The organism is Brucella sp. GW823-FHT04E01 (assembly GCF_058796175.1).
In genome coordinates this window covers 457,130-514,800 of record NZ_JBXAIK010000004.1, presented here as the reverse complement: position 1 = coordinate 514,800, position 57,671 = coordinate 457,130, and the positions used below count along the sequence as shown (strand labels likewise).

The following is a 57,671-nucleotide window of genomic DNA, read 5'->3' as shown; positions in this document are numbered from 1 at the left end:
AGCCGGGCAAATGCTCGCCGGTAAGCCATGAACCTGTCCCATAGAAGGGGGCGTGGAGTATCACTTCGTTTCATCCTGCAATAATTGTCGCTGACATCTATTATGTAAGAAGTCCTGCAATCAATAGGAATTCACGTTGCGGTGAGATTCGCAGGCGTTACGATTCCCATATCTCACCCTTAAGGGCGAATATCACCAAATTAGCCCACAACAGATTGTGCGAGAACGAGACTGGCTGAACATGAGATCGAGCTTGAGAGAAAAAGCCATCGCCATTTGCGATGAGAAGATAGCGAAAAAAGGCGAGCTGGTCGGTATTTCGTTCTATGCTTTCTTTGCCAACAAGAACACGGAGCCGGAATTGCTCATGGAAGCTGCCGAGTGGTGGATCAAGACCCATACCCTTGATCACTTTGAGAAAGCAGTAAAAATCAGAGAAATGATCCGTTCAGGCCGATAGTTTCCGTGTCTAATCTAAAATAAAAAAGCCGCCGGATTTCTCCGGCGGCTTCTGAATTTAAAGCGCGTGCTGATTAAGCAGCGAGATCGCGCAGAACGGTCTGCAAAATGCCGCCGTTCTTCATGTAGTCGAGTTCGTCCAGCGTATCGATGCGGCAGATGAGCGGAACCTTCTTCACCGAGCCGTCGGCATAGGTGATCGAAGCTTCGACTTTCTGGCGCGGACGCACATCGGCGAGACCTTCGATGGAGACCATCTCGTCGCCCTTGAGACCGAGCGTCTGCCAGCTGGTGCCTTCCTCGAAGACGAAAGGCACAATGCCCATGCCGACGAGGTTGGAGCGGTGGATACGCTCGAACGACTGCGCGATCACGGCCTTGACGCCGAGCAGGTTGGTGCCCTTGGCAGCCCAGTCACGCGAAGAACCGTTGCCGTATTCGACGCCTGCGAAGACGACGAGCGGAACGCCCTCGGCCTTGTACTGCATGGCAGCATCATAGATCGAGGTTTCTTCCTTCGACGGATAGTGGATGGTGTAGCCACCTTCACGTCCGTTTTCGCCCAGCATGTGGTTGCGGATACGGATGTTTGCGAAGGTGCCGCGCATCATCACTTCATGGTTGCCGCGACGCGTGCCGTACTGGTTGAAGTCTGCAACGCCGACGCCATGGTCGATGAGGTATTTGCCAGCTGGCGACTGTGCCTTGATGGAACCGGCAGGCGAAATGTGGTCGGTCGTGATCTTGTCGCCGAAGAGACCCAGAATGCGGGCACCCTTGACGTCGCCGATCGTGCCGGCCGACTTGCCCATGCCGACGAAGTAAGGCGGATTCTGCACATAGGTCGAGTTGTCGTCCCACGCATAGGTCTGGCCCGCAGGAACCTGAACGGCCTGCCAGTTTTCGTCGCCCTTGAACACGTCCGCATACTTCTCCGAGAAGATCTTGCGGGTGACGTTCTTGGCGATGAATTCCTGGATTTCCTGAGAGGAAGGCCAGATGTCGCGGAGATATACCGGGTTTCCGTCCTTGTCTTCGCCGAGCGGCTCCTTGGTCAGGTCCTTGGTGACCGTACCGGCAAGAGCGTGGGCGACGACGAGCGGCGGCGAAGCCAGGTAGTTGGCCTGAACGTCCGGCGAAACACGGCCTTCGAAGTTACGGTTGCCGGAAAGAACGGCAGCCGCGATCAGGCCCTTTTCGTTGATCGTCTTGGAGATCGGAGCAGGCAGCGGACCGGAATTGCCGATGCAGGTCGTGCAGCCGAAGCCGACGAGGTTGAAGCCGAGCGCATCGAGATCCTTCTGGAGGCCAGCGGATTCGAGATAGGCGGCAACGACCTGAGAACCGGGAGCCAGCGACGTCTTGACCCAAGGCTTGGTCTTGAGGCCCTTGGCAACTGCATTGCGGGCCAGAAGGCCGGCCGCAATCAGCACGCTCGGGTTTGAGGTGTTGGTGCACGACGTGATGGCGGCAATCGCCACATCGCCATGGCCGAGATCATAGTCTTCGCCTTCAACGGCATAACGCGCGGTCTGGCCGGTGGTCTTCTTGTACTCGTTTTCGAGCGAGGTGGCAAAGCCCGAACCGATGTTTTCCAGTGCGATGCGGCCTTCCGGACGCTTCGGGCCGGCCATCGACGGAACGACGTCGCTCATGTCGAGTTCGAGAATGTCGGTGAAGACTGGATCGGCTGCGCCCTTGTCGCGCCACATGCCCTGTGCACGGCAATAAGCTTCGACGAGTTCGATGCGATGCTCGTCGCGGCCGGTCGTGTTCATGTAGTTGAGCGTTTCGCGGTCAACCGGGAAGAAACCACAGGTCGCGCCATATTCCGGGCCCATGTTGGCGATGGTTGCGCGGTCGGCCAGCGTCATGTTTTCGAGGCCTTCGCCGAAGAACTCGACGAACTTGCCGACAACGCCCTTCTTGCGCAGCATCTGCGTGACGGTGAGAACGAGGTCGGTCGCGGTCACGCCTTCCTTGATCTTGCCGGTCAGACGGAAGCCAACGACTTCCGGCAGAAGCATGGAAACCGGCTGGCCGAGCATGGCAGCTTCAGCTTCGATGCCGCCAACACCCCAACCCAGAACGCCAAGGCCGTTGACCATGGTGGTGTGGCTGTCGGTGCCGACGCAGGTGTCGGGATAGGCAACGGTTTCGCCGTCTTCTTCCTTGGTCCAGACAGCCTGGGCCAGATATTCGAGGTTCACCTGATGGCAGATGCCGGTGCCCGGAGGAACGACGCGGAAGTTCTTGAATGCCTGCTGGCCCCACTTCAGGAAGCGGTAGCGTTCGCCGTTGCGCTGATATTCGAGGTCCACATTGGCCTTGAATGCGCTTGGATTGCCGAATTCGTCGACGATGACCGAGTGGTCGATGACGAGATCGACGGGAACGAGCGGGTTGATCTTTTCCGGATCGCCGCCAAGAGCCTTGAGGCCGTCGCGCATGGCTGCAAGGTCAACGACGGCAGGAACGCCGGTGAAGTCCTGCATCAGCACGCGGGCCGGGCGGTAGGCGATTTCTGCGCCTGCGGAACCGCGGTCGTTCAGCCACTTGGCAACAGCTTCGATGTCCGACTTCTTGACGGAGCGGTCGTCCTCGAAGCGGAGCAGGTTCTCGAGCAGAACCTTCATGGAGAATGGAAGCTTGGAAACGCCTTCGAGACCGTTCTTTTCGGCTTCGGTCAGGCTGTAATAAACATAATCCTTACCACCTACGGTAAGGGTTTTGCGGCATTTAAAGCTGTCGATGTGCGACACTGCGTTCGTCCTTCATGCTACTGGCCGGAAAACCAGGACGAACGCCTCTGCTGCGTTTCAAGGACGCGCCAAGGTGCGGGTGCAGTCATTTCCGCTGTCCGTCCCGATGCCTGTGTCCTTGAGGGCAACAGGTTGAGATCGGCCAAAAATGGTTTCCACGCCGACCGCTGGCGTGGTAGCCCTCATATAGAGAGTTTTCTAAAACGATTCCAGACAGAATATCGTGAATTCGGCCCCTTGCGGCGAAATGTTGCGATGCCTTTCCATAGATTTTCCGAGGGGCCGGTTCTATTGGTCTGGCAATTATCCATCGGGGCTTAGAGGGTATAAAATGCGGCTTGAAGCCGAAAATCTGGCGGGCGAGAGAGGCGGGGAAACGATTTTCGCTGGCCTGTCTTTTGCTCTCAGTGAAGGCGAGGCGCTGGTGGTGACCGGCCCGAATGGCTCGGGCAAGTCCACGCTGCTGCGAATCATCTGCGGCCTGCTTCTGCCAGAAGCAGGAAAGGTGGAACTTCGCGAGGATGGCACAGTTCTTCCGGTGCGCGCCGCCTGCCATTATCTCGGCCATCAGAACGCGATGAAACCGGCGCTCAGCGTGCGTGAAAACCTGTCCTTCTGGCAGAAGTTCAATGGTGCTGCGCAAACGGAGATCGATGAGGCGCTGGAAGCCGTCGATCTGCCCGGCGTGGAGCATCTGCCGTTCGGTTATCTGTCGACGGGGCAGAAGCGCCGTGTTTCCATTGCCAAGCTTCTGGTCAGCCATCGTCCGCTCTGGATCGTCGATGAACCGACCGCCGGTCTCGACAAGGCGTCCGAAGCCCGCTTCGCCGAGCTGATGCGCGGACATATGCGCGACGGCGGCATGATCGTCGCTGCAACGCATATTCCTCTTGGCCTTGAAGGTGTCAGCGCGCTCGACATGGCCGCCTGTTCAGTCGAGGCTGCCTGATGCTGGCGCTTTTTCTGAGAGATTTGCGCCTCAGTTTCCGCGCCGGTGGTGGCGCGCTGATCGGAATCCTATTCTTTCTGGCCGTGATTTCGGTGATGCCCTTCGGCGTCGGGCCTGATCTCAACCTTCTCGCACGCATCGGTCCTGCCATGCTGTGGATCGGCGCGTTGCTGGCAACGCTACTGGGGCTCGACCGGCTGTTTCAGGCTGACCGGGAGGATGGTTCGCTCGACCTGCTGCTGATCGGCGCGGACAGTCACATGCTGGCCTTCACGGTTTTTGTGAAATGCGTGGCCCATTGGGTGGCAAGTGTGCTGCCGCTGGTAATCGCATCGCCAATGCTCGGCCTGTTCATGAACATGGATGCATCGGCAATCGGCGCAACATCGCTGACGCTTCTGGTGGGAACGCCCGCCATCGCCTTCATTGGTGCTGTGGGTGCAGCCCTTGCCGTGGCGCTGCCGCGTGGCGGGTTGCTGGTGTCGGTGATCGTTCTGCCGCTCACCATTCCGGTGCTCATTTTCGGTGTATCAGCTTCGCATGGAGCGACAGTAGACAATGTGCCCTTTCTGGCGCCATTCCTTATTCTTGCAGCACTCACCCTGTTCTTTGCCGTCCTCGGGCCTCTGGCCGCGAGCGCGGCACTGAAAAGTTCGGCGGATTGAACATGATCCCGAAAAGTGGGAACCGGTTTTCGGAAACGATCAAGTTCGGCGGATTGACGCAGTTGATTACGGTCAATTGAACGGCACGGGGGTGGAAGGTAAGTATAGGCCATGGAAAAAGACATGACCAAAGACGCCGTTAAAACCACGAGCTGGCTCGATCTGGCCAATCCCACGCGCTTCCTAGCCTTTGCAGGCAAGGTGTTGCCATGGCTGGCCGTGCTTTCGGTGCTGTTTCTGGCGGCTGGTCTCTATATGGTCTTTTTCCTGTCGCCGGAAGACTACCAGCAGGGCATGACGGTTCGCATCATGTATATCCATGTGCCTTTCGCATGGCTTTCCATGATGTGCTATTCGATCATGGCTGTTTCGGCGCTGGGCACGCTGGTCTGGCGGCATCCGCTGGCCGATGTGTCGATCCGCGCCGCCGCTCCGCTCGGTGCCGTCTTCACCGCGCTTGCGCTTGCCACTGGTTCGCTCTGGGGCAAGCCGATGTGGGGCACGTGGTGGGTGTGGGATGCGCGACTGACTTCGGTTTTCGTGCTGTTCCTGATGTATCTCGGCATTATCGCGCTGTCGCGCGCCATGGACGATCCGGCGAAAAGCGCCAAACCTGTGGCCGTGCTCACGCTGGTCGGCTTCATCAATATTCCGATCATCAAATTCTCGGTCGACTGGTGGAACACGCTGCATCAGCCAGCATCTGTTTTCCGCATGGATGGCCCGACCATCGACGGCTCCATGTTGCGCCCGCTTTTCGTGATGGCCATCGGCTTCTCGCTTCTGTTCTTCACACTGCATATGATGGCCATGCGCAATGAAATCTGGCGCCGCCGCGTCGCGTCGATGAAGAAGCTTGCCGCACGGAATGCCGACCGCAATCGCAAAGCACAGGAGGGTGCAGTATGAACCATCTTGGCTATGTTCTCGCATCCTATGGCATCACGGTCGCGGCACTCGCCGTCACCATCGGCTGGATATTGATCGATCAGCGTATCCAGAAAAACGAACTGAAGCGGCTTGAGGCGCAGGGTGTGCGCCGCCGTTCTGCAAAAGCCCCCGGTAAAGCACAATGACCGAAACGACCGAGAAGCCAGCCGCGCCGAAAAAGCGCTCCACATGGGTTGCCCTGCTGCCGCTGGCGATTTTCGTCGGACTGGCGGCGGTGTTTGCGGTCCAGCTTCTGTCGGGCAAGGACAATACGACGATCCCTTCCGCTTTGATCGGCAAGCAGGCACCGCAGACGAACCTGCCGCCCGTCGAGGGGCTGGTGCGCGATGGCGCGCCTGTTCCCGGCCTCAACAGCGAAGAGTTTAAGGGCAAGCTGACACTGGTGAATGTCTGGGGATCGTGGTGCGTTCCCTGTCGTCAGGAGCACCCGCTGTTGATGGAAATCGCCAAGGATGAACGCATCCGCGTGGTTGGCCTCAATTACAAGGACCAGCCGGAAAATGCGCGCCGTTTTCTCGGCGATCTCGGTAATCCCTTTGCCGCAGTCGGTGCCGACCGCGCCGGGCGTTCAGCCATCGAATGGGGCGTCTACGGCGTGCCGGAAACCTTCCTCGTCGATCAGAACGGCAAGATCGTCTACAAGCATGTCGGGCCGTTTACGCCAGAGTCGGTGAAGAACGATCTGATGCCTGCTGTGGAGAGGGTTCTTCAGTAATAGTCGTTGAGCTTATTCATGGATCGATGATTTAAGGTCCTGCTGCAGCTTCTCTAGCATTGGAGCAGGCATGTTCAGTCCCTCGAAGTCGCAATATTCATCCAGAAGTTCCGGAGATTTCTGTCTGAACTTGGAGGTGTCGACTTCGCCCTCATCATTCACAGCTCCAACCTTATAAAGAAGGTCGGCTGTCGCTTTGACTGAAATACGTCCTAATTTGAAAGCGATTACTTCCTGTGGGTCTCGTGCCATGATTGCAACTGTGTCCAGTTTAAACTCTGAAGGCATGTCAAGCGTGAGATCCATGACACTAATCTTGTTGCTTTCTAGTGCCTCATAATATTGCTTTCCTAGATCATAAGCCTTTTGTGTGAAGCTGGTCGATAATAGGAAGGAAGAGGCAGATGGATTTATTGCAGTTCCTATGTTCTGGATGAGAATTGCACATTGAAAATTTTTCAAAGATTTTGCAGGGAGTGCGAGATAATCTTGCTTGGTGAGCTCTTCACCATATGTTGCAGTAATTGATAATAAAGAAACAGATATAGATGCAAATAGCATTGTTCTGAAATTCATGATCTCCAGTCTCCCGAAAAAATAAAAAGGGCTCCGAAGAGCCCTTAGTAAAATACTTTCTTACGAAATCAATCCGGCAACTTCCGTACCGCGCCCTTGGCGGCGCTGGTTGCCATGGAAGCATAAGCCTTAAGCGCGGTGGAAATCTTGCGCTTGCGTGTCTCCGCTGGCTTCCAGCCAGTCGCATCCTGCTCGGCGCGGCGTTCTGCCAGCGTTGCATCATCAACAGCCAGATGGATCTTGCGGTTTGGAATGTCGATATCGATGATATCGCCTTCGCGTACCAGCCCGATCGTGCCGCCTTCGGCTGCTTCCGGCGAGACGTGGCCGATCGAGAGGCCCGAAGAGCCGCCCGAGAAACGTCCATCGGTGATCAACGCGCAGGCTTTGCCGAGGCCTTTCGACTTCAGATAGCTGGTCGGGTAGAGCATTTCCTGCATGCCGGGGCCACCGCGCGGGCCTTCATAGCGGATCAGCACAATGTCGCCAGCCTTGATCTTGCCGTTCAGAATGCCGAGTACCGCGGTATCCTGACTTTCAAAGATGCGGGCGGGGCCGGAGAATTTCAGGATGGAGTCGTCCACGCCAGCCGTCTTCACGATGCAGCCGTCTTCGGCCAGATTGCCGTAAAGCACGGCCAGACCACCATCCTGACTGAAGGCGTGTTCCTTGGAGCGGATGACGCCCTTTTCACGGTCGGTATCGACGCTGTCGAAGCGGCGTTCCTGAGAGAAGGCAACCTGCGTCGGCACGCCACCGGGCGCAGCCGAATAGAACTTGTGCACCATGTCGCTGTTGGTGCGGGTCACGTCCCAATGATCGAGCGCCTTGGCAACCGTTTCGCTGTGCACGGTTGGCAGATCGGTATTGATCAGGCCTGCCTTGTCGAGCTGGCCGAGAATGCCCATGATGCCGCCTGCGCGGTGCACATCTTCCATGTGAACGGTATTGTTGGCAGGCGCGACCTTGCAGAGCACCGGCACGCGGCGGGACAGGCGGTCGATATCGGCCATGGTGAAATCGATCTCGGCTTCCTGTGCAGCTGCAAGCAGATGCAGAACCGTATTGGTCGAACCGCCCATGGCAATGTCGAGCGTCATGGCGTTTTCAAAAGCCGGGAAGCTTGCAATCGAGCGCGGCAGCACGCTTTCGTCGTCCTGCTCGTAATAACGGCGGGCGAGATCGACAACCAGATGACCGGCTTCCACGAAGAGGCGCTTGCGGTCGGCATGGGTTGCGAGCGTGGAGCCATTGCCCGGCAGCGACAGGCCGAGCGCTTCGGTGAGGCAGTTCATCGAATTCGCGGTGAACATGCCTGAGCACGAACCGCAGGTCGGGCAGGCTGAACGCTCAATCGCCTTGACCTGATCGTCGGTGTAGCTGTCGTCGGCAGCTGCAACCATCGCATCGACGAGGTCGAGCTTCTTGACCTGATCGTCCCAGACGACCTTGCCTGCTTCCATCGGACCGCCGGAAACGAACACGACCGGGATATTGAGGCGCAGAGCGGCCATCAGCATACCGGGAGTGATCTTGTCGCAGTTGGAAATGCAGACCATCGCATCGGCGCAATGGGCATTGACCATATATTCGACCGAGTCGGCGATGAGTTCACGCGACGGCAGCGAATAGAGCATGCCGTCGTGACCCATGGCGATGCCGTCATCGACCGCAATGGTGTTGAATTCTTTTGCCACGCCGCCAGCGCTTTCAATTTCGCGCGCAACGAGCTGGCCGAGGTCCTTCAGGTGCACGTGGCCGGGCACGAACTGGGTGAACGAGTTCACCACGGCAATAATCGGCTTGCCGAAATCCTCATCCTTCATGCCGGTGGCGCGCCATAGGCCGCGCGCGCCGGCCATGTTGCGACCGTGGGTGGTTGTACGCGAACGATAAGGAGGCATTTTCAAACCTTTTAGGAACTATTCCAATGTGTAACGTCGATATGACAGAACCGTTCCCGCTGAGCAAAGCGCAAATTGCCCCATACTATCGGGGCTGAACCATTCGCAGACTTGCGGACAACGGAAAGGGTTCCGGCGTGCGACAGCTTTCGCAGGCACAGACACGGCAATCTAGCACGTTATTGTTATAATGCAAAAGATATTGCGCTGAAAACGTAAGGAAGTTGCTCGGCCTCAAGATGGTGCGTCTGCCATGGCGGCATCCAGCAGGGCATTCGCCGTTTTCATCCGCTGTTCCGCGGCAAGGCGAAACTCTTCCGGCAGGCGGTCCGGATGATTGCTGGCGGCAAAGCTGCGCCGCCGCCGTTGCAGTTCGGAGCGTCTCAGGCCGGAATGCAGGTCCAGCTCCTGGCGGATTGCATCCGGCGACAGCTTCTGCATCCGCGCTTCTATCGCCTGTCTTTCCTGTTCAGGCTCGGGCGCAGCCTCCGGCACGCTCTCAATATCGAACAGGCTTTCAAGATCGTCCGGCTGGCGGGGTGTTGCTGGCGTATCGCCGAAACCCACGGAAAAGACGGCGGAAGCAAACCCGAATTGCGGCGGACGGGTGTTTTCCTCGGGGCCTGCGTCAGCCTCGACTTCCTTCAGAACCGTTGCGAAATCCGGGCGGTTCCGCAGCATCAGGCTTGCTGCACCCTATGCGACGAAAAGGCGGAAGCCAGAGCGCGCGTCAGCCGGGATGGCAGCACAGGCTTCTGAAAGACCGGTATTCCGGGATAACGTGCCGCAAGGCGCGCTGGAAGGCCACCGCCGGTATGGATGACCACGAAGACATCACGGCTCTTCAACCGGTCCAGCACGGCTTCCACATCGCCATCGGCGAGGTTCACATCGAGAATGGCGGCATCAACTTCATTGCGATTGATGATATCTATTGCTTGCCGGACGGTGCCGACCGGACCGAGAACGGTTCCGTTCGCATCCTCGACAGTCGCGGCGACATCGAGGGCGACGAAAATCTCGTCTTCCACCACCAATACCCGCCGCTGTCCAAGATCATTCATCACTTGTCTCGCTGCCTCCCTTTTTGAGGTGAGCCCTTCACGCAAGAAATGCGCGAGCGCAAGCAGAGGTTCCCTTCGCCGGCATGATAATTCGTTAATGGTGAATCAAACCTTTACCGGTTTTGGAGGCCGCGATGTCAGAAGGCGGTGAAGGTCAGCGTCGTCAGTGAACGGATGATGTTGGGAATGTTGAGAACATTCTCGTTGATGAACTTGCCGATATCCTGATCCTCGGCAATGTAGATCTTGGCCAGAAGGTCGAATTCGCCGCTGGTGGAATAAAGCTCGGAGACGATTTCGCGCTGAAAGAGCGTATCGGCAACTTCGTAGGTCTTGCCGGGGGCGCACTGCAGTTGCAGGAAAACGGGCTTCATGTCTCTTCCTTTCGCGACGGGACTGCGTGGCGGATATCACAGCAGTGTTTGCAGGTTACAAACACGGACAGCCCGCCGAAATCAAGAGCGAAAGCATAGCGGATGGCGATGTTTGGCGCAGCAGGTTTGTCCTCCACGCATGGCTGGTTCACGCGGAGGTTTTAATTTACTCAATTGTAATTTTCTTGAGAGGGCGCAATAAGACTTCTCCCAGAAATTGTAATTTGCGCGTCCGATTTATATGAAATTTGTACTTCCCGCCGTTTTGCTGCTGTTCGCGTTCGCCTTTTTCTCGGCGTGGCTTTCCGATCGCGGTCGCCGGTTTCTGGCGTCCTGCGGCGCTTGTTTCCTGCTGATCGGCCTCGCAATGCTGGTCCAGCTTGGTGATTTCCCTTCGGACGACAATCTGAACACGGTGCTTTCCGCCGCATTTTATGTCGGAGGCACGCTGGTTGGCGGCTATGGCATTTTGCAGCGAAGCGGGCTGCGGCTTACATCTGCCTTCTACATATTGAGCTTTGCCCTCATCGTCGGCGGTGTCTGGTATTATTGCTATATTGAGCCCGATCTTCTGTCGCGGGTCTATGTGCTCAATCTGGGCATGGCCACGTTGATCCTTTCTTTCGCATGGCAGGCGCGGCGGCTGTTCAAGGGGCCGCTGGTGGACAAGCTGCTGCTGGTCATGCTCGTTCTGGTGGCATTGCAATTCGTGCCGCGCACGCTTCTGACCGCCCGTTCCCTGCTCGGCGATGTCGATGGCGACGATTTCGCAACGACTGTTTTCTGGCAATGGACGGTGTTTTCTACCGCTATCGCAGCGGTTGTCACCGGCTTCGCCTTGCTGGCCGCTGCCGGTTACGATCGTATCGGCGAACTGTCGCATGAACGTGACAGCGATCCCTTGACCGGGCTCCTCAACCGGCGCGGACTGGAAATGCGCTACGATGCGCTTTCACAGACGAAAAAGGGCGTGCCCGGCTGGGTTGCCGTTTGCGATATCGATTACTTCAAGGCGCTGAATGATGCCTATGGCCATGCGGCGGGCGACGCGGTTTTGAAGGAATTCGCTGGAATCCTGCGCAAGCTCATCGGCGAACGGCCACTGATTGCGCGTACTGGCGGGGAGGAGTTCGTGATCTGTGTCGACGACATGCATGCCGATAATGTCTTCCAGCTTATGGAAGGTGTGCGACAGAACATCGAGAGGCACCGGTTCCAGCGCCTCGCAAAGGAAGCCAGCGTCACATGCAGCATCGGCTGTGTCCGTTTGCCGGAGCAGGGTGATTTCTGGCAGGCGGTCGATAAGGCCGACAAAATCCTCTACGCCGCCAAGAAAGAAGGACGCAACCGCACCTATGTGGAAGGGTTGAACCCGAACAGCGACGGATAGTTCACAGAGCGGACGAATTTTGGGGATGGCGGTTTTTACGGGTGGTCTTCGATAACTTTCCGGTGATGATCCGCACATTGCCGCAAATCATGCTTATTATCGCCGCCGATAATGTGAGTACCGAGGAGTTCCCGAAAGTCCGATGAAATTCAAATCCCTTGTGTTGCCTGCGTCCGCTGTTGTTGGTCTCCTCTCGTTCGGCCCGGCGGTTTCTCCGTCTTTTGCAATGAATGCTTCCGAAAAGGCCCAGCTCGAGAAGCTCGATCCGGCAACCCGCCTTGAGCAACGTTGCGACGTGGAAGCAATGGAACGCATCACGCGGGAACAGAAGTTTTCGGTCGACAAGGTTCTGGCCTATGCCTTCTCCGATCCCGTGACCACGAAGAATTCGATCGAGGCCGATGGCGCTGCCTTCCGCAGCCGCGAGCACTGGTACAAGCTGTCCTTTGTCTGCAAGACGGATGAGGAACATATCAATATCGTTTCGTTTCGCTACGATATCGGCGATGAAGTGCCCCAGAACCAGTGGGACAAGCACTACCTCGTCCCATAACAGGGTCGTCTATTCTTCCGAGTCGTCCGAACGGCAGGCTGACAGCAGCGTCACTTCCTTGGCGGTGTGATCGGCTTCGAGATGGCTCAGCACAGCCTGACCGTCCTTGTCGCTCCAGCGGTAGCTGTCCTGCTCATCGATGGCGACATATTTCTTGAGACTGTCATGCCATTGCAGCGCGATCATCTTGCCTTCCGCATCGAGAACCGCAAAGCCGGGCGCACTACCATTGCGGATATAGGTGACAGGCACGACGACCCCACGTTCGCAGATGTAATCGACCCGCTCGATGGGGTTTGCATCCTGAGCCTGCGCCGAAACAGAAGGCGCGAAGAGCATTGCCGGGCCTGCTATAACCGCGAAAAGGGTGCAAATGGAACGCTTGCCATATGCCATGGTGAAAAATCCTCTGGTCAGCCAATCGATACAGGGAAAATAACTCTTCGGCGGCCCGGTTCAAGAGCGATCATATCGCGCGGTAAAGTTGCAACCTGACAGCAAAAATAATCAGCCTGCGACCGATTTCCTGCAACCGAAACAGGTTTCGCCCGTTATCAGCCTGCCGGTCGCGAGATTGGCGGAGGCCCGGATGAATACTTGCCCCCCGCAACCCCAGTCCGGGCCTCACTTCCGAGGTTGGAAAGATTGTATCTGAAATTATTGGGATTGTTCGTACTCATAGCAGGCACTTATATCGGGTGAGCTTGATTTAGAAATTTATACTAAAGCCTGGTGATCCCATATGACGCTCAATCTGATCGTGGCTTTTGTTGTTGCCGGATTGCTCCTTCATTTTTTCAATTGGCGTAAGACCGGAATCGTTCTGATCGGCCTTGCGGCCATCTTTTACGGTGCAATTGCTTTGGCAATTCTTCCCGACACGCTGATGAGCCGCCTGCAATCGGCCTATTCATCGCAATTGCAGACGCAGCTTGAAGACAATACTGCCTTCATCGTCTTCGGCATGGGAACCCAGACAGTCGATGGCGACGGTCAGAAGGTGGTCGAACCACTTGCCTTCTCCTACGGGCCGATTTTGGCGGCGGTCGCCATGAACCGACAATGTGTCGAGAAGGGTTTTCGCTGCAAGTTCATCGCCAGCGGCGCCGATGTAGCCGGAACGGGTGTTTCCGAAGCCGCATCAATCGCCACGCAGCTGGAAAAGGCCGGTGTCGATCCCGCTTCCGTCCTGCTTGACGAGAAAAGCCGCAACAGCTGGCAGAACTCCAGGAACGTGGCAGCAATCCTGCGCGAGATCAGACCGGCGAAAGTTGTTCTGCTACAGGCTGCGCCGATGATGAAGCGCGATCTTCTTTATCTGGCACATTTTGGTGTGAAGCCTGAGCCGGTTGCGGCCGGTTATCTGACCGGATCGCATACCAACATGTCTTCGCCGGGCCTGTCTTTCCTCATGACCGATCTGGCGCTTCACGAGGAGATCGGAGTCTGGCGCTATACGCTCTACAACTTCATGGGCTGGAATGAGCCGAAGCAGCCTCCGCTCCAACTGGGGCAGGCCACGAGCAGCCTCCCCACCCAAACTTCACCGCTTGCCGGACCGGTGTCGGCTCAATGAGTTAATGATACTATCACCGGCGTGTTTCGACACGCCGGTGGAAAAATTATCTCCGAATTCTCCGACAAAATGAGTAGATTTTTCGAAGTCGTTTCAAATAACGACCGGCTTGTGGCATCCTGTCTTCAAAGAGCTCTGATACTGTCTTGGCCAGTGAAACATGGAGGCGGTCATGAAGATATCGAGATTCTCGCTCACTTTGGCAGCATTGGTGGCTGCGGCTTCGCTGACCGGAACGGTTCAGGCAAGCTTTGCCGATCAGACACTTCTGAACGTGTCCTACGATCCGACGCGTGAACTTTACAAGGATTACAACGCCGCTTTTGCCGCCCACTGGAAGGCAGAAACCGGCGAAACCGTCACCATTCGCGCTTCCCATGGCGGGTCGGGCAAGCAGGCGCGTTCGGTGATCGATGGCATCAAGGCCGATGTGGTGACGCTGGCGCTTGAAAGCGATATCGATGCTATTGCCGCACTTTCAGGCAAGATCGACAAGGATTGGCGCAAGCGCCTGCCCAACAATTCGGCTCCCTATACGTCAACCATCGTCTTCCTTGTGCGCAAGGGCAATCCGAAGGGCATCAAGGACTGGGGTGATCTGGTGAAGGACGGCGTCGAGGTCATCACACCGAACCCGAAAACTTCTGGCGGTGCCCGCTGGAACTATCTCGCCGCATGGGCCTGGGCCTACAAGCAATACGGTGGCGACGAGCAGAAGATCAAGGATTACATCGGCGAACTGTTCCGCCATGTCCCGGTGCTCGATACTGGTGCGCGCGGCTCGACAACCACTTTCGTGCAGCGTCAGCTCGGCGATGTGTTGCTTGCCTGGGAAAACGAAGCCTATCTCTCAGTGGCTGAATTTGGCGAGGATGCATTCGACATCGTCGTTCCGCCGCAATCCATTCTGGCTGAACCACCGGTCGCGGTGGTGGACAAGAATGCCGAGGAAAACGGCACCACCAAGCTGGCGCAGGCCTATCTTGAATATCTGTATTCGCCGGAAGGTCAGGCGCTTGCCGCCAAACATTTCTACCGTCCGTCGAAGCCTGACATCATCCCTGCCGACAAGCAGCGCAAGTTTCCGGACTTGACGCTGGTGACGATCGATGATCCGATTTTCGGTGGATGGGCCAAGGCACAGCCCTATCATTTTGGCGATGGAGGAACGTTCGACCAGCTCTACAAGCCGGGAAAATAATCCGGAGTTCGAGAGCAATCAGTAACAATAAGTACTGAAGAGGGAACAAACCAACGCATGTCTTCGCTCCCTGCACGGGCCAGAGCAGGGTCGCACTTCAGAAAGCCGAGCGTCATTCCCGGTTTCGGGCTGACGTTCGGCTTCAGTGTTGCCTATCTGACCCTTCTCATTCTCATTCCGCTTGCGGCATTGGTGCTGCGTTCCACCGAAGTCGGGTTTTCCGGCTTCTGGCGCCTCGTCACCGACGAGCGCACATTGAAAGCGCTTGAAACGAGCTTTGGCACCGCCTTCATCGCGGCGCTGGTCAATGTGGTCTTCGGCGTCATCCTCGCCTGGGTTCTGGTGCGTTATCGCTTTCCGGGGCGCCGCTTCGTTGATGCCATCGTCGATATTCCCTTTGCGCTGCCGACGGCAGTGGCCGGTATTGCGCTGGCCGCGATCTATGCGCCGAATGGCTGGATAGGCAGCCTGCTGGCTCCGTTCGGCATTCGCATCGCCTTTTCGCGGGCGGGCATTATCATAGCGCTGATCTTCATCGGTCTGCCGTTCGTGGTGCGCACGGTCCAGCCGATTATGGAGGAAATCAGCCGCGAGGTCGAAGAGGCGGCGGCAACGCTTGGCGCATCCCGGTTTCAGACCATCTGGCGGGTGCTGCTGCCGAGCCTGCAACCCGCCATCCTGACCGGCTTCGCGCTCGCCTTTGCACGCGGCGTCGGCGAATATGGCTCGGTGATCTTCATTGCGGGCAATACGCCTTATGTCTCGGAGATCGCGCCGCTTCTGATCGTGATCAAGCTGGAGGAATATGATTATGCCGGGGCGACGGCGCTCGCCACGGTGATGCTGGCGCTTTCCTTTGCGATGTTGCTTTTCATCAATCTCATCCAGTCGTGGACACGGAGGAAATATGGTCATGGCGAATGAACCTGTCTCTGCCGCTCCTCGCAACAGCCGAAGCGCTGTCACGGAAAGCCCGGCGACGCGCATCACGCTGATCGCTCTGGCGCTGGCATTTCTGGCCCTGTTCCTCATCCTGCCGGTGATAGCGGTTTTCGTGGAAGCCTTCCGCAAGGGGGCAGGCGAATATCTGGCGGCACTGGTCGAGCCGGATGCCTGGGCTGCGATAAGGCTCACCCTCATGGTGGCGGCCATTGCCGTGCCGCTCAATCTGGTCTTCGGCATTGCAGCTGCGTGGGCAATCGCGAAGTTCGAGTTCAAGGGCAAGGCGCTGCTGACGACGCTGATCGATCTGCCGTTTTCCGTGTCGCCGGTCATTTCCGGTCTTGTTTTCGTGCTGCTTTTCTCAAGTCACAGCCTGCTTGGGCCGTGGCTGTCACGGCACGGCATCGAGATATTGTTCGCCGTTCCGGGCATCGTGCTGGCGACGGTGTTCGTCACGTTTCCCTTCGTCGCGCGCGAACTGATCCCGCTGATGCAGGAACAGGGAACCGGGGATGAAGAGGCAGCGATTTCGCTGGGCGCCAATGGCTGGCAGACGTTCCGCTATGTGACGCTGCCCAATATCAAATGGGGGCTGCTTTACGGTGTGCTGCTCTGCAATGCCCGTGCAATGGGCGAGTTCGGCGCTGTTTCCGTTGTCTCTGGACATATTCGCGGTCTCACCAATACGATGCCGCTGCATGTGGAAATCCTCTACAACGAATATAACTTCGTCGGTGCATTTGCGGTGGCGTCGCTGCTGGCTTTCCTGGCGTTGTTGACACTTGCCATCAAGACAGCGCTGGAACTGCGTTATGGCGATGAACTGGCTGGCAGCGGAAACGGGCACTGACATCTAAACGAGCAATTGGCCGCACGGCGGCAGAAGTAAAGCATAGTCCTGCTATGGCAGACGGAAGGATTGGGAATGGAAGTTCGTGTTGCCGGTGTGCGTAAGGAGTTCGCTCGCTTCCCGGCGTTGCATAATGTCTCGCTGGATATTCGTTCCGGCGAGTTGATCGCTTTGCTGGGACCTTCCGGTTCAGGCAAGACCACGCTTTTGCGCCTGATTGCCGGGCTGGAAACGCCGACCGAAGGTACCATCTTCTTCGGCGACGAAGACGCCTCGCAGAAGAGCGTTCAGGAGCGCAATGTCGGCTTCGTCTTTCAGCATTATGCGTTGTTCCGTCACATGACGGTGGCGGACAATATCGGCTTCGGTCTGAAGGTGCGTCCAAGCGCGACACGTCCGTCGAGTGACGATATTCGCAACCGCGCGCTGGAATTGCTCGATCTCGTCCAGCTACAGGGACTGGAGAAGCGCTATCCGGCGCAGCTTTCCGGTGGTCAGCGCCAGCGCGTGGCGCTTGCCCGCGCCATGGCGATTGAACCGAAAGTCCTGCTTCTCGATGAACCGTTTGGCGCGCTTGATGCGCTGGTGCGCAAGGAACTGCGCCGTTGGCTGCGCGAGATTCACGACAAGACCGGCCATACGACCGTTTTCGTGACCCACGATCAGGACGAGGCGCTGGAGCTCGCCGACCGCGTGGTGGTGATGAGCCAGGGGCGTATCGAGCAGGTCGGTACGCCCGACGAAGTCTATGACAATCCGAATTCCCCGGGCGTCTATGGCTTCATCGGCGAGTCCAGCACGCTTCCGGTACGGGTCGAAAAGGGCGAGATCTGGCTGGTGGATCGCAATATCGGCCTGACAGCCCAGGATGTGGCGGATGGCGATGCGCAGCTCTTCTTCCGTCCGCACGATGTTGAATTGCTGGACGGTTGCGGCGGCTGCATCGCAGGCACGGTGGTGGCGAGCCGTCGCTCGGGCGGCAAGCGGCGTGTCGAACTGGAAGTAGGCGGCGCACGCGAGCGGGTGGAGATCGAAATTCCAGCCGAACATCCAGCCGCGGAAAAGAGTCGCATCGCCTTCCGACCGCGTTACTGGAAGCTTTTTCCTGCCAGTGAAACCGGTTCCGGAGCAGATTCCTGATCGTCACTTTCTGGTGAAGTGAAATATGAGGCCCGGCAGATGCGCGGTGATTCCCGCAGACCTGTCGGGCTTTTCTCTATTGACGGGTGTGGCGGGGCCGCACCGAAATTTTCCGGCACGTTACCTGCGGTAGTATTATTTTTATTTTCAATATGTTAGGGTTGCAGGAAACGGGGTGTTCCATAACGCAACATTAATGGGCGGAAAGAATTGTGCGTTGCGATTCAAACGGTTTGAATATCAGCACATTGCGCCGTCGCATTTTGGCCAAATGCGGTCGACATTCAGGGAACCGATCACGGATACTGCCGTTTCCCTGAAATGAAAATTCGGAATAATGTCAGTATCCACCCGCCGCAGATAACTCATTTCCTTCGGAAAGGCTGTTAAGGCAGATGCCGGAATTGTCTTCTTCGCTCTCCAATTCAACCTCTACCGAGAATAAATCGCCGATGCAGAAACCTTCGATGGAACCCAAATCCAGCGAGCCCGATGCATCGGGCCGGATTCCGCCCGAACAACCATCTCCCATCCGGGCCTTGTATAAAACCGAGGAAGAGCTTGGCGCGCTTGCCGCTGCCGTGGCGCGGGGCGAAGACATTCCGCTGCCGGGCTATATCGCCTTCCCGTTCGATCAGCGCCTTTCCGAAAACGGCAAGCTGATCCTGCATGCCTATCGCGCCTCAGATGCCGCATCGCGTGCGGGCGAGACCATCACGCCAGCCGCGCAATGGCTGCTCGACAATCACTACCAGATCGACAAGAACGTGCAGCAGGCCCGCCGCGACCTGCCACGCCGCTTCATCCGTCAGCTGCCGCTCTACAAGGCGCCGGTTGAGAAATATGAAGGCATGCCGCGCATTTTCGCGCTGGCCTGGCTTTATGTCGCCCATACGGACAGCAATTTCTCGCTGAAGACGCTGACGGCCATCGTCAAGGGTTTCCAGACCGTGGAGCCCCTGAAGATCGGTGAATTGTGGGCGCTGCCTTCTGCGGTGCGTTATTTCCTGATCGAGAATGCACGCCGTCTGGCGCTGCGCGTCGACCGCGCGCGCATCATGCGCAATCTCGCCAATACGGCCGCCGACCGCATCGTGGTTGCCACCGACGGTGCCGAACTGGATTCGGTTCTGGCGCAATATGCCGATGCTGCCCGCGACAGCACTTTCGCGACCCACCTTCTTTATCGCTTGCGTTCCTCATCGACCGACACCACGGCTGCTGCCAGCTGGCTGGAACGGATTCTGGAGCAGGAAGGCAGCAATCCGGAAGACGCCATCGTTGAGGAACATGCCCGCCAGTCCACCGGCGGCGTCACGATGGGCAATGTCATCCGCAGCCTGAAATCCATCGATGACGTGGACTGGGAAACCTGGTTCGAAACCGTCAACGAGGTCGATGCGATCCTGCGTGACCACAGCGATTTCGAGCTTCTGGATTTCCGTTCCCGCAATGCCTATCGCGTGACCATTGAAAAGCTCGCCCGGTATTCGGACATGAGCGAAATCGACATCACATGGGCTGCGCTGAAACTGGCCGAAGACGGACATCGTGCGGAAAAGGCCGGTCATCCGGAAGCCGAGGGCAAAGGCGCAATCGCCTATTACCTGTCCGGCGAAGGGCGCAAGGAGCTGGAAAAGGTTTGTGGCTACAAGGCGCCGTTCGGCGTCAAGGCGCTGCGCTTCTATCGTGGTCTCGGTCTGTGGGGGCTGTTCATCCCGACGGCGATCTTCACGATCCTGATCCTTCTGCTCGTCAATTACTGCATGATCCGCGCCGGTCTTTCGACTGATCTGCGCACGCTGTTCACGCTTCTGGCGATCTTCCCGGCAATGGACGCGTCCTATTCGCTGTTCAATGCGCTGGTGCCATGGTTTGTCCAGCCGACGCGGCTCATCGGTTTCGAATATAAGGAAGGCTTGCCGGAGGAGGCGCGCACGCTGGTCGCGGTGCCGACCTTCATCACCTCGCGTGATTCCATCGACGAGCAGATTCGCAATCTGGAAGTTCATTATCTGACCAATCCGCGTGGTGAAATCTACTTTGCGCTGGTCAGTGACTGGACCGATGCGAAGCAGGAAATCACCCCTGCGGATATGGAAATCTATGAATATGCGCGCGAGGAAATCGCCAAGCTCAACGAGCATTATACCGGCGACGACCAGCCACGCTTTTTCCTCATGCATCGTCGTCGCCTCTTCAACGAGAAGCAGAATTGCTGGATGGGCTGGGAGCGCAAGCGCGGCAAGCTGCACGAGCTGAACCTGCTGCTGCGCGGTGATCAGGATACGAGCTTTTTCCCGCCGGACGGACGCCTGCCGAAGGAAATCAAATATGTGATGACGCTGGACGCCGACACGCGTCTGACGCCGGAATCCGTCACGCATCTGGCCGGCAAGCTCAGCCATCCTCTGAACCGTCCGATCATCGACGAAAAGACCGGCAAGGTCGTGCGCGGTTACGGCATCCTCCAGCCGCGCGTAACGCCCTCGCTCACCACCGGTGACGAGGCGTCGTTCCTGCAGCGCGTCTTCTCCGTCAATCGCGGTATCGACCCTTATGTCTTCGCCGTGTCCGACACCTATCAGGACCTGCTCGGTGAAGGCACCTTCACCGGCAAGGGACTTTACGACATCGATGCCTTCGAGGCAGCGCTGAAGGGCCGCGTGCCTGAGAACACGCTGCTCAGCCACGATCTTCTCGAAGGCGGCTATTCCCGCGCGGCTCTGGTCAGCGATGTCGAAGTGGTCGAGGATTATCCGACCGGCTACAATGTCGACGTATCGCGTCATCATCGCTGGGCGCGTGGCGACTGGCAGCTTCTGCCCTGGCTGTTTTCGACAAGTCGTGGCGTCAGCCACATCACGCGCTGGAAGATGGTCGACAACCTGCGCCGCTCGCTCAATCCGATCCTGTGGCTGATCGCAGCCGTCGTCGGCTGGAGCGTGCTGCCAATCGGGCCTGCTGCCGTCTGGCAGGGCTTCCTCATTCTCTCCATGTTCGTTGCGCCGACATTCGGCATTGTGACCAATCTCATTCCATCGAACATGGACTATTCGCTGAAAGGTCATGCGCAGTCGGTGCTGACTGACATCGCGCTCGGCACGGCCGATGTGGCGCTGCGCACCACCTTCATCGCCCATTCGGCGTTCCTGATGGCGGATGCGATTGTGCGTACCGTCTATCGCCTGTTCGTCTCGCATCGCAATCTTCTGGAATGGCGCACGGCTGCGCAGGCGAGAACCTCGCCCGATACGCTGCTGTTTTATTTCCAGCTGATGTGGCCGGCCATAGCCATTGCGGGTCTGGCGATCTTCATCCCGCTTGCTGCCCAAAGTCATGCGGCAATGATCGCAGCGCCATTTGCCGTCATCTGGTTTGCCTCACCGCTGATTGCATGGCTGGTCAGCCGTTCGGCGAAGCCGCAGGACACGCTGGAAGTGCTTTCTTCCGACAAGTCGGACCTGCGCCGCTATGCACGCCGGACCTGGCGTTATTTCGCCGAGTTCGCAAACGAGGAAAACCACCATCTGCCGCCGGACAACTTCCAGGAAGATCCGGCGCCGATTGTCGCGCAGCGCACGTCGCCGACCAATATCGGCGTCTATCTCCTGTCCGTCGTCGCCGCGCGCGATTTCGGCTGGATCGGCTTCGGTGAAACGCTGGACCGCGTTCAAGCCACTGTCGATACGCTTGAGAAGATGGAGAAGTATCAGGGCCATCTCTACAACTGGTACGAGACCAACACGCTGACGCCGATGCGCCCGCTTTATGTCTCTGCGGTGGATAGCGGCAATCTTGCCGGGCATCTGGTCACGCTGTCGTCGGCGCTGGAAGAATGGGCGGAAGCACCATCCGTCTACATGCAGGGCGACCTCGACGGTATCCTTGATGTCAACGACATCCTTGAAGAGACAATCGCGAGAATCCCGGATGATCGCCGGATTCTGCGTCCGCTGCGCCGCCGTCTGGAAGAGCGGATTGCCAATTTCCGCCGCGCCGTGATTTCCATCAAGGATGAGCCGGAAACGGCCTCCTTCCGCACCATCAACCTGTCGCTGTTTGCAACCGACATCGTTCGCCTGATGGACGAACTCGATGGCGAAATCGAAACCCCGGCAAGCGCTGAAGCCGTGGAATGGGCGCGCATTCTCGTCGATACCTGCAAGGCGCATACTGAGGATTCCATCGGCGAGCACGATACGGACGCGCTGCGTGAGCGTTTGCGCTATCTTGCTACCCGTTCGCGCCAGCTCGCATTCGATATGCAGTTCGGTTTCCTCGAACGGAAGGAACGCCGCCTTCTCTCCATCGGTTTCCGTGTGCAGGAAAACGAACTGGACGAAAGCTGCTACGATCTTCTGGCGTCCGAAGCGCGTCTGGCGAGCCTGTTCGCCATCGCCAAGGGCGACGTTCCGGTCGAACATTGGTTCAAGCTTGGCCGTCTTCTGGTGCCGGTGGGCTGGAAGGGCGCTCTGCTCTCCTGGTCCGGCTCGATGTTCGAATATCTGATGCCGCCGCTGGTCATGTCCGAGCCGCTTGGTTCGCTGCTTGACCAGACCAACAAGCTCGTGGTGCAGCGCCAGATCGATTATGCGACCTCGCGCGGTCTGCCATGGGGTATTTCGGAAGCGGCGTTCAATGCGCGAGACGCGCATATGAACTACCAGTATTCCAATTTCGGTGTGCCCAATCTCGGTCTGCAGCGTGGCCTGTCGCGTAATGCGGTCATCGCGCCCTATGCGAGCCTGCTCGCCGCGCAGTATCAGCCTGCTGCCGCTGTCGCGAACCTGAAGCGCCTTGCCAAGCTCGGCGCGCTCGGACGCTATGGCTTCCATGATTCGGTGGACTTCACGCCGTCACGTGTTCGCGAAGGCGAACTCTGTGCTGTGGTGAAGAACTACTACGCCCATCACCACGGCATGGCGATCATCGCGGTCAACAACGTGATCTTTGAAGGCCGGATGCGCGAGCGTTTCCACTCCGATCCGGTGATCGAGGCCGCCGAACTGCTCCTGCAGGAAAAGGCACCGCGCGAAATCCCGATGATCTACGCCAAGACGGAAAATCCGATGCGCGTGGATTCGGGTGGCTTCGACGATGCGCCGATGCGGATTGTCGACAAGCCGTTCAAGGCGCCGCGCACCACGCATATGATGTCGAACGGACAATATGCGCTGATGGTGACAGCAAACGGTTCAGGCTACAGCCGCTGGCACAATTGGGACATTACCCGCTTCCACGCCGATGCGTCGGAAGACCTTCAGGGCACGTTCCTGTTCCTGCGCGACATGGAAAGCGGATACTGGTGGTCGGCAACCGGCGAACCGGTCCGCAACCCGGAAGAGGAAACCAAAACGGTCTTCACCGAAGACAAGGCGGAATTCTACAAGACCGCCGGTGACATCAAGACCGTTATGGAAGTGATCGTGTCGTCGGAATCGGACGGCGAAGGCCGCAGGCTCGACATCATCAACACGTCCGCCCGCGACCGTATGATCGAGGTCACCTCCTATGCGGAACTGGTGCTGACCGACAGCGACAGCGATGCCGCCCATCCGGCCTTTGCCAAGATGTTCGTAGAGACCGAAATCTCCGATAACGGTTCGACCATCTATGCCAAGCGCCGCAAGCGCGCGCCATCCGATCCGGATATCCACGTCGCGCATTTCGTGACCGATCTTTCCGGCTCGATCCGCGAAACGGAAGTCGAAACCGACCGCCGTGCCTTTGTCGGTCGTGGCCGCAGCTTGCGCGATGCGGCTGCCTTCGATCAGGGTGCCAAGTTCAACGGCAGCCAGGGTTGCGTGCTCGACCCGATCGCTTCGGTGCGTACACGTGTCCGCGTTCCGGCGCATAAAAAGGTGAGCCTCGTTTTCTGGACCTTCGCAGGCGGCAGCCGCGATGCGGTAGAACACGCCGTGGCGCTGCATCGGCATCCGGAAACCTTCGCCCGCGAATATTCGCTGTCATGGACCAGCTCGCAGGTGCAGCTCTACCATATCGGCATCAAGCCTGCCGAAGCTGCCGACTATCAGAAGGTGGCCGCCTATCTGCTCTATCCGGAGCGGACATTGCGCCAGCCGCCGGAAACCATCGCCAGCGGCCTCGGCAAGCAGTCCGACCTGTGGCCGATGTCGATATCCGGCGACTATCCGATTTTCGCATTGCGTATCGACAACGAAGCTGATCTCGACGTGTTGCGTGGTGTGCTGCGCGCGCAGGAATACTGGCGCTCGAAGGGCCTAACCGTCGATGTCGTGGCGGTCAACGAGCGTGCCTTCTCCTATGCGCAGGACACACAGCGCGCCATCGACTGGATCGTGGAAGGTTTCCGCGCCCGTGGTGGCGGTCAGCCGCACATCTTCGCGGTGCGCCGCGACCAGATGAGCGACGAAAGCTACAACACGCTGCTCGCCTCGGCGCGCATCGTCATGCATGCGCAGAACGGCTCGCTGGCCGAGCAGCTTCGTCGCAGCGAGGAAATCACCGTCGATCTGGCGGCGCGCGATGCCAAGACTGCCATTGGCGGTCAGGCTTCGGCTCAGGGGCTGGGTGCTGCGGGGCTTGCGCCTGTCGCCATTGAACGCGGGACGGAAGAACGCCGTCCTGTGGTCAAGCCTGTAGTAAACCGTCCTGCGCCGTCCGGGGACGATCTTCGTTTCTGGAATGGTTATGGTGGCTTTGCCGAGGACGGCAGCTATGTAGTGCGCGTCAACAACCGCGCCAACACGCCGCATCCGTGGATCAATGTGATCGCCAATCCGAATTTCGGCTTCCATGTCTCGGCGGAAGGTTCGGCCTTCACCTGGGCAGGCAACAGCCGCGATTATCAGCTCACCCCATGGGCGAACGATCCGGTCACGAACCGTCCGGGCGAGGCGATCTATGTCCTCGACCGTGAAACGGGCCGCACCTTTGCGCCAACGGCAAGCGTGCTGCGCGATGAGGCCGTGACCTATGAAGCGCGTCATGGCCACGGCTATTCGAGCTTCGGGGCACAGCATGGCGAATTGGCACTCGACCTCACCCACATCGTGGATGCGGACAAGCCGGTGCGCCTGTCTCGTCTGACCGTCACCAATAACGGGCGTTCCAAGCGCAAGCTGCGCGTCTATGGCTATGTGGAATGGGTGCTGGGCAATGCCCGCTCCAAGAACGTGCCTTTCATTGTACCTTCGCAGGACGAGGAATTGGGCGCACTCTTTGCAGGCAATCCGTATCATCCGGACAAGTCCGGGCAGATTGCTTTCTTTGCGGCAACCGAAAAGCCGCAATCCGTCACTGCCGACCGCAGCGAGTTCATCGGCACCACCGGTTCGGTGGACAAGCCGGAAGTCGTGCTGGCTGGCAAGGCGCTTTCGGGTACGGTCGAAGCAGGCCGCGATCCATGTGCGGCGCTCGCTCTTGATATCGAAGTGGGGCCGGGTGAAGCACGCGAGATCGTCTTCCTGCTCGGCAATGCCGCCGATCAGAGACAGGCGAAGGCGCTGATCGCCGAAACCCGCAAGGTGTCGTTCGGTGACAAGCTTGCTGCTGCCAGACAGCAGTGGGAAGGCCTGTTCGACCGCGTTCAGGTGAAAACGCCAGACCCTGCTTTCGACCTTCTGGTCAATGGCTGGCTGCCCTATCAGGCGATTGCCTGCCGTATATGGGCCCGCGCTGCCTTCTATCAGGCAAGTGGTGCGTTCGGCTTCCGTGATCAGTTGCAGGACACGCTGTCGCTGCTTCTGATTGATCCGACGCTTGCCCGCGCGCAGATACTCAATGCGGCATCACGCCAGTTCCCGGAAGGCGATGTCCAGCATTGGTGGCTGCCAGCGACCGGGGCGGGCGTCCGCACGCTGATCTCGGACGATGTTGTCTGGCTCGGCTATGGCGCTTCGCTTTATGTCGAGACGACGGGCGACCGCTCGATCCTCGATGAAAAGCTGCCGTTCCTCGAAGGGCGCAAGCTGGAGGAGGGCGAACACGATGCCTTCTATCAGCCGGAAATCTCCGAACAGACGGCAAGCCTTTATGAGCATTGCGCCTTGGCGCTCGACCTTGCTGTCGAGCGAACCGGCAAGCACGGTCTGCCGCTGATCCTCGGCGGCGACTGGAACGACGGCATGAATCTCGTCGGCGTGAAGGGAGAGGGCGAGAGCGTTTGGCTTGGCTGGTTCCTCGCCTATACGCTCGGTAAATTCATCCCGATTGCCGAAGGGCGCAAGGACAAGAAGCGCGTCGATATCTGGAAAGCACATCTGGAAAGCCTGACCGAAGCGCTCGACCGCGATGGTTGGGATGGCCAGTGGTATCGCCGTGGTTTCTACGACAACGGCGCACCGCTTGGCTCGAAGGACAGTGACGAATGCCAGATCGATGCCATCGCACAGTCGTGGAGCGTGCTTTCCGGCGTTGCCGATCCGAAGCGCGCCGAACAGGCGATGGCTTCGCTCGAAAAGTACCTGCTGGATGACGAAGGCGAATTGCTGCGTCTCTTCACGCCGCCTTTCGACAGGACCATTCAGGAGCCGGGCTACATCAAGGGGTATCCACCGGGCGTTCGTGAGAATGGCGGCCAGTACACCCACGGTGCGACCTGGGCCATTCTGGCGCTCGCCCGCATGGGCAAGACGGCTGAAGCATGGCGTCTGTTCTCGCTCATCAGCCCGGTCAGTCATGGTCGCAACCCGGATATCTACCGCGTCGAGCCTTATGTGATTGCAGCCGACATCTATTCTGTCGAGCCGCGTCGCGGGCAGGGTGGCTGGACCTGGTACACCGGTTCCGCCGGCTGGTTCTACCGCGTTGCGACGGAGGGTATCCTTGGCGTTACAAAACACGGCGACCGCCTGCATCTCGACCCGGCCTTGCCGCCGGAATGGGATGGCTATGAAGCCGAGCTCCGCTTTGGCGAAGCGCTCTATCGCGTGAAGGTCGTGGTAGGTGCCCCCAGTGCCAAGGACAAGGTGGTGAAGCTCAACGGTCGCAAGGTCGGCAAGCCGGAAGAGGGTGTGCCGATCAAGCCGGACGGAGAACACGAAATCGTCGTAGAGCTTCCCAAACAGAAGTGAACCGATTAAAAAGGCGGGTGAAAACCCGCCTTTTGCACGACTCGGCGAAGTAAAGCCGGATGTTTGTGCTATCGGAAACATGCTTTTTCTGGAGGCCGTCATGGCCAAGACTGATATTGCGCGCCGCGTCTACAATCACGCATGGAAGCTCGATCCCATCGTCCGCAGCCTTCTGGATACGGACTTCTACAAGCTTCTGATGCTGCAGATGATTTGGGGCCTTTACCCCAAGGTGGATGCAACCTTCTCGCTCATCAATCGCACGACTTCTGTGCGCCTTGCCGACGAAATCGATGAGGGCGAATTGCGTGCGCAGCTCGACCATGCCCGCACGCTGCGTTTCTCCAAGAAGGAAATGATCTGGCTGGCGGGTAACAGTTTCTATGGCCGCAAGCAGATTTTCCAGCCCGAGTTCCTGAACTGGCTGCACGATTTCCAGCTTCCGGAATATGATCTGCGCCGCAAGGACGGCCAGTACGAGCTGCATTTCCATGGACCGTGGTCGCACACGACCATGTGGGAAATTCCCGCACTTGCCATCATCAACGAGCTGCGTTCGCGCGCGGCGATGAAGAACCTCGGACCGTTTTCGCTCGACGTGCTTTATGCGCGCGCCAAGGCGAAGATGTGGAGCAAGGTTGAACGTCTGCGCCAGCTGCCGGGGCTGAAGATTTCCGACTTCGGCACGCGCCGCCGCCATTCCTTCCTGTGGCAGCGCTGGTGCGTCGAAGCGCTGAAGGAAGGCATTGGCGATGCCTTCACCGGCACCAGCAATGTGCTTCTGGCCATGGATACCGATCTTGAAGCACTTGGCACCAATGCGCATGAATTGCCGATGGTGCTGGCAGCTCTTGCCAAGAATGACGAGGAACTGCGCTCAGCCCCCTATCGCGTGCTGCAGGACTGGAACCGTTACTATGGCGGCAATCTTCTGATCGTTCTGCCCGATGCTTTCGGCACGGCTGCCTTCCTGCGTAATGCGCCGGACTGGGTTGCCGACTGGACCGGCTTTCGCCCCGACAGTGCCCCGCCCATCGAAGGCGGCGAGCGCATCATCGAGTGGTGGAAGTCACGCGGCAAGGACCCGCGCGAAAAGCTGCTGATCTTTTCCGACGCGCTCGATGTGGATACGATCGAGGAGACTTACCGTCACTTCGAAGGGCGTGTGCGTATGAGCTTCGGCTGGGGCACCAACCTCACCAATGATTTTGCAGGTTGCGCTCCGAAGGAAATCGAAGGGCTGAATGCCATCTCGCTGGTCTGCAAGGTGACGGATGCCAACGGCCATCCGGCGGTCAAGCTTTCCGACAATCCGCAAAAGGCGACCGGCGATCCCAAGGAAGTGGCTCGTTATCTCAAGTTCTTCGGAAATGAGGAGCGGGTGGAGCAGCTCGTCCGCGTGTGACGAGCTGCAACGAGCGATTAAAGCGCGTTTCGATCTGACTGGATCAGATCGGCGCCCTAATCTTTTGTTTTGACGCGCATCTTATCCGAAAACCGTTTCACACTTTTCGGGATGCGCTCTATTGCATCAACCGTGCGGTGCCGGAAACGCGGATAGAGCCGCCGCGCTCATTGCCGATCTGGGCGCGCAGATGTGACGGACTGCCCATATCCTCGCCCTGAAAGACTTCGATCTCGCCGCCATGCGGCCAGCCGCTATCACGCAGATAGGCGGCAAAGGCCGCCGTGGCCGCGCCAGTCGCCGGGTCTTCATAAACTCCGCCGGAGGCAAACGGGTTGCGGCTGTGGAAGCGCTTCGGCGTCTCGGAATAGATGAGCAGGATCGTCGTCCAGCCTTGCCGCTTCATCAGGATGCGCCCGCGCGTCATGTCGTAATGCATCGAAGCCAGCTTTTCGCGTGAACGAAGCGGAAGCACGATATGGTCCGCCCCGGCATGGATCAGGGCCGGTGCCGGACCGGGTGCCAGATCATCCTGTTCGAAACTGAACAGTGCCAGCGCCTGTTCCACTTCCGCATCATTGGCGGCACGCTGGCGCGTCGGTGGCGATTGCAGGCTGGCCGCAAACAGCTCGCCTTCCTTGCGGCCTTCGACGCTGATATCGCCATTGTTGAGCTTGAGTGCGAAACGTCCATCGCCCATGCGCATGGCCAACGCAGCGCCGAGAGCAATGGTAGCGTGACCGCAGAACGGCACTTCCATTTCCGGCGCAAAATAGCGAACGCGCCAGCTATCGTCCTCCGGCGCAGCAAAGGCGGTTTCGGAAAAGCCCACATCCTTTGCGATTTTCTGCATATCTTGCGGGGAGGGGAGGCGATCGGCGATCAACACTCCAGCGGGATTGCCGCCCTGATTGCCTTGCGAAAAGGCAGCAATGCGCAACACGTCCATGGTTTCTCCTCGCCAGTCTGATTCGTGTCCCGCCCACCCCTATAAAAGGCGTGAAATGTGGCTGGTCAAGCAGTCTGTCGGCTAGCGGAAACTATCAACAGCATAGGTCGTTCCATCTCCTCCGACAGTGCTGGCCATGCCGCGATCTGCTCTGGCGACGGATGCCATTCCTCCAGCCGGTTGATGGCAAATCCGGCCTCAATCAGCGCATTAACGGAGGTGCTGAGGCGGCGGTGATATTTGATGACACCCTCTGCCAGCCAATCGGTCCGCCTCTCACCTTCCACTGCATAATGATAGACCGGCCAGCGCTTCTGGCCGTTGCCTTCCTCGATCCAGCCCGGCGTAAGCGGCGCCATGAAGATCGGATGCTCAATCGTGAAAACAAAGCGACCTTCTGGCCGCAAAGCTGCATGGATCGCTTTCAAAAGACGCGGGAAGTCGCGGATATAGTGAAAGGCCAAAGAACTGTAGACGAGATCGAAGCTTGCTTCTGGAAGTTCCAGCCTTTCCATGTCGGCCTGAATGTAGCGAATGGCGTCATCCTGTGTGTCGCGGCGTGCGCGTTCGAGCATGTTTTCTGAAAGGTCGTAGCCGGTGAGGGAGGCAGCTCCCTGTTCGCGAGCAAAGCGGCAAAACCAGCCGAAACCGCAACCGAGATCGGCAACGTCACGGCCGGTCAGATCGGGCAAAAGTGAACGGACAAGTGGCCATTCAGGCGCGCCTTCCAGCCCATGCACGGAACGTGGCAACTGGCTGTAAGCGGCGAAGAATTCGTCGCGATCATAAATATTCTGGGCCATGGTCTATCGTTCGGTCAGTGCGAGTTTTGCCCCGAGCGCGACGAAGGCGGCAGCAAAGCTGCGGCGCATCCATGCAAGCACAGCGGGGCGCGAGATGATCTGGTTACGGACGGCGGCTGCGAACACACCGTAGAACGCAAACACCACGAATGTCATCGCCATGAAGACGAGAGACAGTTCCACCATACGGGCAACCGTCCCGCCCTGCTGCGTATTTACGAACTGCGGCAGGAAGGCAAAGAAGAATATCGACAGTTTGGGGTTCAGCAGATTGACGAGGATCGCCGACCAGATGACCTCACGGTCCGAACGCGGCGCGTCGTTGGTTTCGATCTTCAGTGTGCCATGCTCCTTGAGCGTCATCCACGCCATATAGAGCAGATAGGCAACGCCTGCATATTTGATGACCTCGAAAGCAAGTGCGCTGGTATGGAGCAGAGCCGCCAGCCCTGTCACGGCAGCCAGCATATGCGGCACGATGCCGAGCGTGCAGCCGAGCGCGGCAATGACTGAGGCCCGTGCGCCACGGGACAGCCCTGCCGCAAGCGTTACCAGCACGCCAGTACCAGGCGATGCAACGATGATGAAGGATGTCAGCAGAAATTCGATGCTCATGATGTTCTGGACTCCTGTTCGGACCTTGTCGGAAAAGGTCGACGCAGGCCGGACGCATCATGTCACGGCTTTGCCTTGCGTCAATCCTTCATCTCATGCGCCCATGGCGGGTTTGCACCTGCACGCGAGACGGTGACGGCAGCAGCCCGGACCCCGAGCGCGACGGCGGAATGAATCTGGTCTTCAGTCAGTCCGGCAAGCGCGTCCTTGTCGAGAAGGCCCTGATTGTGAAGGCTGGCGAGAATGCCCGCATTGACCGTGTCGCCCGCGCCAACGGTGTCAATCACGTCCACTTTCACACCCGGCACGCGCACGGTTGCCTTGGTCGTATAGGCGTCAGCGCCATGCGCGCCCTTGGTGATGACCACCAGTTTCGGTCCGAGCTTCAGCCATTCGGCTGCGATTTCGTCGTGGCTGCCCTTTTCGCCAAACCAGGCGAGATCTTCATCGGAGAGCTTCACGATATCGGCGAGCGCGATCATGCGCTTCATGCGCGCCAGATGTTTTTCGCGGTCGGTGATGAAGCCAGCACGGATATTCGGGTCGAGGAACATGACCCGCCTTGGTGCCTCACGCGTCATCAGCGCTTCATAGACGCTGCCGCACGGTTCGGAAATCAGGCTGATGCAGCCGAACAGCATGGCGTCGATGGCATCATCGACATAGGGCATGTCGCTCTCGGCCAGCATGCGGCCAGCAGTATTTTCATCATAGAAGGCGTAACGCGCCTGCCCATCGACCAGACGCACGAAAGCCAGTGTCGTCGGGCGGTCCGAGATTGCGGCAAAAGAATAATCGACATTGGATCGCGCCAGATTATCGCGCAGCACCTCGCCGAAAAAATCGGAGGAAATGCCTGAAAAGAAACCGGTTGGGACCTCAAGGCGTCCAAGTGCGATGGCCGTGTTGAAGACGGAGCCACCCGCGAAAGGCTGGAATGCGGTCTCTCCCGCTGCGGTTTCGCGTGGCAGCATGTCGATCAGGGATTCACCGCAGCAAAGGATCATGAAGGCACAACTCTGTTGTTAAATCGATTGAAACAGACATAAGCACAAAAGCGCGAAGAATTTCAATCTCCGCGCTTTGTTAAGATGTCAGACGTGCTGGCCGCCATTGATATGAATTTCCGAACCCGTCACATAGGATGAGGCCTCGGAGCAGAGGAAGTAGATGGTTTCCGCCACTTCCGATGTCTTGCCGAGGCGGCGCATCGGAAGCTGTTCCACTAGCTTGTCGGTTCCCGGTGAAAGGATCGCCGTATCGATTTCTCCCGGTGCAATGGCATTGACGCGGATACCGTAAGGGCCGAAGTCGGAGGCCATTTCGCGGGTCAGGGCAGCAAGTGCGGCCTTCGATGTAGCATAGGCGGTTCCGGCAAATGGGTGCACGCGGCTACCCGCGATCGAGGTCACATTGACCACCGAGCCATGTGCAGCCTCGAGTTCCTTGAACAGGCCACGTGCCAGCATGATCGAGGCAAGGAAGTTGACCTGAAATACATCGCGCCAGACCGCCATGGGCGTTTCGATGGAATTCATGCGGCGTCCGCCCTCCGCCTTCGGCGAAATACCTGCATTGTTGACTAGTGCATGAAGCTTGCTGCCATCGGCTTCGAGACGGCGGCGGATTTCAGCGATTGCCTTGCCGACATCTTCCTGATCGGCGAGGTCGACCTTGATGTGATCTTCCGGACCGGCAGGCCAGGGGCAATTGTCGGAAAAATCCTGTCGCGAGCAGGTGATGACGCGCCACCCGGCCCGCGAAAAACGCTTCACCGTCGCATGGCCGATGCCACGGCTGGCACCGGTCAGGACCAGAGTTTTACGTTCGGTATCCGCCTTGGGAGTATCGGAACCGGCAACGTCTGTTTTGGTGACTTGGGACATGGAAACCTCGCTCTCCAATCTTGAATAGACCAAGCCGCTCAAGATTTCGAGGGGAATTAAAGCGCATCACGAAAAGTGTGAAACGGTTTTCGGAAACTGTGCGTGTTAGCGGAAATAGTGAGAGCGTTGATCTGACTTAATCAGATCGAAACGCGCTCGAACAAGCTTGTATTGAAGCTGCTTCACTTGATCGCGAGTAAAGACCGCCAGTGGCGGCCTCTATTGATGTTACTGTGAATTACCCATGATGATATCGAGCAATGTCGTTGATTTTCCTGGCTGCTGCGGCTGCCCGCCGCCCACGTCGCCTGGCGGCATCGGGCGGTAATTGTCATTGGCATTGGCCGGGTAAGTCGCAGCGCCGGGCTGTTCGGCGAGTGGGCGGCCCGTCTCATTCGACTGCTGGATACCGCTGCGGGCAGCGGAATCCGGAGCAGGTGGCCAGTAGCCGTCATCACCATTAGCCGCCATCGGCTGATTGCCATAGGAATCCTGCGGCATCATGCCGGGATCGTAAGGCGCATTCGGATCGATGCCGTCGCTGCCACCGGGAACGACGTTCTGGATATCGTAATGGCCGGGAAGCTCGGCAATCGGCACGCCCTTATGTGCTTCCTTCATGAAGTTTTTCCAAGCGGCGACCGGTAGGGTCGAACCGAACACGCGCTTCATGCCCTTGCCGTCATCATTGCCGAACCATACACCGGTTGTGAGGTTGGCCGTATAGCCGACAAACCACGCATCGCGGAAATTCTGGCTGGTGCCGGTCTTGCCTGCTGCGGGCCAGCCGAAGGCGGCGCGCTTTGCCGTCCCGTCTTCCACCGTGCGCCGCAGCATGGCGTTCATCATGCCGACATTGCGTTCATCGATGACACGCGGGCCAACGCCATCTTCCTTCTGATAAAGAACCTTGCCGTCGGAATCCGTCACCTTGGTGATGAAATAGACCGGCGCGCGATAGCCGCCATTGGCAAAGGGCACATAGGCATCGGTCAGTTCCAACAGGGTCACTTCCGACGTGCCGAGTGCCAGCGAGGCATTGGCTTCGAGTTTGGACTGAACGCCAAGCCGATGGGCCGTGTCGATCACGGTCTGCGGGCCGACTTCCATCACGAGCTGCGCCGCAACGGAGTTCAGTGAATGAGAAAGGGCGGTAGCCAGCGTCACCTGTCCCATATATTTGCCGTTATCGTTGCTCGGCGTCCATTTGCCGATACGAACCGGAGCATCGTTGCGTACCGAGTCCGGTGTCCGCCCCTGTTCGAGCGCTGTCAGATAGACGAAGGGCTTGAAGGATGATGCAGGTTGGCGGTGAGCATCGGTGACACGGTCGAACTGGCTTGTGGCATAATCGACGCCGCCGACCATGGCGCGAACTGCGCCGGTACTGTCAATGGAAACGAGCGCGCCCTGACTGGCGTTCATCTTTGTACCGCTCTGGGAAATCTGGTCCTTGATCGCCTCTTCGCCTGCGCGCTGCAGGTTCAGATCGATGGTGGTCTGGACGGTGATGTCTTCCTTCGCTTCACCGATCAGCTCGGGTAGTTCCGCCACAACCTTGTCAGCAACATAGTTTTCCGAGCCCTGCCAGTAGGATGGCGCACGCGTCATCGGTTCGCTTTCGGCGATGGCCATCTGGCTGTCGTCGATCATGCCTTCCTCGCGCATGGCACCCAGCACCAGCTTGGCACGTGCAGCGGCGGCTTCCGGATCACGGGCAGGTGACAGACGAGACGGTGCCTTCAGAAGACCGGCAAGGGTTGCCGCTTCCATCAGGTTCACATCCTTGGCGGGCTTGCTGAAATAACGCCGGGAGGCCGCATCAACACCGAAAGCACCGGAACCGAGATAGACCCGGTTCAGATACATCTCGAGAATCTGGTCCTTGGTGTATTTGTGCTCAAGCCAGAGCGCGAGCATGACTTCCTGCACTTTACGCTCAAGCGTGCGGTCGGGAGAAAGAAACAGGTTCTTGGCAAGCTGCTGGGTCAGCGTTGATCCGCCCTGAACAGCGCGGCCCGAAACAACGTTGGTTACTACCGCGCGGGCAAGGCCGATGGGGTCAATGCCGAAATGCGAATAGAAGCGGCGATCCTCGATAGCGATGACGGCCTTCGGGATAAAGGGCGACATTTCATGCAAGCCCACGGCCTCGCCGCCGGTAGTCCCGCGATTGGCGATCAGGTTTCCGTTGACGTCAACGATACGCACATTCGGTGGACGATCAGGAATGGCCCAATCCGTCGTCGGCGGCATCTTGGCTGCGAAATAGACCAGCATGCCTGCAAAGGCGATACCGCCCCAGAGGCCAAGTACGAGGCACCAGTAGATCGAGCGGCGCAGAAAGCCGAAAAAGCCACGCGGCTTCTTCTTGCCACGTCGTGAAGCGCGTGGTTCCGGTTCTTCTGATTGCCTGCGTCGGCGCTGCTGTGAGCGTGCCATGCGATCCTCCTCGTCGACGCGAAAAACCTCGTCATCTTTTTTCTCTTCGCCACCGAAGGAAGGTTCGATGCGCCGGTTTTTATCGTCACGCGATGTCATGTCAGCCTGGATCCGCCCACCCGTTTGCCGGTCCAATCGTGATGTGGACCGGTCATTCTGAATAATGTCTGCGTGCTTTACGGGATTTTGTGCCGCAAAAGCAAATAAGGGCCTAATCCGGTGCAGGGTAAATGCGGCAGTTTAAAGGGACGTAAATCGTTCACACACAAAAAAGGCTCCGCGGGGGCGGAGCCTTTTCTCAGTTATAGGCCCGATTATGTGCTTATCCCAGGGCGACGAAATGCTAACGCATCATGCCCTGAAAATGCTCAATCGCCGCACAGGCTTAACCAAAACGCGATGAGTCAAACTCATCGAGTTTGGTATTAGAACTTGTAAGCAACACCGAGGCGGATATCGTTGGTCTTGAACGAACCGCGTGTCGCGGTGTTGCCAAGGTCGAAATCCTTGTTGCCGAAATCGGTATAGCGATATTCGAGGCGCAGAAGGACATTGTCGGTCGCAGCGTAGTCAACGCCGGTACCAACAGTCCAGCCGGTCAGGGTCTTGTCGTTGTTATAGTCGCTGCCGCCGACATTGAGCGAGTTCTTCACGCCGCCGAAAGCAACGCCACCGGCGATGTAGGGCATGAAGCGGTCAACGGCATAACCAGCGCGTGCGCGAACAGCGCCCGACCACTGCAGCTTCGTTTCAGCTGAAGTCTGAACAGCGTTGCTGTTCGAAATATAGTCGTGCGACTTCTTCAGGTCGTTGTAGTCGAAGTTGCCGTCAACGCCGAGAATGACATTGTTGCCCATGTCGAAGTTATAGCCAGCATAGACGCCACCGATGAAGCCGTTCGGCTTGAACTCGTTGGACTGATCCGTGGACTTGTCGTCAAGCTTGGCGCGGCCCCAGCCCCAGCCAATTTCACCACCGATATAAGCGCCGCCCCATGAGAAGGCGGGAGCTGCCATTGGGGCAGGTTCCTGCGAAACGATTGCGTCGGCTGCATAAGCACCGGTGCTGGCGACGACTGCGAGCAGGGAAGCACCAAGTAGAACTCTGAACTTCATCGAAAACTCCTATAAAATATGTTCGATATGGATTTTTAAATAGTATTTCTATGTCATGATGTATGTAGAATTATGGCAACATAAATATAGTTTAGAGATAAATTAATATACAATTTGTTATTATTCAATTTTTGCTTTACTAAAAAGCAAACTCCGAATGTTTTTCGTTCTATGTATTTTAGTTATCAATAAATTTTATCCAAATAAATTCAGGCCTATGCCAACGAAAAAAAAGGCCCCGCGATGCGGAGCCTTTTCAGATATGTTTTCAACCAGAATTAGAACTTGTATGCGACGCCGAGGCGAACTTCGTTGGTCTTGAAGTCCTGATTGACATTCAGGCCGCCAAACTCAATGTCCTTATCGCCATAGTCGGTGTAGCGATATTCGAGGCGAACGATCAGGTTGTCGGTTGCGGCATAGTCAACGCCGGCGCCTGCAGTCCAGCCGGTAAGCGTCTTGCTTTCGGAGAAGCTGCCGATACCGTCAATGCTGCCGCTGTTTTTGATGTTGCCGAATGCAACACCACCGGCGAGGTAGGGCATGAAGCGATCAACCGCATAACCGACACGTGCGCGAACGGCACCGGACCAGCGAAGCTTGGTTTCGAAATCGCCAACTGCGAGGTCGCCGCTGTAGACATCGATGTCCTTGGAAACATCATTGTAGGTCACGTCGCCGTCGATACCGAGAACGATGCTGTTGCCGAGATCGAAGTTGTAACCGGCATAGATGCCGCCGAGGAAGCCATCCGGCTTGACGTTGCCAAAGCTATAGACGTCGCCGCTGAAATCGGACTTGCCCCAGCCGTAGCCGATCTGGCCACCGATGTAAGCACCGCTCCAGGTAAAGGTTGGTGCAACCACAACCGGAACTGGTTCCTGCTCGATGACAGCGTCAGCAGCCTTTGCGCCTGTAGCGGCCACAAGGGCGACAGTCGATGCAAGAAGAAGGGCCTTGAGCTTCATGATAAACCTCCTGAAGGAAAGTCTCAGAACCAATATTTGTCCCTAATATAAGCGATTGCTGTCAAAAGTCTGTAGCAAACGAGACACATCAAGGGGAATGTCGCCAGAGCGGTACACGTTAGCGTGAGCACCCTGTGAGGAGTCTTGACGTCGTCAGGCGCAATATGGCGCAGGCACACGCAAGTTATACCGGATGTAATTCCGCCGTTGTCGCGTTATAGAAAGCGACAGAACTTGCGGGGGAAACGGAAATGCATGACACGAAGGGCATGAATGGGCGGGTCGACTGGGTCGATATTGCCAAGGGTATCTGCATCATCTTCGTGGTCATGATGCATTCGACGCTGGGCGTGGAGAAAGCAGCCGGTGCCCAGGGCTGGATGCACTATGTGGTCGCCTTTGCCAAACCCTTCCGTATGCCGGATTTCTTCATGATATCAGGCTTGTTTCTCAGTCTTGTGATCGACCGGCCATGGCGGCGTTATCTTGACCGCAAGGTCGTGCATTTTCTCTATTTCTATATTCTGTGGCTGACGATCCAGTTTGCGTTCAAGGCGCCGGGCATTGCCAGCGAAGCCGGAGTTTCCGGTGTGGTGAACGCCTATCTGATGGCTTTCATCGAACCGTTCGGAACGCTCTGGTTCATCTATATCCTGCCTGTTTTCTTCATCGCGACGCGGCTTTTGAAGCACGTGCCGGTAGGCGTGACCTTTACGGCGCTGGCATTTCTCGAAATCCTGCCGATCCATACGGGTTGGATTATGGTCGACGAATTCTGCTCCCGTTTCGTCTATTTCTATGCGGGCTATGCTTTTGCTCCCGCCATCTTCCGGGCTGCGGACTGGCTTCGACAGCGCCCGCTCATCGGTGTTGCCGGACTGCTGGTCTGGGGCTTGATCGAATACAAGCTCGTCTTCATGCCAGTGCCGGAAAGCCTTGCCGCGCTGATATCACCCGCAAGCGACCTTCTGGATGGGCGGGGCGCAATCAGCGATCTGCCGGTCGTTTCACTTCTCCTGGGTCTGGTGGGTGCGCTGGCAATCATTTCCATATCTTCGCTCCTCAGCCTGCTGTCGGCCAGAAACTGGCTGCATCGAGGCTTGAGCTGGCTCGGTGCGCATTCGATTGTCGTCTATCTGGCTTTCTTCCTGCCGATGGCCATTGCCCGCACAGCGCTGCTGAAACTCGGCATTGGCGATATCGGTACAGTCTCGCTCCTGACGACAGCCAGCGGCGTCATCGGTCCGGTCATTCTTTATGGCTGTATCCAGTGGAGCGGTTACGGACAGTTTCTGTTCCGCCGTCCCGGCTGGGCCTATATCGATCAGGCGCCGCAAAAGAAAACGGCGGCTACCGCCGCCGTTTGATCTCATCACGAATGGGCGAAAATGTCGTCCTCGGGCCAGCCCATCAGATCGAGTTCCGAGCGCGTTGGCAGGAACTTGAAGCAGGCTTCGGCCTGTTTCGCACGGCCATCGCGTTCCAGCCGCTGTTCGAGCACGGCTTTCAGACGATGCAGATAGAGCACGTCGGAAGCCGCATATTCGAGCTGCGCAGCTGACAGTGTTTCCGCTGCCCAGTCCGATGATTGCTGCTGCTTGGAAATCGAAACGTCGAGAAGCTCGTTGCAAAGCTCTTTCAGGCCATGGCGGTCCGTATAGGTACGGGTCAGCTTCGATGCGATCTTGGTGCAGAACACAGGTTGCGGCATGGTGCCGAAAGCCTGCGCCAGCACGGCCAGATCGAAGCGGCCAAAATGAAAGATCTTGGTGATCGAGCGATCCTTCAGAAGCTTGACCAGATTGGGGGCCTTCTTCTGACCGGCTTCAATCTGAATCACGTCTGCCGTGCCGTCACCAGGCGAAATTTGCACCACGCAAAGCCGGTCACGATGCGGGTTCAGGCCCAGCGTTTCGGTGTCGATGGCGACCGCATCGACCTGATAGTTGTCGAGGTTCGGCAGATCGTTCTTGTGAAAACGGATAGTCATTCAGTTATCCTTACTTCGCGGCGATAGCCGCCATAATACGTGCCCAAGAGCGTTGTCCCTTGTGGAAGGAGTTCAGCTCGTATTTTTCATTGGGCGAATGGATGCGGTCATCTTCGAGGCCAAAGCCCACGAGCAGCGATTCCATGCCGAGGAACTTGTCGAAGTCGCCGACAATCGGGATCGAGCCGCCCATGGCGATCAACACGGCTGGCTTCGGCCATTCGTCGGAAAGCGCATTCTTGGCCTTGGAAACAAGCGGTGAATCATAAGGTAGCTGGATGGCTGGCGAGCCGCCATGCGGATGGAACTCGACCGAACAATCGGCTGGCAGACGTTCCTTGACGAATGTGCGGAAGGCTTCGCGGATTTTGACCGGGTCCTGCTTGTGGACAAGACGGAACGAAACCTTGGCGGAAGCTTCTGCTGCAATGACAGTCTTGAAGCCTTCGCCGGTATAGCCGCCGGTGATGCCGTTGACTTCAGCGGTCGGGCGCGCCCATGTCAGTTCCAGAACGCTGCGGCCTTTTTCGCCGGATGGAATGGACAGACCGATCGGACCGAGGAAGTTTTCAGCCGTGCGGCCAAGGCTTTCCCATGACTTCAGAATCTGCGTCGGTGTTTCTTCGACGCCCTCATAGAAATCGGGAACTGTCACGCGCCCGGTTTCGTCGTGCAGGTCGGCCAGAATTTTTGTCAGGATATGGATCGGGTTTGCCGCAGCACCGCCGAAGAAGCCGGAATGGAGATCGCGATCGGCTGCCTTGATGACGATCTCCTCGCCGACGAGGCCGCGCAAGCCCACGCTGATGGCAGGTGTTTCTGCGTCCCACATGGCCGTGTCGCAGACGAGTGCCACATCGGCCTTCAGCTCTTGCTTGTTGGCGTCGAGGAACGGCTTCAGCGATGGCGAGCCGGATTCCTCTTCACCTTCAAACAGGAGTGTCACCTTGACTGGCAGATTGCCATTGATTGCCTTGTAGGCGCGGCAGGCTTCCACAAAGGTCATCAGCTGGCCCTTGTCGTCGGACGTGCCGCGACCGGTCAGGATCTTGCGGCCATTACCCACGTCCTTGATAGCCGGATCGAAAGGATCGTTTTCCCAAAGATTTAGCGGATCGACCGGCTGCACGTCATAGTGACCATAGAACAGCACGTGCGGCGCATCCGGTGTCGCGCCTTCATGATGGGCAACCACCATCGGGTGGCCGGGCGTGTCGCGCACACTGGCATCGAAACCGATTGTCTTCAAATCTTCGACGAGCCATTCCGCAGCCTTGCGGCAATCGGCCTTGTAGGCCGGGTCGGTCGAAATCGACTTGATCCGCAAAAGATCAAACAGGCGATCGAGGCTCTGATCGAGATTGGCGTCGAGGTGGCTGAGTACTTTGTCGAGCGATTGCGCAGACGATTGCTGGGACATGGAAACTTCCTGACGAGTCGTAACGTAAACTGGCGGCACACTACAACCAGCGTCGTCAGGATGAAACCCGGTTTGGAAGAAAGAAGAGCCTCGATAAAATGAATTGGCCGTTACGGTGAGGGGGTACCGCAACGGCCATGTCACTACACTCAAAGCGGCAGCCCGGAGAGGGGAATGAGGCTACCGCTAGCATCCGGCATCCAACGGGGGACGGGTCAGAAAACCGGCGACCGACGAACTGTCGATGACTGAGATTTGGCCTTTCAACTGTGGCTATTCAAGGGCACGGAAGATTACAAATCTGTAACAAACGTGTTACCGCGACGTGATGGGTTTTCTTTCACGTGGACGGATGTTTCTCCTGACACGGGAGTGGTTTTCTTTAGGCGTCATTTCCTCTAATTCTAGCTTATGAAAAAAGGCGATCATCTCTTTCTCGTTGACGGCTCGGGCTATATTTTCCGCGCCTATCATGCCCTGCCACCGCTGACCCGCAAGACGGATGGTCTGCCGGTCGGCGCCGTCTCGGGCTTCTGCAACATGCTATGGAAGCTCTTGAAAGATGCGCGCAACACCGATGTGGGCGTGGTGCCGACCCATTTTGCGGTCATCTTCGATTATTCGTCGAAGACGTTCCGCAATGAAATCTATCCTGAATACAAGGCCAATCGCACCGCTCCGCCGGAAGATCTCATTCCCCAGTTCGGCCTCATCCGTCAGGCAACGCGCGCATTCAATCTGCCCTGCATCGAGAAGGAAGGTTTCGAGGCTGACGACCTGATCGCGACCTATGCCCGTATTGCCGAGCAGGCTGGCGGCGATGTCACCATCGTTTCGTCTGACAAGGATCTCATGCAGCTCGTGACGCCAAGCGTATCGATGTATGACAGCATGAAGGACAAGCAGATTTCGATCCCGGAAGTGATCGAGAAATGGGGCGTTCCGCCGGAAAAGATGATCGACCTGCAATCGTTGACCGGCGACAGCACCGACAATGTTCCTGGCATTCCCGGCATCGGGCCGAAGACGGCGGCGCAATTGCTGGAAGAATTCGGCGATCTCGATACGCTTCTGGCCCGCGCTTCCGAAATCAAGCAGAACAAGCGTCGCGAGAACATTCTGGCGTTTGCCGACCAGACGAAGATTTCGCGCGAGCTGGTTACACTCAAGACCGACGTGCCGCTGGATGTCGATCTGGACAGTCTGGTGCTGGAGCCGCAGAACGGCCCGAAGCTGATCGGCTTCCTGAAGGCTATGGAATTCACTTCGCTCACTCGCCGGGTGGCCGAAGCGACTGACACCGACGCATCGGCTGTCGAGCCGTGCCATGTGGAGACAGACTGGGGCGCGGACGCCCATGGTCCCGATGTCGATGTTCCCGCCAAGGCTGATAATGCTGCGTCGCAACCGACATCCGCTGTCGCTGCCTCGGATCAGGGCTACACGCCGAAGGCGCTCGCAGAAAAGCGGGCGACAGAAGCAACCGCACAGACAATCGATACGAGCGCTTATACCTGCATTCGCGATATCGCCACGCTGAAACTCTGGCTCGCAGAGGCGGTTGAAACCGGTGTTTTGGCCTTCGATACGGAAACGACGTCGCTTGATCCGATGCAGGCGGAGCTGGTTGGTTTTTCTCTGGCCTTGGCGCCGGGCAGAGCCGCTTATATTCCGCTCCAACACAAGTCTGGCGCCGGTGATCTTCTCGGCGGCGGCATGGTCGAAGGACAAATTCCGCTGGATGAGGCGCTGGCCGCGTTGAAGATTGTGCTTGAGGATGCTTCCGTTCTCAAGATCGCGCAGAACATGAAATATGACTGGCTGGTCATGCGCCGCCATGGGATCAATACAGTCTCGTTCGACGATACGATGCTGATTTCCTATGTGCTTGATGCTGGCACGGGCAGCCATGGCATGGACCCGTTGTCCGAGCGCTGGCTCGGTCATACGCCAATTCCCTATAAGGATGTGGCGGGAAGCGGCAAGAGCGCTGTCAGCTTCGATATGGTCGATCTCGACCGTGCTACGGCTTACGCGGCGGAAGACGCCGATGTGACCTTGCGCCTGTGGCAAGTTCTGAAACCGCGTCTTGCAGCTGAAGGGCTGATGTCGGTCTATGAACGTCTGGAACGTCCGCTGGTCGATGTTTTGGCGCGCATGGAAGAACGCGGCATTGCCGTTGACCGCCAGGTACTGTCGCGTCTTTCTGGCGATCTGGCGCAGGCTGCCGCTGCCTATGAAGACGAGATTTACGAACTGGCAGGCGAAAGATTCAATATCGGTTCGCCCAAGCAGCTTGGCGATATTCTGTTTGGCAAGATGAGCCTGTCGGGCGCGTCGAAGACCAAGACCGGTCAATGGTCCACGTCTGCGCAGGTGCTGGAAGACCTTGCTGCCGAAGGTCATCCGCTGCCGCGCAAGATCGTCGACTGGCGTCAGCTCACCAAGCTCAAATCCACCTATACCGATGCGCTGCCGGGGTTCATCAACCCCGAGACCAAGCGTGTTCATACGTCCTATGCGATGGCGTCCACTTCGACCGGACGTCTTTCGTCATCCGACCCGAACCTGCAAAATATTCCGGTGCGCACCGCAGAAGGCCGCAAGATCAGGACGGCCTTCATTGCCGAACCCGGCAACAAGCTGGTTTCTGCCGATTACAGCCAGATCGAACTGCGCGTGCTGGCCCATGTGGCCGATATCGCGCAACTGAAGCAGGCCTTTGCCGACGGCATGGACATTCACGCCATGACGGCATCCGAAATGTTCGGCGTGCCGGTGGAAGGTATGCCGTCGGAAGTGCGCCGCCGTGCCAAGGCAATCAATTTCGGCATCATCTACGGCATTTCTGCATTCGGCCTTGCCAACCAGTTGTCGATTCCGCGCGAAGAAGCAGGGCAATATATCCGCACCTATTTCGAGCGCTTCCCCGGCATCAAGGATTACATGGAGGCGACCAAAGCTTTCGCGCGCGAGAATGGCTATGTCGAAACGATTTTCGGGCGTCGTGCGCATTATCCCGATATCAGGGCATCCAACCCGCAGGTTCGTGCGTTCAATGAGCGCGCGGCCATCAATGCGCCGATACAGGGTTCCGCCGCCGACATTATCCGCCGCGCCATGATCCGCATGGAAGATGCGCTGGCGGAGCAAAATCTTGCCGCGCGCATGTTGTTGCAAGTGCACGATGAACTGATCTTCGAAGTGCCTGATAGTGAAGTCGAAAAGACCATACCGGTCGTTCGTCACATTATGGAAAATGCGGCGATGCCAGCCGTCTCGCTTGCTGTACCGCTGCATGTCGATGCGCGCGCAGCGCATAACTGGGATGAGGCGCATTAGAGCGCATTCCGAAAAGTGTGAAACGGTTTTCGGGCCAAATGCGCGTCAAAAAGGACCAGAGCGGCGGTACGATTCAATCGGATCGAATTGCGCTCAGAGGTTTGGCCGGTTGACCTGAGCGGCCCAACCCTATAGGGAAGCATCAATTCTGTTGCTTCGGTGGTCGTCAGGGGAGTCGTGGACAAGTGGGTTCACGACCAATGGGTATACGGCTTGAGAAGCTTTTTTCGTGAAAGTGGTTCATGTCTTTGCCCGAAACCATCGCTCCGGCTCTGTCCGGAGCATTAGCCGCTCGCGGTTATAATACACTCACCGCCGTTCAAAACGCCGTTCTGGCGCCCGAAACGCTTGATGCCGATCTTCTCGTTTCCGCACAGACCGGATCTGGCAAGACGGTCGCTTTCGGCCTCGCAATGGCCAACACCATCCTCGAAGACGAGCTGCGTTTCAGCGATGCCGGTGCGCCGCTTGCCATGATCATCGCGCCGACGCGCGAACTGGCACTTCAGGTTCGCCGCGAGCTGGAATGGCTTTATGCCGATACCGGCGCGCGCATCGCATCCTGCGTTGGCGGCATGGATATCCGCACCGAGCGTCGCGCGCTGGAACGTGGCGCTCATATCGTTGTCGGTACGCCAGGACGTCTGCGCGATCATATTACCCGTGACGCTCTCGACATGTCGGAGCTGCGTGCTGTCGTTCTCGATGAAGCCGACGAAATGCTCGACATGGGCTTTCGCGAAGATCTCGAATTCATCCTCGGCGAAGCACCGGAAGACCGCCGCACGCTGATGTTCTCGGCAACCGTGCCGAAGCAGATTGCCCAGCTTGCCAAGCGCTTCCAGAACGATGCACTTCGCCTCACCGTCCAGAGCGAAACCAGCCAGCACGCCGATATCGATTATGTCGCCATGCCGGTGCCGCCGCATGAGCGCGACCACGCGATCATCAATACGCTGCTCTATTACGATTCACAGAACTCGATCATTTTCTGCTCGACTCGCGAAGCGGTGAAGCATATGGCAAGCCGGCTTTCCAATCGCGGCTTTGCCGTGGTTGCGCTGTCGGGCGAATTGAGCCAGGCCGAACGCAACAACGCCTTGCAGGCAATGCGCGACGGTCGTGCCCGCGTCTGCGTGGCAACCGACGTTGCCGCGCGCGGCATCGATCTGCCCAATCTCGACCTTGTCATTCATGCCGATCTTCCGAACAATCCCGAGACGATGCTGCATCGTTCGGGGCGTACGGGTCGTGCCGGTCGCAAGGGCACTTGTGTGCTGGTTGTACCGTTCTCGCGTCGCCGCACTGCAGAGCGCCTTCTGCATATGGCGAAGCTTGATGCGCAGACGGTTCCGGCACCAAGCATCGCTGCTGTTCAGGCCAAGACCAATGAGCGTATTTTGAATGCGGAAGTCTTCAACCAGCCGGTTGAGGAAGAATATCAGGATCTCCTGAAGGCGCTGACCGAGCGTTATACGCCGGAACAGATTGCCGCTGCTTTCCTCAACCGCGAAGTGGCTTCCTATCCGGCAGCGGAAGAAGTTTCCGATGCACCGGTGCATCCGGTTGGTGGCAAGAAACCCAGAGATCGTTTTGAAAAAGGCGAACGTTCTGACCGTGGCGACCGCTTCGAACGCGGCGAGCGTCGTGAGCGTGGCGAGCCGGGCGAACGTTTCGACCGCAATGCACACTTTGACGGCGTTTGGTTCTCGGTTTCTGCCGGTCGCAAGCATCGCGCCGATCCGAAATGGCTGCTCCCGCTCATCTGCAAGGCGGGCGATGTTTCAAAGCGCGATGTCGGTTCGATCAAGATTTTCGACAATGAAACCCGCTTCGAAATCACGGCTTCTAAGGCCGATGAGTTCCGCCGTTCGGTCGAAGAACGCGGCACCGGTGAAAAGGGTCTTGTGATCCGCACTGCCGTTGCAGGTGCAGGCGGTGACGCTGCTCCGCGCGAAGGCAAGGGTGGTTTCAAACCACGCGGCGACAAGTCCAAGGAAGGCGGCTTCCGGGATGGCTACAAGAGCGACGGCTATAAAGGCGACCGCTCGAAAGGCGACAAGTGGGACAAGCCACGTGATTTCTCCCGTGGAGACGACTTCAAGAAAGATGGCTTCAAAAAGGGCGGTAAAAAGCCTGAAGGCGGCGGTTACAGCAAGAAGCGTCGCGGCGAGTAAATAACCACGATAAAAGAAAAGCCCGCTAAATAGCGGGCTTTTCTTTGGGTATTATAAAACCCCGAGAAGCTTTCCGGCTTTTCGGGGTTTGTGTTTTTTAAACGTCCAGATTGGCAACGCTCAGCGCGTTTTCCTGAATGAACTCGCGCCGTGGTTCCACATCGTCGCCCATCAGGCGCGAAAAGAGTGAATCGGCATCGGTCGCATCCGTCACCTTGACCTGCAGCAGCGAACGCACGTTCGGATCGAGCGTGGTTTCCCAAAGCTGTTCGGCGTTCATTTCGCCCAAGCCTTTGTAGCGCTGCAGGGTCAGGCCCTTGCGGCCCGTCGCAAAGATTGCGTCGAGCAGGCCCATCGGCCCGGAAAGTGTCTCCACCTTGTCCTTGCGGCGCAGCACAGGCGGCTCGGCAAAGACCTCTGACAAGCGTGAAGCCACGCGGTCGATCTGACGGGCATCGGCAGAACCGAGCAATGCCATGTCGAGAATGGCAATGTCCTTCACGCCGCGCACCATGCGCTCAAAGCGATAGCCGCCATCTTCTGTCACATGTGCTTCCCAACCACGTTCGGTTTCTTCCGAGATCATGTCGAGACGCTTTGCAACAGTATCGGCGGAACGCTGTGCGGTTGCATTGTCCCTTGATGCATCCGGATGCAGGAGCCCCGCGATGGCAGCCTGCTCCACCACGCGACGGTCATAGCGCGTGTGAAGACCCGCCAGAAGCTGACGCATGGTGCGTGCATCTTCCACCACCGAACGCAAGTCAGGCCCGGCGCGAACTTCGCCGCTTGCCATTTCCAGCGTGGCTTCTTCAAGACCTGTCTCAATGAGGAAGTCTTCGAAGGCAGCCTCGTTCTTGATGTATTGCGAGGACTTGCCACGCGAGACCTTATAGAGCGGCGGTTGGGCGATATAGATATGGCCGCGCTCGATCAGTTCCGGCATCTGCCGGAAGAAGAAGGTTAGCAGCAATGTACGAATATGCGCGCCGTCGACGTCAGCATCGGTCATGATGATGATCTTGTGATAGCGCAGCTTGTCCGGGTTGAAACCGTGCGTTTCATCCTTGCCGATTGATGTGCCGAGCGCAGTAATCAGCGTGCCAACCTGATCGGACGAGATCATGCGGTCGAAGCGGACGCGTTCCACATTGAGGATCTTTCCGCGCAGCGGCAGGATGGCCTGGTTCTGGCGCGAACGACCGCTCTTTGCGGAACCACCTGCCGAGTCACCTTCGACGATGAAGATTTCAGACTTGGCCGGATCGCGCTCCTGACAGTCGGCAAGCTTGCCGGGCAGGGACGTTACGCTCAGATTGCTCTTGCGGGTGATGTCGCGGGCCTTGCGGGCAGCTTCACGGGCAGCGGCTGCCTGAATGACCTTTTCAACCACGACCTTGCCACCAGCCGGATGTTCTTCCAGCCATGTCGAAAGCGCTTCGTTGACGAGGCTTTCCACAACCGGGCGAACTTCCGAGGAAACCAGCTTGTCCTTGGTCTGCGACGAGAACTTCGGATCAGGAACCTTGACCGAAAGAACGGCGGTCAGGCCTTCGCGGCAGTCATCGCCGGTCAGCGTCACCTTTTCCTTTTTGGTCATGCCCGAAGCATCGGCATAGCCCGTCACCTGACGGGTCAGCGCGCCGCGGAAACCGGCCAGATGCGTGCCGCCATCGCGCTGCGGGATGTTGTTGGTGAAGCACAGCACCTTCTCGTGGTAGGAATCGTTCCACCACATGGCGACTTCAACCGTCATGCCGTCTTTTTCACTGCGGATATAAATCGGCTCTTCCAGAAGTGATTTCTTGCTCTGGTCGATATATTTCACGAACTCCACAAGCCCGCCGTCATAGTGCAACTCATGCTCGACCACGTCCGCATGGCGGCGGTCGGTGAGCTTGATGCGAACGCCGGAATTGAGGAAGGCGAGTTCGCGCAGGCGGCGCTCCAGCGTATCGAAATCGAATTCGACCATGCTGAAGGTATCGGGCGAGGGCAGGAAGCTGACTTCCGTACCCGTCTCCGCACCGGCATCACCGGTTACCACGAGTGGGGCATCGGCCACGCCATGGGTAAAGCTCATCTCATGAATCTTGCCGGCACGACGGATCTTCAGCTTCAGCCAGATCGACAGCGCGTTCACAACCGAAACGCCAACTCCGTGCAGACCACCGGAAACCTTGTAGGAGTTCTGGTCGAACTTACCACCGGCGTGAAGCTGGGTCATGATGACCTCGGCTGCTGAAACGCCTTCTTCCTTATGGATGTCGGTCGGAATGCCACGACCATTATCGGTCACGGTGCAGGAGCCGTCCGGGTTGAGGGCGACGGTGACAAGCGTGGCATGTCCTGCCAGCGCTTCGTCGATCGCATTGTCCACGACCTCGTAGACCATATGATGCAGGCCGGAGCCGTCATCCGTGTCACCGATATACATGCCGGGACGCTTGCGAACAGCATCCAGGCCTTTCAGAACACGAATGGAATCCGCGCCATACTCGGCGGGGGCTTCGGAATTCATCTCGGGCATCTCGCTCATGAAAATCTTTCGAAAAACGCGCTGCGAATGCAGCTTCAAAGATATGTCGAATCACGCGACAAACATGGCTTTAATATAGGTGCTAAAGGCTTTTTTTCCAAATTTTGGCGGTAAATTTGCCGGGGATTCCGGCAGTTGGTTCATATGAGAACAGTACCGGTGCCGCTTGGCTTCTGGAACCGCCACAATTGACGCTTATATCGGGTTTGACGGGGGCGTTCTCGACCTGTTTTATGACGAAAGGAACGCTTGATGGAAATTGCGAACGTCATGAGCGAAAGACCGGTTCCATTTGTGCCGCCCGCACCGCGCCCGCGCGAAAAGCCGGTGGGGCGTTTCGAGATGATGCGCGTCGTTTACAAGAACCCGCTCGAGCTTTGGGGTGAACCTTCCTATAACGAGCGGTGGATTTCCGTCAGCTGGTTCGGCATGAAAACCATCATCGCCAATGATCCGGGGCTGATCCGCCATGTGCTGGTCGACAATGCAGCCAATTATCCCATGTCCGCCATTCGTCAGCGCGTGCTGCGCCCCTTGTTGCGCGACGGCCTGCTGACGGCTGAAGGCCAGGTGTGGAAGCGGTCGCGAAAGGCCCTGGCGCCGGTTTTTACCCCGCGCCATATCGGCGGCTTTGCCGAGACCATGCGTAACCGCTCGCTCCAGTTCGTCGAGCGATACAAGACCCCCGGTACGATTACCGATGTCGCCCATGACATGACGCTCCTGACCTATGATATTCTGGCGGAGACGCTGTTTTCCGGCGAGATCGCAGGCGATCCAAACGATTTCGCACATCAGATCGACAAGCTGTTCGAGACCATGGGGCGGGTCGATCCGTTCGACCTTCTGGGGCTGCCCGACTGGTTGCCGCGTCTCACACGTCTGCGTGGACAGCAATCGCTTGGCTTCTTTCGTGAGCTGGTCTCAAACACCATCGGGCTGCGTAAAACGCGCATGGACAGGCAAGAAGACGTGCCGAGCGACTTCCTTACCCTGCTGTTGCGGGCCGAAGGACCAGACGGCCTGAGCCGCTCCGAGATCGAGGACAACATCATCACCTTCATTGGCGCCGGTCACGAGACGACCGCTCGCGCGCTTGGCTGGACGCTCTATCTGCTCGCCAAGGCGCCGCACGAGCGTGAACGTATCGAAACGGAAATTGACGGCTTTTTTGCAAAAGGCGGTCGGGATCTGCCGCCGCAGGAATGGCTGGCATCGCTGCCTTTCACGCGCGCGGCTTTTGAAGAGGCGATGCGGCTTTATCCGCCTGCGCCGTCGATCAATCGCGAGGCGGCGACCGACGATACTTATGACGATCTGAGAATCCCGAAGGGCGCGACCGTTCTGGTCATGCCATGGGTCATTCATCGTCATCGGCTCTACTGGAGCCAGCCGGACGCCTTCATGCCTGAACGCTTCTGGCCCGAAAACCGCGACAGGCTGGACCGTTTTCAATATCTGCCATTCGGTGCTGGCCCGCGTGTCTGCATCGGTGCAAGCTTTGCCTTGCAGGAGGCGGTCATTGCACTGGCCATCCTGCTTGACAGGCATCGTTTCGAGGTGCTGGAAACGACGAAACCGTGGCCGGTGCAGAAGCTCACCACCCAGCCGCAAGGCGGTCTGCCGATGAAGGTGGTGAAGCGTTAACTAGCTCTTGAGGCGTTCGGCGTGCCATTTCAGATGGTCGTCCATGAAGGTCGATATGAAGAAATAGGAGTGGTCATAGCCCTCGCGCATATTGAGCGTGATGGGAATGCCTGCCTTCTTGCAAGCCTCTTCCAGAAGCCACGGACGCAAGCCATCATCGAGAAAACCGTCTGCGGTACCCTGATCGACCAGAAATTCCGGGAACCGATAGCCGTCTTCGATGAGCAGCGTGGCGTCATAGGCGCGCCAAGCCCGTTCTTCCGGTCCGAGATATTTTTCCAGTGCCGGTCTGGACCAGCCTGCAGTAGAAGGTTGGACGATGGGTGCAAAGGCGGATGCTGACTTGAAGCGATCCGGGTTCTTGAGCGCAATGGTCAGCGCGCCATGTCCGCCCATGGAATGGCCGGTGATCGCCTGTCGCGACATATCGAGCGGGAACTCGCGTCCCACCAGATCGGTCAATTCCTTCGTGATATAGCTATACATCTGATAGTTTTTGGCAAATGGCTCCTGCGTGGCATCGACGTAGAAACCAGCACCTTTGCCGAACTGCCAGTTGTCCGGCTCATCCGGAATGTCATCGCCGCGCGGGCTTGTATCTGGGCAAATGACGGCAATTCCCAGCTCTGCGGCCATTTGCCGATATTCGCCTTTGTCCATGACATTCTGATGCGTGCAGGTAAGGCCGGAAAGATACCAGAGTACCGGTACCGGACCGTCTTTTGCCTGCGGCGGCAGGAAGACGGCAAAGGTCATGTCGCACTGGTTCGTCTCGCTTTTGTGGCGATAGACGCCTTGCATCCCGGCGAAGCTCTTTGCGGTCGAAATGGTTTCCATAGGTATTTCTAGCTCCCAAGCGCGACGATGACATTGACCGCCGCAGCCACAAGTACGGTATTGAAAGCGAAGGATACGATGGCGTGCATCGTATTGATCTGGCGCATGACGGTGATGGTGATGTTGGTGTCGGATGTCTGTGCTGCCATACCGATCACATAGGCGAAATAGACGAAATCCCAGCCGCATGGCTCGGTCGTGCCCGGAAAGTTAAGCCCGCCGCGCGGCACTTTTTCGCCTTTTCGGGCATCTTCGGTTTCAGCTTTCACGGCCACTTCCGTTGACTGCGGCTGCCAGTAGAGATGGGCATAATGCAGCGCTGCCATCATATGAATGGTCGCCCAGCCGAGTGGTACGGCGGAAATGGTGACCGCAAGATCGAACCAGTGTGGGGTATTTTGCTGGTTGATGAGCATGAACAGTGCAAAAACTGCACTGATCACGGCCGCAAGTACGATCAGGAAGATGATCCATGCGGGTTCATCGCTTGAGGCGGCGTGATTACGCAGGAATTGCGATGTCAGGCGCGGCATGCGCCAGAGTGCGGTGATCAGATAAGTCAGGAAGAACGCGCTGGCGGCGATGGCGATCACAAGGCTCGGCCTGAAAAGCAGCGCTAGAACGATGGATGTCAGGGAGACTATCAATGCCAGATAAAACGGCCGGTGGCGCTGATATGGCAAGCGTGACAGCATGGCGCTCCTCATGATTTTTATTATATCACGCCGATATTATCTGCGATTCAAGCCGCATATCCACATGCGGTATGCCATCTTCTAGATACTCTTCAGAAATAGCCACGAAGCCGAACGAACCATAGAATTTCTGCAAATGGCTCTGTCCGCCAAGTTCGACCGCTATGCCCGGAAAACGGGCATGAGTGAAATCGATTGCCTCTTTCATCAGGCGCTGGCCAAGCTTGTAACCGCGATAATCCGGCGCCACGACGACGCGCCCGATTTTCACCGGCTTGCCAGCCTGTTCAGGTGGCAGAACTCGCAGCGATGCTGCAAGTTCCTCGCCGTCGAGAATGCGCAGGTGAAACGCCTCGAAATCCTTGCCGTCGATTTCCGGGTAGGGGCATTTCTGCTCCACCACGAAAACGTCCACGCGCAGCTTCAGCATCGCATAAAGCGCGCGCGGGCTCAGATTGTCGAGTTCATCCCATTGGGAAACGAGAAGCTTTTCACTCATCAGTAGACAATCACCGAACGGATGGACTTGCCTTCATGCATCAGGTCGAAGGCCTTGTTGATTTCATCTAGCGGCATGGTGTGGGTGATCAGATCGTCGATGTTGATCTTGCCGTCCATGTACCAATCGACGATTTTCGGCACATCCGTGCGACCGCGTGCGCCGCCGAATGCGGTGCCTTTCCAGACGCGGCCTGTGACCAGCTGGAACGGACGTGTGGCAATTTCCTTGCCCGCTTCCGCCACGCCGATGATGATCGATTCACCCCAGCCGCGATGGCAACATTCCAGCGCCTGACGCATGACGTCGGTATTGCCGGTAGCGTCGAACGAATAATCCGCGCCGCCGTCGGTCAGGTCCTGAATGGCCTGCACCACCTTGTCATTGCCGATTTCGCGCGGGTTGACGAAGTCGGTCATGCCGAATTTCTTTGCCATTTCCACCTTGGCCGGATTGATGTCGACCCCGATGATCTTGTCGGCGCCGACCATACGGGCACCCTGAATGACATTGAGGCCAATGCCGCCAAGACCGAACACTACGACATTGGAACCCGGACGAACCTTGGCGGTATAAATCACTGCACCGATACCCGTGGTCACGCCGCAGCCGATGTAGCAGATCTTATCGAACGGCGCGTCTTCACGCACCTTGGCAACCGCGATTTCCGGCAGAACGGTAAAGTTCGAGAAGGTCGAGCAGCCCATATAATGAAACACTTCGCCGCCATCGCAGGAAAAGCGCGTGGTCTTGTCCGGCATCAGGCCCTGGCCTTGCGTGGCGCGGATCGAGGTGCAGAGGTTCGAGCGCTGCGACAGGCAGGTTTTGCACTGGCGGCATTCCGGCGTGTAAAGCGGGATCACATGATCGCCCGGCTTGACCGAGGTCACGCCTGCGCCCACTTCGCGAACAATGCCCGCGCCTTCATGGCCAAGAATCGCCGGGAATTTGCCTTCGGAATCGAGACCCGAAAGGGTGTAGGCATCTGTATGGCAAACGCCCGTCGCCATGATTTCGACCAGCACTTCGCCAGCCCGTGGACCGCCAATCTCGACTGTTTCGATGGTGAGCGGCTTTTTCGCCTCCCACGCAACGGCTGCGCGTGATTTCATGACGATGTTTCTCCCTTTCAGTCTATCTTAGAGCAACGCACTCATTTGAGGTAGGTGCGTAGAATCCGCATGATTTCGTCGATTTGTGTATCGGGATCAGCTTTGGTTTCCTGCCCAAAGGTCTCGCGAAAATGGCTTTCCAGCACTTCCGCCATCAACCCGTTGGCCGCACCGCGCAGTGCTGCAATCTGCTGCAACAATGCCGCGCATTCCGTGCCAGCCTCCACCGCACGCTCCAGCGCTTCGGCCTGTCCGCGAATGCGACGCAGGCGAGTCAAGGCACGCTTCTTGTCTTCCGGTGAATGCGGCATGGAAACTCCCGATTTCAGCGAAATCTATATACTCTAGGGGAGTATGTCAATTGTTGGTTGCCAGCCGCAGATGCAGGAGTGGATAGGGGCGTCCCTGGTCGTCTGTCTCCGAACGCCCGGTTTCGACAAACCCCATATGCAGGTAGAAGCCGACACCCTGCAGGTTTTGCTCGTTCACATCGACTGTCAGCGGACTGCCGAGCGTTTTTGCATGCGCTATCATCTGTTTGCCGATGCCTTTGCCGCGCTGATCAGGTGCGATGAACAGGCTATCGATATGATGCTCGCTCATGCCCATGAAGCCGACCGGCTTGCCAGCGTCCTCAATAAGCCAGACTTCGACGTTCGGCAGATATTGCTCGGCCACCAGCTTTTCGATTTCCAGAAAATCATCGCGGCTCAGGAAGTCATGCGTAGCGAGAACGCTGGCGCGCCATATTTCGGTCAACGCAGGCGCATCGGCCTTGTTCGATTTTCGAATATGGATCATGTGCGTTCCCTGTGTGATAAGCACGAAAGTGGAAGCCTTATCTGACGGAAATTATTTTGACGAGCCTGCCTGATCTTCCTGTGACACGAATTCTGCCTCAGCTGGATGAGGCATTGGCGCATCATGCGAGCGCAGTCCTTGTCGCGCCGCCCGGTGCGGGCAAGACGACACTGGTGCCTATTCATATGCTGAACGCGGACTGGCGCAAGGATGGCATGATCGTGCTGCTTGAACCGCGTCGTTTGGCGGCACGGGCAGCCGCTCGCCGCATGGCGCAGCTCCTGGGCGAGGAACCGGGTGAAACGGTCGGCTACCGGATGCGCCTTGAAAGCAAGGTATCAGGGAAAACCAGGATCCTCGTCGTCACCGAGGGCGTCTTTGCGCGCATGATCCTGGACGATCCAGACCTCAAGGGTGTCGCCGCAGTCCTGTTTGATGAGTTCCATGAACGCAGTCTCGATGCGGATTTTGGACTGGCGCTGGCGCTGGATGTGCAGGCAGCCTTGCGTGACGATCTCAAAATCCTTGTCATGTCGGCAACGCTTGATGGCGCTCGCGTGGCTCAACTGTTGGGTGATGCGCCGGTGATCGAAAGTGAGGGGCGCGCTTATCCCGTCGATATTCGCTATCGCGATCGCAAGGCGGATGAACGGGTCGAGGACGCCATGGTGCGTGCGATCCGTGATGCGCTGGCAGATGAAACCGGCAGCATCCTCGCCTTCCTGCCGGGGCAGGGCGAGATTGAGCGCACGGCAGCAAACTTGGAAAAATTCCTGCCTGCCAATATCATTCTGGCGCCGCTTTACGGTGCAATGGAAGGCCGTGATCAGGATGCGGCAATCAAACCTGCACCGGCAGGCCACCGCAAGGTGGTGCTGGCGACCTCGATTGCAGAAACCTCCATCACGATTGATGGCGTGCGCGTGGTGATTGATAGCGGGCTTGCACGCCAGCCGAAATATGAACCGGCCACCGGCCTCACCCGGCTTGAAACCGTGCGGACTTCGCGTGCGAGCGCCGATCAACGTGCCGGCCGTGCGGGTCGTACCGAGCCGGGCATTGCCATTCGCCTCTGGCATCAGGGGCAGACCGCGTCGCTCCCCGCTTTTTCACCACCGGAAATTCTGGAAGCTGATTTGTCAGGCCTTGTGCTGGATGCGGCTGCGTGGGGTGTGACCGATCCGGCAACATTATCGCTGCTCGACAAACTGCCGGCACCTGCGCTCAAAGAAGCCAAGGCGCTGCTTATGCGGCTCGGTGCGCTGGATGAAGCGGGACGCCTGACTGCGGATGGCGAGGCCATGCGTGCGCTGGCCCTTCCTGCACGTCTGGCACATATGGTGGCCGAAGCAGGCAAACGTGGCGAGGTGCAGAAGGCGGCTGAACTCGCTGTGTTGCTGACCGAACGTGGTCTTGGCGGCAATGAAACCGACCTCGACACCCGTATGTCACGGTTTCGCAATGACCGTTCGGATCGTGCGCAGCGTGCAAAAGGACTGGCGAGGCGGCTTGCCGCAAATGTCCCGAACAAGGGCGAAGCGGCAGGCTCAAGCGTAGGTCGGGTGCTCATCGATGCTTATCCGGACCGCATAGCCAAGGCTCGCGGGCAGATGGGGCAGTTTCTTCTGGCCAATGGACGTGGCGGCGAGGTCGATCCCGCTATCAGCCTCAGCAGGGCGGCATGGCTTGTGGTTGCCGATATGTCTGGAAGAGCGGGCCGCGCCCGCATTCTTTCTGCCGCGGAAGTTTCGGAAACCGAAATCCGCGCAGCCCTTGGTAACAGGATCGAAAGTGGACGACAGGTCGTCTATGACGCGGAAAAGAACGCCCTGCGGGCTCGTGAGGCTGTGCGCATCGGCGCGATTGCTCTCTCTGAAAAGCCGCTCGCCGCTCCTTCGGGAGCTGCCGCCGACGAAGGCGTAATTGCCGCCGTGCTTGAACATGGCCTCGATATTCTGCCATGGGGCAAGGAGGCCGACACTTTGCGCCGTCGCCTTGGCTGGCTTCATCGCGGCCTTGGTGATCCGTGGCCTTCGATGGATGGCGACCATCTCGTCGAAAGGCTGGACGATTGGCTGCTGCCCTTCCTGACGGGCGAAGCGCAACTTGACCGCATTCCCGGGCACGTGTTGAAGAACGGTCTGATGAGCCTTGTACCCTTCGATCTGCAGCGTAGTGTCGACCAGCTTGCGCCGACGCATTTCGAAGTGCCGACCGGATCAAATATTCCGATCCGCTATGACGCCGAAGAGCCGGTGATCGCAGTTCGTGTACAGGAGCTTTTCGGTCTTGGGGTGCACCCGGCCATCGCCAATGGCAAGGTGCCGCTCTTGCTGGAACTGCTTTCTCCAGCTCATCGTCCGATCCAGATCACCCGCGATCTTCCCGGCTTCTGGAAGGGATCATGGGCGGATGTGCGCGCCGACATGCGCGGACGCTACCCGAAGCATGTCTGGCCGGAAGACCCGGCCAATGCGGAAGCGACGCGTCGCGCCAAGCCACGCGGAACCTGATTCCAACCTGCGACCGGATAACGCAGTTCCGCTTGCGTTGAGACCCGACCTTGTCTCATAAGGAGCGAGTAGAGGGACTCATGCACGCAGAATTCGAGAATCGCGCTTCCAATCTTTCGCGCCGCCCGCGCCTGACCACGTTGATACGTGTGCGCTGGCTGGCCATCGCCGGGCAGACCGCCGCCGTCATGTTCGTGGCGCTCTATCTGCAATTTCCTTTTGCAGTCGGTATCTGTTTTGCTCTGATCGCCTGTTCTGCATGGCTCAACCTTTATCTGGCCTTCCGTTTTCCGACCAACCACCGGCTCAATCCGGCGGCGGCAAGCCTGGTTCTGGCGTTCGACGTTCTGCAACTGGCAGGGCTGCTCTATCTCACTGGCGGCTTGCAGAATCCTTTCATCATTTTGATGATCGTACCCGTCATTATCTCGGCGACGTCGCTTTCGGCTCGTCATACGCTGGTACTCGCCTTGCTGGTGGTTGCCTGTACGTCGGTGCTTACCATCAGGCACGAACCGCTGCCCTGGTATCCGGGCGAAACGCTGGACCTGCCGTTTCTGTTCGTCATCGGCATCTGGTGCGCCATTATTTCGGCGCTCGGATTCACTGGCGTTTACGCCTATCGTATCGCCGAGGAAGCGCGTCAGCTGGGCGATGCATTGAGCGCTGCCGAACTTATTCTCCAGCGTGAACAGCATCTGTCGGCGCTGGATGGTCTGGCTGCCGCAGCCGCCCATGAATTGGGCACACCGCTGGCAACGATTGCACTGGTGGTAAAGGAAATGC

At 57.9% G+C, this 57,671-nt stretch carries 45 protein-coding genes (1 of these 45 cut by a window edge); 21 read left to right on the top strand and 24 right to left on the bottom strand.

Translation table 11 applies throughout. The features are described 5' to 3' along the window. The first annotated feature begins 241 nt into the window (after nucleotides 1-241). Entirely contained in the window at nucleotides 242-460 is a 219-nt protein-coding gene (locus AC1RHM_RS17545) for a DUF6500 family protein (RefSeq protein WP_010657940.1), read from the top strand. A 73-nt stretch (nucleotides 461-533) separates the two neighbouring features. On the opposite strand, the gene acnA is transcribed toward AC1RHM_RS17545, so the two are convergent. Beyond that, nucleotides 534-3,221: an aconitate hydratase AcnA gene (gene acnA / locus AC1RHM_RS17540; protein WP_010657941.1), complete on the bottom strand. Its 2,688-nt coding sequence runs from the start codon at nucleotides 3,219-3,221 to the stop codon at nucleotides 534-536. A 331-nt stretch (nucleotides 3,222-3,552) separates the two neighbouring features. On the opposite strand from acnA, the gene ccmA reads away from it, so the two are divergent. The 5 genes from ccmA (at nucleotide 3,553) to AC1RHM_RS17515 (ending at nucleotide 6,501) form a co-directional block, all read left to right on the top strand. Beyond that, a complete protein-coding gene (gene ccmA / locus AC1RHM_RS17535) occupies nucleotides 3,553-4,170 on the top strand; it encodes a heme ABC exporter ATP-binding protein CcmA (protein WP_010657942.1) in 618 nt (205 codons plus the stop codon). Next, complete coding sequence (gene ccmB, locus AC1RHM_RS17530) at nucleotides 4,170-4,835, top strand: heme exporter protein CcmB (RefSeq protein ID WP_010657943.1); 666 nt, start codon at nucleotides 4,170-4,172, stop codon at nucleotides 4,833-4,835. Before ccmA ends, ccmB begins: the two co-directional genes overlap by 1 nt. Nucleotides 4,836-4,958: 123 nt before the next feature. After that, nucleotides 4,959-5,744, top strand: coding sequence for a heme ABC transporter permease (locus AC1RHM_RS17525; RefSeq protein WP_029375847.1), 786 nt, complete (start codon nucleotides 4,959-4,961; stop codon nucleotides 5,742-5,744). Further along, nucleotides 5,741-5,911, top strand: coding sequence for a heme exporter protein CcmD (ccmD, locus tag AC1RHM_RS17520; protein ID WP_010657945.1), 171 nt, complete (start codon nucleotides 5,741-5,743; stop codon nucleotides 5,909-5,911). Before AC1RHM_RS17525 ends, ccmD begins: the two co-directional genes overlap by 4 nt. Next, nucleotides 5,908-6,501 carry a DsbE family thiol:disulfide interchange protein gene (locus tag AC1RHM_RS17515; RefSeq protein WP_010657946.1) on the top strand — a complete coding sequence of 198 codons (594 nt, stop codon included), beginning with the start codon at nucleotides 5,908-5,910 and terminating at the stop codon, nucleotides 6,499-6,501. The genes ccmD and AC1RHM_RS17515 overlap by 4 nt, the downstream gene beginning before the upstream one ends. 12 nt (nucleotides 6,502-6,513) lie before the next feature. Here the strand turns inward: AC1RHM_RS17515 and AC1RHM_RS17510 are convergent, their stop codons facing one another. From AC1RHM_RS17510 to AC1RHM_RS17490, 5 genes are all read right to left on the bottom strand, one after another. After that, entirely contained in the window at nucleotides 6,514-7,077 is a 564-nt protein-coding gene (locus tag AC1RHM_RS17510; protein WP_010657947.1) for a hypothetical protein, read from the bottom strand. Between the two features lie 68 nt (nucleotides 7,078-7,145). After that, the gene (gene ilvD / locus AC1RHM_RS17505) at nucleotides 7,146-8,981 is read right to left on the bottom strand and encodes a dihydroxy-acid dehydratase (protein ID WP_010657948.1); all 1,836 of its coding nucleotides are present in this window, start codon (nucleotides 8,979-8,981) and stop codon (nucleotides 7,146-7,148) included. A gap of 234 nt (nucleotides 8,982-9,215) precedes the next feature. Beyond that, nucleotides 9,216-9,662 carry a hypothetical protein gene (locus AC1RHM_RS17500; RefSeq protein WP_010657949.1) on the bottom strand — a complete coding sequence of 149 codons (447 nt, stop codon included), beginning with the start codon at nucleotides 9,660-9,662 and terminating at the stop codon, nucleotides 9,216-9,218. Beyond that, complete coding sequence (locus AC1RHM_RS17495) at nucleotides 9,662-10,045, bottom strand: response regulator (protein WP_011982335.1); 384 nt, start codon at nucleotides 10,043-10,045, stop codon at nucleotides 9,662-9,664. The genes AC1RHM_RS17500 and AC1RHM_RS17495 overlap by 1 nt, the downstream gene beginning before the upstream one ends. A 137-nt stretch (nucleotides 10,046-10,182) precedes the next feature. Continuing rightward, nucleotides 10,183-10,419 carry an Lrp/AsnC ligand binding domain-containing protein gene (locus AC1RHM_RS17490; RefSeq protein ID WP_010657951.1) on the bottom strand — a complete coding sequence of 79 codons (237 nt, stop codon included), beginning with the start codon at nucleotides 10,417-10,419 and terminating at the stop codon, nucleotides 10,183-10,185. A gap of 241 nt (nucleotides 10,420-10,660) precedes the next feature. On the opposite strand from AC1RHM_RS17490, the gene AC1RHM_RS17485 reads away from it, so the two are divergent. Together AC1RHM_RS17485 and AC1RHM_RS17480 are read left to right on the top strand one after the other, a co-directional pair. After that, the gene (locus AC1RHM_RS17485) at nucleotides 10,661-11,809 is read left to right on the top strand and encodes a GGDEF domain-containing protein (RefSeq protein ID WP_010657952.1); all 1,149 of its coding nucleotides are present in this window, start codon (nucleotides 10,661-10,663) and stop codon (nucleotides 11,807-11,809) included. A gap of 142 nt (nucleotides 11,810-11,951) precedes the next feature. Further along, entirely contained in the window at nucleotides 11,952-12,362 is a 411-nt protein-coding gene (locus tag AC1RHM_RS17480; RefSeq protein WP_010657953.1) for a DUF930 domain-containing protein, read from the top strand. Between the two features lie 9 nt (nucleotides 12,363-12,371). Here AC1RHM_RS17480 and AC1RHM_RS17475 read toward each other — a convergent pair whose 3' ends face one another. Further along, the gene (locus AC1RHM_RS17475; RefSeq protein WP_010657954.1) at nucleotides 12,372-12,758 is read right to left on the bottom strand and encodes a hypothetical protein; all 387 of its coding nucleotides are present in this window, start codon (nucleotides 12,756-12,758) and stop codon (nucleotides 12,372-12,374) included. Between the two features lie 346 nt (nucleotides 12,759-13,104). On the opposite strand from AC1RHM_RS17475, the gene AC1RHM_RS17470 reads away from it, so the two are divergent. From AC1RHM_RS17470 to pncB, 7 genes are all read left to right on the top strand, one after another. Further along, a complete protein-coding gene (locus AC1RHM_RS17470) occupies nucleotides 13,105-13,938 on the top strand; it encodes a YdcF family protein (protein WP_010657955.1) in 834 nt (277 codons plus the stop codon). Nucleotides 13,939-14,110: 172 nt separating this feature from the next. Continuing rightward, the gene (locus AC1RHM_RS17465; protein WP_010657956.1) at nucleotides 14,111-15,139 is read left to right on the top strand and encodes a sulfate ABC transporter substrate-binding protein; all 1,029 of its coding nucleotides are present in this window, start codon (nucleotides 14,111-14,113) and stop codon (nucleotides 15,137-15,139) included. A 57-nt stretch (nucleotides 15,140-15,196) separates the two neighbouring features. Next, complete coding sequence (gene cysT, locus AC1RHM_RS17460) at nucleotides 15,197-16,063, top strand: sulfate ABC transporter permease subunit CysT (protein WP_010657957.1); 867 nt, start codon at nucleotides 15,197-15,199, stop codon at nucleotides 16,061-16,063. Further along, a complete protein-coding gene (gene cysW / locus AC1RHM_RS17455) occupies nucleotides 16,053-16,931 on the top strand; it encodes a sulfate ABC transporter permease subunit CysW (RefSeq protein WP_010657958.1) in 879 nt (292 codons plus the stop codon). Before cysT ends, cysW begins: the two co-directional genes overlap by 11 nt. A gap of 75 nt (nucleotides 16,932-17,006) precedes the next feature. Next, nucleotides 17,007-18,071, top strand: coding sequence for a sulfate/molybdate ABC transporter ATP-binding protein (locus tag AC1RHM_RS17450; RefSeq protein WP_010657959.1), 1,065 nt, complete (start codon nucleotides 17,007-17,009; stop codon nucleotides 18,069-18,071). Nucleotides 18,072-18,466: 395 nt separating this feature from the next. After that, complete coding sequence (locus tag AC1RHM_RS17445) at nucleotides 18,467-27,130, top strand: glycoside hydrolase family 94 protein (protein WP_151606492.1); 8,664 nt, start codon at nucleotides 18,467-18,469, stop codon at nucleotides 27,128-27,130. Between the two features lie 100 nt (nucleotides 27,131-27,230). Continuing rightward, a complete protein-coding gene (gene pncB, locus AC1RHM_RS17440) occupies nucleotides 27,231-28,535 on the top strand; it encodes a nicotinate phosphoribosyltransferase (protein ID WP_010657961.1) in 1,305 nt (434 codons plus the stop codon). Nucleotides 28,536-28,653: 118 nt separating this feature from the next. Here the strand turns inward: pncB and AC1RHM_RS17435 are convergent, their stop codons facing one another. The 8 genes from AC1RHM_RS17435 to AC1RHM_RS17400 form a co-directional block, all read right to left on the bottom strand. Further along, nucleotides 28,654-29,484: a PhzF family phenazine biosynthesis protein gene (locus AC1RHM_RS17435; protein ID WP_151576417.1), complete on the bottom strand. Its 831-nt coding sequence runs from the start codon at nucleotides 29,482-29,484 to the stop codon at nucleotides 28,654-28,656. A gap of 65 nt (nucleotides 29,485-29,549) precedes the next feature. Next, nucleotides 29,550-30,287, bottom strand: coding sequence for a class I SAM-dependent methyltransferase (locus AC1RHM_RS17430; protein ID WP_010657963.1), 738 nt, complete (start codon nucleotides 30,285-30,287; stop codon nucleotides 29,550-29,552). 3 nt (nucleotides 30,288-30,290) lie between these two features. Continuing rightward, nucleotides 30,291-30,902, bottom strand: coding sequence for a LysE family translocator (locus AC1RHM_RS17425; protein ID WP_010657964.1), 612 nt, complete (start codon nucleotides 30,900-30,902; stop codon nucleotides 30,291-30,293). 80 nt (nucleotides 30,903-30,982) lie between these two features. After that, nucleotides 30,983-31,909, bottom strand: coding sequence for a carbohydrate kinase family protein (locus AC1RHM_RS17420; RefSeq protein ID WP_010657965.1), 927 nt, complete (start codon nucleotides 31,907-31,909; stop codon nucleotides 30,983-30,985). A gap of 87 nt (nucleotides 31,910-31,996) precedes the next feature. Continuing rightward, nucleotides 31,997-32,788: an SDR family NAD(P)-dependent oxidoreductase gene (locus AC1RHM_RS17415; protein WP_010657966.1), complete on the bottom strand. Its 792-nt coding sequence runs from the start codon at nucleotides 32,786-32,788 to the stop codon at nucleotides 31,997-31,999. A 228-nt stretch (nucleotides 32,789-33,016) separates the two neighbouring features. After that, entirely contained in the window at nucleotides 33,017-35,329 is a 2,313-nt protein-coding gene (locus tag AC1RHM_RS17410) for a transglycosylase domain-containing protein (RefSeq protein WP_010657967.1), read from the bottom strand. Nucleotides 35,330-35,655: 326 nt separating this feature from the next. Continuing rightward, nucleotides 35,656-36,345, bottom strand: a complete 690-nt coding sequence (locus AC1RHM_RS17405; RefSeq protein ID WP_010657968.1) for an outer membrane protein — start codon at nucleotides 36,343-36,345, stop codon at nucleotides 35,656-35,658. 278 nt (nucleotides 36,346-36,623) lie between these two features. Then, on the bottom strand, nucleotides 36,624-37,313 hold the full coding sequence (locus AC1RHM_RS17400; RefSeq protein WP_010657969.1) for an outer membrane protein: 690 nt from the start codon (nucleotides 37,311-37,313) through the stop codon (nucleotides 36,624-36,626). Nucleotides 37,314-37,564: 251 nt separating this feature from the next. Between AC1RHM_RS17400 and AC1RHM_RS17395 the strand changes: the two genes are divergently transcribed. Beyond that, on the top strand, nucleotides 37,565-38,680 hold the full coding sequence (locus AC1RHM_RS17395) for an acyltransferase family protein (protein WP_010657970.1): 1,116 nt from the start codon (nucleotides 37,565-37,567) through the stop codon (nucleotides 38,678-38,680). 5 nt (nucleotides 38,681-38,685) lie between these two features. Here the strand turns inward: AC1RHM_RS17395 and AC1RHM_RS17390 are convergent, their stop codons facing one another. Together AC1RHM_RS17390 and AC1RHM_RS17385 are read right to left on the bottom strand one after the other, a co-directional pair. Beyond that, nucleotides 38,686-39,303: a ribonuclease D gene (locus AC1RHM_RS17390; RefSeq protein ID WP_011982348.1), complete on the bottom strand. Its 618-nt coding sequence runs from the start codon at nucleotides 39,301-39,303 to the stop codon at nucleotides 38,686-38,688. A gap of 10 nt (nucleotides 39,304-39,313) precedes the next feature. Further along, nucleotides 39,314-40,723, bottom strand: a complete 1,410-nt coding sequence (locus tag AC1RHM_RS17385) for a dipeptidase (RefSeq protein ID WP_010657972.1) — start codon at nucleotides 40,721-40,723, stop codon at nucleotides 39,314-39,316. A gap of 411 nt (nucleotides 40,724-41,134) precedes the next feature. Here AC1RHM_RS17385 and polA point away from each other — a divergent pair, with 411 nt between their 5' ends. Both polA and AC1RHM_RS17375 read left to right on the top strand, forming a co-directional pair. Next, nucleotides 41,135-44,065, top strand: coding sequence for a DNA polymerase I (polA, locus tag AC1RHM_RS17380; RefSeq protein WP_010657973.1), 2,931 nt, complete (start codon nucleotides 41,135-41,137; stop codon nucleotides 44,063-44,065). A gap of 242 nt (nucleotides 44,066-44,307) precedes the next feature. Next, nucleotides 44,308-46,242, top strand: coding sequence for a DEAD/DEAH box helicase (locus tag AC1RHM_RS17375; RefSeq protein WP_010657974.1), 1,935 nt, complete (start codon nucleotides 44,308-44,310; stop codon nucleotides 46,240-46,242). Between the two features lie 97 nt (nucleotides 46,243-46,339). Here the strand turns inward: AC1RHM_RS17375 and gyrB are convergent, their stop codons facing one another. Then, on the bottom strand, nucleotides 46,340-48,781 hold the full coding sequence (gene gyrB, locus AC1RHM_RS17370; protein ID WP_010657975.1) for a DNA topoisomerase (ATP-hydrolyzing) subunit B: 2,442 nt from the start codon (nucleotides 48,779-48,781) through the stop codon (nucleotides 46,340-46,342). A gap of 252 nt (nucleotides 48,782-49,033) precedes the next feature. Here gyrB and AC1RHM_RS17365 point away from each other — a divergent pair, with 252 nt between their 5' ends. Then, the gene (locus AC1RHM_RS17365; RefSeq protein ID WP_010657976.1) at nucleotides 49,034-50,428 is read left to right on the top strand and encodes a cytochrome P450; all 1,395 of its coding nucleotides are present in this window, start codon (nucleotides 49,034-49,036) and stop codon (nucleotides 50,426-50,428) included. On the opposite strand, the gene fghA is transcribed toward AC1RHM_RS17365, so the two are convergent. Genes fghA through AC1RHM_RS17335 form a run of 6 tightly spaced genes read right to left on the bottom strand, consistent with a single transcriptional unit; the run spans nucleotide 50,429 to nucleotide 54,372 of the window. After that, entirely contained in the window at nucleotides 50,429-51,265 is an 837-nt protein-coding gene (gene fghA / locus AC1RHM_RS17360; RefSeq protein ID WP_010657977.1) for an S-formylglutathione hydrolase, read from the bottom strand. It lies immediately after the preceding gene. Between the two features lie 8 nt (nucleotides 51,266-51,273). Then, the gene (locus AC1RHM_RS17355) at nucleotides 51,274-51,960 is read right to left on the bottom strand and encodes a DUF1345 domain-containing protein (protein ID WP_010657978.1); all 687 of its coding nucleotides are present in this window, start codon (nucleotides 51,958-51,960) and stop codon (nucleotides 51,274-51,276) included. 25 nt (nucleotides 51,961-51,985) lie between these two features. After that, nucleotides 51,986-52,459, bottom strand: a complete 474-nt coding sequence (locus AC1RHM_RS17350; RefSeq protein WP_010657979.1) for a GNAT family N-acetyltransferase — start codon at nucleotides 52,457-52,459, stop codon at nucleotides 51,986-51,988. Then, complete coding sequence (locus AC1RHM_RS17345) at nucleotides 52,459-53,571, bottom strand: S-(hydroxymethyl)glutathione dehydrogenase/class III alcohol dehydrogenase (protein ID WP_010657980.1); 1,113 nt, start codon at nucleotides 53,569-53,571, stop codon at nucleotides 52,459-52,461. Before AC1RHM_RS17345 ends, AC1RHM_RS17350 begins: the two co-directional genes overlap by 1 nt. A gap of 41 nt (nucleotides 53,572-53,612) precedes the next feature. Continuing rightward, nucleotides 53,613-53,882, bottom strand: coding sequence for a metal/formaldehyde-sensitive transcriptional repressor (locus AC1RHM_RS17340; RefSeq protein ID WP_010657981.1), 270 nt, complete (start codon nucleotides 53,880-53,882; stop codon nucleotides 53,613-53,615). Nucleotides 53,883-53,928: 46 nt separating this feature from the next. Further along, nucleotides 53,929-54,372 carry an acetyltransferase gene (locus AC1RHM_RS17335; RefSeq protein WP_010657982.1) on the bottom strand — a complete coding sequence of 148 codons (444 nt, stop codon included), beginning with the start codon at nucleotides 54,370-54,372 and terminating at the stop codon, nucleotides 53,929-53,931. Between the two features lie 56 nt (nucleotides 54,373-54,428). Between AC1RHM_RS17335 and hrpB the strand changes: the two genes are divergently transcribed. Both hrpB and AC1RHM_RS17325 read left to right on the top strand, forming a co-directional pair. Continuing rightward, the gene (gene hrpB / locus AC1RHM_RS17330) at nucleotides 54,429-56,885 is read left to right on the top strand and encodes an ATP-dependent helicase HrpB (RefSeq protein WP_010657983.1); all 2,457 of its coding nucleotides are present in this window, start codon (nucleotides 54,429-54,431) and stop codon (nucleotides 56,883-56,885) included. Between the two features lie 80 nt (nucleotides 56,886-56,965). After that, nucleotides 56,966-57,671 carry the 5' portion of an ActS/PrrB/RegB family redox-sensitive histidine kinase gene (locus tag AC1RHM_RS17325; RefSeq protein WP_010657984.1) on the top strand. It continues 587 nt past the right edge of the window, so only the first 706 of its 1,293 coding nucleotides appear in the window; its start codon is at nucleotides 56,966-56,968; its stop codon lies beyond the right edge, outside the window.

What these genes read in the sequence shown, in the direction of transcription:
- AC1RHM_RS17545 (WP_010657940.1), top strand. Translation starts at nt 242, where the DNA reads ATGAGATCGAGCTTGAGAGAAAAAGCCATCGCCATTTGCGATGAGAAG.
- ccmA (WP_010657942.1), top strand. Translation starts at nt 3,553, where the DNA reads ATGCGGCTTGAAGCCGAAAATCTGGCGGGCGAGAGAGGCGGGGAAACG.
- ccmB (WP_010657943.1), top strand. Translation starts at nt 4,170, where the DNA reads ATGCTGGCGCTTTTTCTGAGAGATTTGCGCCTCAGTTTCCGCGCCGGT.
- AC1RHM_RS17525 (WP_029375847.1), top strand. Translation starts at nt 4,959, where the DNA reads ATGACCAAAGACGCCGTTAAAACCACGAGCTGGCTCGATCTGGCCAAT.
- ccmD (WP_010657945.1), top strand. Translation starts at nt 5,741, where the DNA reads ATGAACCATCTTGGCTATGTTCTCGCATCCTATGGCATCACGGTCGCG.
- AC1RHM_RS17515 (WP_010657946.1), top strand. Translation starts at nt 5,908, where the DNA reads ATGACCGAAACGACCGAGAAGCCAGCCGCGCCGAAAAAGCGCTCCACA.
- AC1RHM_RS17510 (WP_010657947.1), bottom strand. Translation starts at nt 7,077, where the DNA reads ATGAATTTCAGAACAATGCTATTTGCATCTATATCTGTTTCTTTATTA.
- ilvD (WP_010657948.1), bottom strand. Translation starts at nt 8,981, where the DNA reads ATGCCTCCTTATCGTTCGCGTACAACCACCCACGGTCGCAACATGGCC.
- AC1RHM_RS17500 (WP_010657949.1), bottom strand. Translation starts at nt 9,662, where the DNA reads ATGCTGCGGAACCGCCCGGATTTCGCAACGGTTCTGAAGGAAGTCGAG.
- AC1RHM_RS17495 (WP_011982335.1), bottom strand. Translation starts at nt 10,045, where the DNA reads ATGAATGATCTTGGACAGCGGCGGGTATTGGTGGTGGAAGACGAGATT.
- AC1RHM_RS17490 (WP_010657951.1), bottom strand. Translation starts at nt 10,419, where the DNA reads ATGAAGCCCGTTTTCCTGCAACTGCAGTGCGCCCCCGGCAAGACCTAC.
- AC1RHM_RS17485 (WP_010657952.1), top strand. Translation starts at nt 10,661, where the DNA reads ATGAAATTTGTACTTCCCGCCGTTTTGCTGCTGTTCGCGTTCGCCTTT.
- AC1RHM_RS17480 (WP_010657953.1), top strand. Translation starts at nt 11,952, where the DNA reads ATGAAATTCAAATCCCTTGTGTTGCCTGCGTCCGCTGTTGTTGGTCTC.
- AC1RHM_RS17475 (WP_010657954.1), bottom strand. Translation starts at nt 12,758, where the DNA reads ATGGCATATGGCAAGCGTTCCATTTGCACCCTTTTCGCGGTTATAGCA.
- AC1RHM_RS17470 (WP_010657955.1), top strand. Translation starts at nt 13,105, where the DNA reads ATGACGCTCAATCTGATCGTGGCTTTTGTTGTTGCCGGATTGCTCCTT.
- AC1RHM_RS17465 (WP_010657956.1), top strand. Translation starts at nt 14,111, where the DNA reads ATGAAGATATCGAGATTCTCGCTCACTTTGGCAGCATTGGTGGCTGCG.
- cysT (WP_010657957.1), top strand. Translation starts at nt 15,197, where the DNA reads ATGTCTTCGCTCCCTGCACGGGCCAGAGCAGGGTCGCACTTCAGAAAG.
- cysW (WP_010657958.1), top strand. Translation starts at nt 16,053, where the DNA reads ATGGCGAATGAACCTGTCTCTGCCGCTCCTCGCAACAGCCGAAGCGCT.
- AC1RHM_RS17450 (WP_010657959.1), top strand. Translation starts at nt 17,007, where the DNA reads ATGGAAGTTCGTGTTGCCGGTGTGCGTAAGGAGTTCGCTCGCTTCCCG.
- AC1RHM_RS17445 (WP_151606492.1), top strand. Translation starts at nt 18,467, where the DNA reads ATGCCGGAATTGTCTTCTTCGCTCTCCAATTCAACCTCTACCGAGAAT.
- pncB (WP_010657961.1), top strand. Translation starts at nt 27,231, where the DNA reads ATGGCCAAGACTGATATTGCGCGCCGCGTCTACAATCACGCATGGAAG.
- AC1RHM_RS17435 (WP_151576417.1), bottom strand. Translation starts at nt 29,484, where the DNA reads ATGGACGTGTTGCGCATTGCTGCCTTTTCGCAAGGCAATCAGGGCGGC.
- AC1RHM_RS17430 (WP_010657963.1), bottom strand. Translation starts at nt 30,287, where the DNA reads ATGGCCCAGAATATTTATGATCGCGACGAATTCTTCGCCGCTTACAGC.
- AC1RHM_RS17425 (WP_010657964.1), bottom strand. Translation starts at nt 30,902, where the DNA reads ATGAGCATCGAATTTCTGCTGACATCCTTCATCATCGTTGCATCGCCT.
- AC1RHM_RS17420 (WP_010657965.1), bottom strand. Translation starts at nt 31,909, where the DNA reads ATGATCCTTTGCTGCGGTGAATCCCTGATCGACATGCTGCCACGCGAA.
- AC1RHM_RS17415 (WP_010657966.1), bottom strand. Translation starts at nt 32,788, where the DNA reads ATGTCCCAAGTCACCAAAACAGACGTTGCCGGTTCCGATACTCCCAAG.
- AC1RHM_RS17410 (WP_010657967.1), bottom strand. Translation starts at nt 35,329, where the DNA reads ATGACATCGCGTGACGATAAAAACCGGCGCATCGAACCTTCCTTCGGT.
- AC1RHM_RS17405 (WP_010657968.1), bottom strand. Translation starts at nt 36,345, where the DNA reads ATGAAGTTCAGAGTTCTACTTGGTGCTTCCCTGCTCGCAGTCGTCGCC.
- AC1RHM_RS17400 (WP_010657969.1), bottom strand. Translation starts at nt 37,313, where the DNA reads ATGAAGCTCAAGGCCCTTCTTCTTGCATCGACTGTCGCCCTTGTGGCC.
- AC1RHM_RS17395 (WP_010657970.1), top strand. Translation starts at nt 37,565, where the DNA reads ATGCATGACACGAAGGGCATGAATGGGCGGGTCGACTGGGTCGATATT.
- AC1RHM_RS17390 (WP_011982348.1), bottom strand. Translation starts at nt 39,303, where the DNA reads ATGACTATCCGTTTTCACAAGAACGATCTGCCGAACCTCGACAACTAT.
- AC1RHM_RS17385 (WP_010657972.1), bottom strand. Translation starts at nt 40,723, where the DNA reads ATGTCCCAGCAATCGTCTGCGCAATCGCTCGACAAAGTACTCAGCCAC.
- polA (WP_010657973.1), top strand. Translation starts at nt 41,135, where the DNA reads ATGAAAAAAGGCGATCATCTCTTTCTCGTTGACGGCTCGGGCTATATT.
- AC1RHM_RS17375 (WP_010657974.1), top strand. Translation starts at nt 44,308, where the DNA reads ATGTCTTTGCCCGAAACCATCGCTCCGGCTCTGTCCGGAGCATTAGCC.
- gyrB (WP_010657975.1), bottom strand. Translation starts at nt 48,781, where the DNA reads ATGAGCGAGATGCCCGAGATGAATTCCGAAGCCCCCGCCGAGTATGGC.
- AC1RHM_RS17365 (WP_010657976.1), top strand. Translation starts at nt 49,034, where the DNA reads ATGGAAATTGCGAACGTCATGAGCGAAAGACCGGTTCCATTTGTGCCG.
- fghA (WP_010657977.1), bottom strand. Translation starts at nt 51,265, where the DNA reads ATGGAAACCATTTCGACCGCAAAGAGCTTCGCCGGGATGCAAGGCGTC.
- AC1RHM_RS17355 (WP_010657978.1), bottom strand. Translation starts at nt 51,960, where the DNA reads ATGCTGTCACGCTTGCCATATCAGCGCCACCGGCCGTTTTATCTGGCA.
- AC1RHM_RS17350 (WP_010657979.1), bottom strand. Translation starts at nt 52,459, where the DNA reads ATGAGTGAAAAGCTTCTCGTTTCCCAATGGGATGAACTCGACAATCTG.
- AC1RHM_RS17345 (WP_010657980.1), bottom strand. Translation starts at nt 53,571, where the DNA reads ATGAAATCACGCGCAGCCGTTGCGTGGGAGGCGAAAAAGCCGCTCACC.
- AC1RHM_RS17340 (WP_010657981.1), bottom strand. Translation starts at nt 53,882, where the DNA reads ATGCCGCATTCACCGGAAGACAAGAAGCGTGCCTTGACTCGCCTGCGT.
- AC1RHM_RS17335 (WP_010657982.1), bottom strand. Translation starts at nt 54,372, where the DNA reads ATGATCCATATTCGAAAATCGAACAAGGCCGATGCGCCTGCGTTGACC.